Origin of the sequence: Mycobacterium sp., assembly GCF_035570115.1 — a bacterium.
Lineage (GTDB): Bacteria > Actinomycetota > Actinomycetes > Mycobacteriales > Mycobacteriaceae > Mycobacterium.
In genome coordinates, this window is the sequence record NZ_DATMLH010000040.1 from 1 (window position 1) to 40,895 (window position 40,895).

Annotated in this window: 37 protein-coding genes and 2 pseudogenes; 20 read left to right on the plus strand and 19 right to left on the minus strand. The window is 66.4% G+C overall.

All coding sequences use genetic code 11. From position 1 onward, the window contains the following. From VNW74_RS02630 to nuoN, 11 genes and pseudogenes are all read left to right on the plus strand, one after another. A pseudogene (locus VNW74_RS02630) lies at positions 1 to 695 on the plus strand (NADH dehydrogenase subunit D); the annotation flags it as partial. Then, the gene (gene nuoE / locus VNW74_RS02635; RefSeq protein WP_325675056.1) at positions 692 to 1,471 is read left to right on the plus strand and encodes an NADH-quinone oxidoreductase subunit NuoE; all 780 of its coding nucleotides are present in this window, start codon (positions 692 to 694) and stop codon (positions 1,469 to 1,471) included. The pseudogene VNW74_RS02630 and the gene nuoE, both read left to right, overlap by 4 nt. Continuing rightward, positions 1,471 to 2,793: an NADH-quinone oxidoreductase subunit NuoF gene (gene nuoF / locus VNW74_RS02640; RefSeq protein WP_325675057.1), complete on the plus strand. Its 1,323-nt coding sequence runs from the start codon at positions 1,471 to 1,473 to the stop codon at positions 2,791 to 2,793. The genes nuoE and nuoF overlap by 1 nt, the downstream gene beginning before the upstream one ends. Continuing rightward, entirely contained in the window at positions 2,790 to 5,258 is a 2,469-nt protein-coding gene (locus VNW74_RS02645; RefSeq protein WP_325675058.1) for an NADH-quinone oxidoreductase subunit G, read from the plus strand. The genes nuoF and VNW74_RS02645 overlap by 4 nt, the downstream gene beginning before the upstream one ends. A gap of 13 nt (positions 5,259 to 5,271) precedes the next feature. Beyond that, the gene (gene nuoH, locus VNW74_RS02650) at positions 5,272 to 6,519 is read left to right on the plus strand and encodes an NADH-quinone oxidoreductase subunit NuoH (protein WP_325675059.1); all 1,248 of its coding nucleotides are present in this window, start codon (positions 5,272 to 5,274) and stop codon (positions 6,517 to 6,519) included. Next, positions 6,512 to 7,057, plus strand: coding sequence for an NADH-quinone oxidoreductase subunit NuoI (gene nuoI, locus VNW74_RS02655; RefSeq protein WP_325675060.1), 546 nt, complete (start codon positions 6,512 to 6,514; stop codon positions 7,055 to 7,057). The genes nuoH and nuoI overlap by 8 nt, the downstream gene beginning before the upstream one ends. Further along, positions 7,054 to 7,839: an NADH-quinone oxidoreductase subunit J gene (locus VNW74_RS02660; RefSeq protein WP_325675061.1), complete on the plus strand. Its 786-nt coding sequence runs from the start codon at positions 7,054 to 7,056 to the stop codon at positions 7,837 to 7,839. Before nuoI ends, VNW74_RS02660 begins: the two co-directional genes overlap by 4 nt. After that, complete coding sequence (nuoK, locus tag VNW74_RS02665; protein ID WP_325675062.1) at positions 7,836 to 8,135, plus strand: NADH-quinone oxidoreductase subunit NuoK; 300 nt, start codon at positions 7,836 to 7,838, stop codon at positions 8,133 to 8,135. The genes VNW74_RS02660 and nuoK overlap by 4 nt, the downstream gene beginning before the upstream one ends. A 4-nt stretch (positions 8,136 to 8,139) precedes the next feature. Beyond that, positions 8,140 to 10,023 carry an NADH-quinone oxidoreductase subunit L gene (nuoL, locus tag VNW74_RS02670; protein ID WP_325675063.1) on the plus strand — a complete coding sequence of 628 codons (1,884 nt, stop codon included), beginning with the start codon at positions 8,140 to 8,142 and terminating at the stop codon, positions 10,021 to 10,023. A 49-nt stretch (positions 10,024 to 10,072) separates the two neighbouring features. Further along, positions 10,073 to 11,650: an NADH-quinone oxidoreductase subunit M gene (locus VNW74_RS02675; protein ID WP_325675064.1), complete on the plus strand. Its 1,578-nt coding sequence runs from the start codon at positions 10,073 to 10,075 to the stop codon at positions 11,648 to 11,650. Continuing rightward, positions 11,647 to 13,269: an NADH-quinone oxidoreductase subunit NuoN gene (nuoN, locus tag VNW74_RS02680; RefSeq protein WP_325675065.1), complete on the plus strand. Its 1,623-nt coding sequence runs from the start codon at positions 11,647 to 11,649 to the stop codon at positions 13,267 to 13,269. The genes VNW74_RS02675 and nuoN overlap by 4 nt, the downstream gene beginning before the upstream one ends. A gap of 105 nt (positions 13,270 to 13,374) precedes the next feature. Here nuoN and VNW74_RS02685 read toward each other — a convergent pair whose 3' ends face one another. The 8 genes from VNW74_RS02685 to VNW74_RS02720 all read right to left on the minus strand — a co-directional run bounded on the left by VNW74_RS02685 (position 13,375) and on the right by VNW74_RS02720 (position 19,354). Further along, entirely contained in the window at positions 13,375 to 13,632 is a 258-nt protein-coding gene (locus VNW74_RS02685) for a three-helix bundle dimerization domain-containing protein (RefSeq protein ID WP_325675066.1), read from the minus strand. A 208-nt stretch (positions 13,633 to 13,840) separates the two neighbouring features. Then, positions 13,841 to 14,311 (minus strand): hypothetical protein, encoded by a 471-nt coding sequence (locus VNW74_RS02690; protein WP_325675067.1) that lies wholly within the window; start codon positions 14,309 to 14,311, stop codon positions 13,841 to 13,843. Continuing rightward, complete coding sequence (locus VNW74_RS02695; protein ID WP_325675068.1) at positions 14,308 to 15,564, minus strand: DUF58 domain-containing protein; 1,257 nt, start codon at positions 15,562 to 15,564, stop codon at positions 14,308 to 14,310. The genes VNW74_RS02690 and VNW74_RS02695 overlap by 4 nt, the downstream gene beginning before the upstream one ends. A gap of 13 nt (positions 15,565 to 15,577) precedes the next feature. Next, positions 15,578 to 16,546, minus strand: coding sequence for a MoxR family ATPase (locus VNW74_RS02700; protein WP_325675069.1), 969 nt, complete (start codon positions 16,544 to 16,546; stop codon positions 15,578 to 15,580). Further along, the gene (locus VNW74_RS02705) at positions 16,543 to 17,025 is read right to left on the minus strand and encodes a hypothetical protein (protein ID WP_325675070.1); all 483 of its coding nucleotides are present in this window, start codon (positions 17,023 to 17,025) and stop codon (positions 16,543 to 16,545) included. The genes VNW74_RS02700 and VNW74_RS02705 overlap by 4 nt, the downstream gene beginning before the upstream one ends. Continuing rightward, positions 17,022 to 17,960 carry a DUF4129 domain-containing protein gene (locus tag VNW74_RS02710; RefSeq protein WP_325675071.1) on the minus strand — a complete coding sequence of 313 codons (939 nt, stop codon included), beginning with the start codon at positions 17,958 to 17,960 and terminating at the stop codon, positions 17,022 to 17,024. Before VNW74_RS02710 ends, VNW74_RS02705 begins: the two co-directional genes overlap by 4 nt. Before the next feature lie 95 nt (positions 17,961 to 18,055). Beyond that, positions 18,056 to 18,514: an SRPBCC family protein gene (locus VNW74_RS02715; protein WP_325675072.1), complete on the minus strand. Its 459-nt coding sequence runs from the start codon at positions 18,512 to 18,514 to the stop codon at positions 18,056 to 18,058. Positions 18,515 to 18,658: 144 nt separating this feature from the next. Beyond that, a complete protein-coding gene (locus VNW74_RS02720) occupies positions 18,659 to 19,354 on the minus strand; it encodes a pyridoxamine 5'-phosphate oxidase family protein (RefSeq protein ID WP_414686583.1) in 696 nt (231 codons plus the stop codon). A gap of 38 nt (positions 19,355 to 19,392) precedes the next feature. Between VNW74_RS02720 and VNW74_RS02725 the strand changes: the two genes are divergently transcribed. The 3 genes from VNW74_RS02725 to VNW74_RS02735 are packed head-to-tail and all read left to right on the plus strand — an operon-like array spanning position 19,393 to position 21,876. Continuing rightward, entirely contained in the window at positions 19,393 to 20,724 is a 1,332-nt protein-coding gene (locus tag VNW74_RS02725) for an aminotransferase class I/II-fold pyridoxal phosphate-dependent enzyme (RefSeq protein ID WP_325675073.1), read from the plus strand. A 35-nt stretch (positions 20,725 to 20,759) separates the two neighbouring features. Continuing rightward, a complete protein-coding gene (locus VNW74_RS02730) occupies positions 20,760 to 21,266 on the plus strand; it encodes a polyketide cyclase (protein ID WP_325675074.1) in 507 nt (168 codons plus the stop codon). A gap of 4 nt (positions 21,267 to 21,270) precedes the next feature. Beyond that, on the plus strand, positions 21,271 to 21,876 hold the full coding sequence (locus VNW74_RS02735) for a class I SAM-dependent methyltransferase (protein WP_325675075.1): 606 nt from the start codon (positions 21,271 to 21,273) through the stop codon (positions 21,874 to 21,876). Here VNW74_RS02735 and VNW74_RS02740 read toward each other — a convergent pair. Both VNW74_RS02740 and VNW74_RS02745 read right to left on the minus strand, forming a co-directional pair. Continuing rightward, complete coding sequence (locus VNW74_RS02740) at positions 21,873 to 22,760, minus strand: SDR family oxidoreductase (RefSeq protein WP_325675076.1); 888 nt, start codon at positions 22,758 to 22,760, stop codon at positions 21,873 to 21,875. The two genes, VNW74_RS02735 and VNW74_RS02740, sit on opposite strands and share 4 nt — an antisense overlap. After that, positions 22,757 to 23,377, minus strand: coding sequence for a TetR/AcrR family transcriptional regulator (locus tag VNW74_RS02745; protein ID WP_325675077.1), 621 nt, complete (start codon positions 23,375 to 23,377; stop codon positions 22,757 to 22,759). The genes VNW74_RS02740 and VNW74_RS02745 overlap by 4 nt, the downstream gene beginning before the upstream one ends. 56 nt (positions 23,378 to 23,433) lie before the next feature. On the opposite strand from VNW74_RS02745, the gene VNW74_RS02750 reads away from it, so the two are divergent. Together VNW74_RS02750 and VNW74_RS02755 are read left to right on the plus strand one after the other, a co-directional pair. Beyond that, positions 23,434 to 24,570, plus strand: a complete 1,137-nt coding sequence (locus tag VNW74_RS02750; RefSeq protein WP_325675078.1) for a phosphotransferase family protein — start codon at positions 23,434 to 23,436, stop codon at positions 24,568 to 24,570. Further along, on the plus strand, positions 24,570 to 25,685 hold the full coding sequence (locus tag VNW74_RS02755) for a hypothetical protein (protein ID WP_325675079.1): 1,116 nt from the start codon (positions 24,570 to 24,572) through the stop codon (positions 25,683 to 25,685). Before VNW74_RS02750 ends, VNW74_RS02755 begins: the two co-directional genes overlap by 1 nt. Here VNW74_RS02755 and VNW74_RS02760 read toward each other — a convergent pair. From VNW74_RS02760 to VNW74_RS02775, 4 genes and pseudogenes are all read right to left on the minus strand, one after another. Beyond that, positions 25,668 to 27,044 carry an LLM class flavin-dependent oxidoreductase gene (locus tag VNW74_RS02760; protein WP_325675080.1) on the minus strand — a complete coding sequence of 459 codons (1,377 nt, stop codon included), beginning with the start codon at positions 27,042 to 27,044 and terminating at the stop codon, positions 25,668 to 25,670. The two genes, VNW74_RS02755 and VNW74_RS02760, sit on opposite strands and share 18 nt — an antisense overlap. Before the next feature lie 4 nt (positions 27,045 to 27,048). Continuing rightward, positions 27,049 to 27,393: pseudogene (locus VNW74_RS02765) on the minus strand (MFS transporter); the annotation flags it as partial. 88 nt (positions 27,394 to 27,481) lie between these two features. Then, positions 27,482 to 28,957 (minus strand): NAD(P)/FAD-dependent oxidoreductase, encoded by a 1,476-nt coding sequence (locus VNW74_RS02770; RefSeq protein WP_325675081.1) that lies wholly within the window; start codon positions 28,955 to 28,957, stop codon positions 27,482 to 27,484. 62 nt (positions 28,958 to 29,019) lie between these two features. After that, positions 29,020 to 30,039 (minus strand): TIGR03617 family F420-dependent LLM class oxidoreductase, encoded by a 1,020-nt coding sequence (locus VNW74_RS02775; protein ID WP_325675082.1) that lies wholly within the window; start codon positions 30,037 to 30,039, stop codon positions 29,020 to 29,022. 99 nt (positions 30,040 to 30,138) lie between these two features. On the opposite strand from VNW74_RS02775, the gene VNW74_RS02780 reads away from it, so the two are divergent. Further along, complete coding sequence (locus tag VNW74_RS02780; protein ID WP_325675083.1) at positions 30,139 to 31,485, plus strand: flavin monoamine oxidase family protein; 1,347 nt, start codon at positions 30,139 to 30,141, stop codon at positions 31,483 to 31,485. On the opposite strand, the gene VNW74_RS02785 is transcribed toward VNW74_RS02780, so the two are convergent. Further along, entirely contained in the window at positions 31,480 to 32,436 is a 957-nt protein-coding gene (locus tag VNW74_RS02785; RefSeq protein ID WP_325675084.1) for an alpha/beta hydrolase, read from the minus strand. The two genes, VNW74_RS02780 and VNW74_RS02785, sit on opposite strands and share 6 nt — an antisense overlap. Before the next feature lie 240 nt (positions 32,437 to 32,676). Here VNW74_RS02785 and aceA point away from each other — a divergent pair, with 240 nt between their 5' ends. Continuing rightward, positions 32,677 to 34,971: an isocitrate lyase ICL2 gene (gene aceA / locus VNW74_RS02790; protein WP_325675085.1), complete on the plus strand. Its 2,295-nt coding sequence runs from the start codon at positions 32,677 to 32,679 to the stop codon at positions 34,969 to 34,971. On the opposite strand, the gene VNW74_RS02795 is transcribed toward aceA, so the two are convergent. Further along, complete coding sequence (locus VNW74_RS02795; protein ID WP_325675086.1) at positions 34,968 to 35,873, minus strand: NAD-dependent epimerase/dehydratase family protein; 906 nt, start codon at positions 35,871 to 35,873, stop codon at positions 34,968 to 34,970. The genes aceA and VNW74_RS02795 overlap by 4 nt on opposite strands. Before the next feature lie 134 nt (positions 35,874 to 36,007). On the opposite strand from VNW74_RS02795, the gene VNW74_RS02800 reads away from it, so the two are divergent. Beyond that, positions 36,008 to 36,778, plus strand: a complete 771-nt coding sequence (locus VNW74_RS02800) for an SDR family NAD(P)-dependent oxidoreductase (RefSeq protein ID WP_325675087.1) — start codon at positions 36,008 to 36,010, stop codon at positions 36,776 to 36,778. On the opposite strand, the gene VNW74_RS02805 is transcribed toward VNW74_RS02800, so the two are convergent. Further along, positions 36,760 to 38,511, minus strand: a complete 1,752-nt coding sequence (locus tag VNW74_RS02805) for an acyl-CoA dehydrogenase family protein (RefSeq protein ID WP_325675088.1) — start codon at positions 38,509 to 38,511, stop codon at positions 36,760 to 36,762. The genes VNW74_RS02800 and VNW74_RS02805 overlap by 19 nt on opposite strands. 141 nt (positions 38,512 to 38,652) lie before the next feature. Between VNW74_RS02805 and VNW74_RS02810 the strand changes: the two genes are divergently transcribed. Beyond that, positions 38,653 to 39,180 carry a hypothetical protein gene (locus VNW74_RS02810; RefSeq protein ID WP_325675089.1) on the plus strand — a complete coding sequence of 176 codons (528 nt, stop codon included), beginning with the start codon at positions 38,653 to 38,655 and terminating at the stop codon, positions 39,178 to 39,180. On the opposite strand, the gene VNW74_RS02815 is transcribed toward VNW74_RS02810, so the two are convergent. Next, a complete protein-coding gene (locus VNW74_RS02815) occupies positions 39,177 to 40,643 on the minus strand; it encodes an aldehyde dehydrogenase (protein ID WP_325675090.1) in 1,467 nt (488 codons plus the stop codon). The genes VNW74_RS02810 and VNW74_RS02815 overlap by 4 nt on opposite strands. A 20-nt stretch (positions 40,644 to 40,663) precedes the next feature. Continuing rightward, positions 40,664 to 40,895 (minus strand): SDR family oxidoreductase (locus VNW74_RS02820; protein WP_325675091.1); only part of this gene is annotated, 232 nt, incomplete at its 5' end.

The window sequence follows — 40,895 nt, forward strand, 5'->3', positions numbered from 1 at the left end:
CGAAGCTGAAGGTCTCGTTGCGCGACATGGGAGACCTGCTCAATGAGAGCGCTATCTGGAAAGCGCGCACCAAGGACGTCGGCTACCTGGACCTGACCGGTTGCATGGCCCTGGGAGTGACCGGGCCGTGCCTGCGATCCACCGGGTTGCCGTACGACCTGCGCCGCACCGAACCCTACTGCGGATACGAGAACTACGAGTTCGACGTGATCACGGACGACGGTTGTGATGCCTACGGCCGCTACATCATTCGCGTCAAGGAGATGTCGGAGTCCGTGAAGATCGTCGAACAGTGCCTGGACAAGTTGCGGCCCGGCCCGACCATGGTGGAAGACCGCAAGATCGCGTGGCCGGCCGATCTGAAAGTCGGCCCGGACGGGCTGGGTAACTCGCCGGAGCACATCGCCAAGATCATGAGCGGCTCGATGGAGTCGTTGATCCACCACTTCAAGCTGGTCACGGAGGGCATCCGGGTACCGGCCGGGCAGGTCTACGTCGCCGTCGAGTCGCCGCGCGGCGAGCTGGGTGTGCACATGGTCAGCGACGGCGGCACCCGACCGTACCGGGTGCACTACCGGGATCCGTCGTTCACCAACCTGCAGGCTGTCGCCGCGATGTGCGAGGGCGGAATGGTCGCCGACGTGATCACGGCGGTCGCCAGCATCGATCCCGTCATGGGTGGGGTGGACCGATGACCGAAGCGCAGACCCCCGGCGCGCCAGGCAGCGGCGAGCGGGTATTCATCCGTCTTGGCCCGCCGCCCGAAGAGCCGGGCCAATTCGTTGTCGAGGGCGCGCCGGAGTCCTATCCGCCCGAGGTACAGGCCCGGTTGGAGGTCGACGCCAAGGAGATCATCGGCCGCTACCCCAACCCGCGGTCGGCGCTGCTGCCGCTGCTGCACCTGGTGCAGTCCGAGGACGGCTACGTGACACCTGCCGGTCTGGAATTCTGCGCCGAACAGCTCGAGCTGACCGGCGCCGAGGTCGCGGCGGTGGCGAGTTTCTACACCATGTACCGACGTGGCCCGACCGGTGACTACTTCGTCGGCGTGTGCACCAACACGCTCTGTGCGGTGATGGGCGGCGACGCGATCTTCGACTCGCTCAAAGAGCACCTCGGCATTGGCAACGACGAAACGACCGAAGACGGGTCGGTCACGCTGCAACACATCGAGTGCAATGCGGCGTGCGACTTCGCGCCGGTGGTGATGGTCAATTGGGAGTTCTACGACAACCAGACCGTCGAGTCGGCGCGAACGCTGGTCGACAGTCTGCGATCCGGTAATCCTGCCGCGCCAACCCGCGGCCTCGCTCCGCTGTGCAAGTTCAAGGAGACCGAACGGATTCTGGCCGGCTTCCCCGATCCACGGGCCGACGACGGCCAAGGCGGTGCGGGCGCGGCGACCCTGGCCGGCCTCGAGGTCGCCAAGGAGCACAACATGACTGCGCCGCCTTCAGGGGAAGGTCAGTAATGGGGTCACCAACGCCGCTGGCTCCGGTGCTGAGCCGCTTCTGGGACGACCCCAAGTCGTGGACCCTCGACACCTACCGTCGCAACGACGGCTACCAGGCCCTGGAAAAAGCCTTGAAGATGCCGCCGGACGACGTGATCACCGCGATTAAGGATTCCGGGCTGCGCGGCCGTGGCGGGGCGGGTTTCTCGACGGGGACCAAGTGGTCGTTCATCCCGCAGGGCGACAGCGGTCCGGCTACCAAGCCGCACTACCTCGTCGTCAACGCCGACGAGTCGGAACCCGGTACGTGCAAAGACATTCCGCTGATGCTGGCCACTCCGCACTTCCTGGTCGAAGGTGTGATCATCGCGTCCTATGCGATCCGGGCCAGCCACGCCTTCATCTACGTCCGCGGTGAGGTGCTGCCGGTGCTGCGGCGCCTGCAGAACGCCGTCGCCGAGGCCTACGCCGCGGGCTTCCTGGGCCGCGACATCGCGGGCTCCGGCTACGACCTCGAGCTGGTGGTGCACGCCGGCGCCGGCGCCTACATCTGCGGCGAGGAGACCGCGCTGCTCGACTCGTTGGAAGGCCGCCGCGGCCAGCCGCGCCTGCGCCCGCCGTTCCCCGCGGTGGCCGGGCTTTACGGCTGTCCGACCGTGATCAACAATGTCGAGACCATCGCGAGCGTTCCGCCGATCATCCTCAACGGCGTCGACTGGTTCCGGTCGATGGGCAGCGAGAAATCGCCTGGCTTCACGCTGTATTCGCTGTCCGGGCACGTGACGCGACCGGGCCAATATGAGGCACCGCTGGGCATCACGTTGCGGGAGTTACTCGACTACGCCGGCGGTGTGCGGGCCGGGCATCAGCTGAAGTTCTGGACGCCCGGTGGGTCATCCACTCCGCTCCTCACCGATGAGCACCTCGACGTGCCACTGGATTACGAAGGCGTCGGAGCGGCCGGCTCAATGCTCGGCACCAAGGCGTTGGAGATTTTCGACGAGACGACGTGTGTGGTGCGTGCCGTCGGGCGCTGGATCGATTTCTACAAGCACGAATCGTGCGGCAAATGCACGCCGTGCCGCGAGGGCACGTTCTGGCTCAGCCAGATCTACCAGCGGCTGGAAACCGGTCACGGCACCCCTGAGGATCTGGACAAGCTGCTCGACATCTCCGACGCCATTCTGGGTAAGTCGTTCTGCGCGTTGGGCGATGGTGCGGCAAGCCCGGTCGAGTCGTCGATCAGATTCTTCCGCGACGAATACGTCGCGCATGTCGAGGGCGGCGGCTGTCCGTTCGACCCCAAGCTGTCCATGCTCGCCCCGAACGGAGCCTCATGACTCAGACGGCCGACACCGGAAAGAAGGTCACCCAGCCCGAGCTGGTGAACCTGACCATCGACGGCACCGAAATCAGCGTTCCCAAAGGCACTTTGGTTATTCGGGCCGCCGAGTTGATCGGCGTGCAGATCCCCCGGTTCTGCGACCACCCGCTGCTGGATCCCGTCGGTGCCTGCCGCCAGTGCCTGGTCGAGATCGAGGGCCAGCGCAAACCGATGGCGTCGTGCACCATTCCCGTCACCGACGACATGGTGGTGCGCACGCAGTACAGCTCCGAAGCGGCCGACAAGGCCCAGCACGGGGTGATGGAGCTGCTGCTGATCAACCACCCGCTGGACTGCCCAATGTGCGACAAGGGCGGTGAGTGCCCGCTGCAGAACCAAGCGATGTCCAACGGCCGCCCCGACTCCCGGTTCCACGACGTCAAACGCACGTTCACCAAACCGATCAACATCTCCTCGCAGGTGCTGCTGGACCGCGAGCGCTGCATCTTGTGCGCGCGGTGCACCCGGTTCTCCGACCAGATCGCCGGTGACCCGTTCATCGAGATGCTGGAGCGCGGCGCACTGCAGCAGGTCGGCATTTACGCCAATGAGCCGTTCGAGTCGTACTTCTCCGGCAATACCGTGCAGATCTGCCCGGTCGGCGCACTGACCGGGACCGCCTACCGGTTCCGGGCCCGCCCATTCGATCTGGTCTCCAGCCCGAGTGTGTGTGAGCACTGCGCATCGGGCTGCGCGCAGCGCACCGACCACCGCCGCGGCAAGGTGCTGCGCCGACTGGCCGGCGACGAGCCCGAGGTCAACGAGGAATGGAACTGCGACAAGGGCAGGTGGGCGTTCACCTACGCCACGCAGGGTGACCGGATCACCACTCCCTTGGTCCGCGACGCCGATGGCGCGCTTGTGCCCGCTTCATGGCCGCACGCGGTGGCCGCCGCGGTCGAGGGACTCAGCTCGGCGGCCGGCGGAACGGGCGTGCTGCCCGGCGGTCGGCTGACCGTCGAAGACGCTTACGCCTACTCCAAGTTCGCACGAATCGTGTTGGGCACCAACGATATCGACTTCCGCGCTCGCCCGCATTCCAGCGAAGAGACGCAGTTCCTGGCGGCGCGGGTCGCCGGCACGTCGATCACGACCAGCTACTCCGATCTGGAGTCGGCGCCAGTGGTACTGCTCGCCGGCTTCGAGCCGGAAGAAGAGTCGCCGATCGTGTACTTGCGGCTGCGCAAAGCCGCCCGCAAACGCGGACTGCCGGTGCATGCCGTTGCCCCATTCGCCAGCAACGGGTTGAAGAAGTTGCACGGCACGCTGATCCAGACCGCCCCCGGTGCGGAAGCTGCCGCGCTGAAGGGCCTGGCCGCCGGTGAACTCGGTGAATTGCTATCTCAGCCCGGCGCGATCATCCTCGTCGGCGAACGGCTGGCCAGTGTGCCCGGTGGATTGTCCGCCGCGGCCCGGCTCGCCGACGCCACCGGCGCGAAACTGGCGTGGATACCGCGCCGCGCCGGCGAACGCGGCGCGCTCGAAGCCGGCGCGCTGCCGGGCTTGCTGCCCGGCGGCCGGCCGCTGAACGACGAGGCCGCCCGCGCACAAGTATCGCAGGCCTGGCACGTGTCTGAGTTGCCCGCGTCAGAAGGACGTGACACCGACGGGATCCTGGCCGCGGCCGCTGACGGCACCCTGGGCGCGCTGCTGGTCGGCGGCATCGAGCCGGACGACTTCGCCGATCCCGACGCGGTGCTGGCCGCTCTGGACGCTGCGGGCTTCGTGGTGAGCCTGGAGCTGCGGCACAGCGCGGTGACCGAACGCGCCGACGTGGTCTTCCCGATCGCGCCGGCGGCCGAGAAGTCCGGGACCTACGTCAACTGGGAGGGCCGAGGGCGCAGCTTCTCGGGCGCGCTGCCCCCCGCCGCGACGCCGGACCTGCGCGTACTCGACACCCTGGCCGACGAGGTGGGCATCGACCTCGGTTTTCCCACGGTCGAGGCCGCGCTCGCCGAACTCACTGCGATGGGCACCTGGGACGGCGCTCCCGCTGCCGCGCCGACCGTCGCGGCCGCCACCGCACCCAAGCCGGGTGCCGGTGAAGCCGTGTTGGCCGGGTGGCGGATGCTGCTCGACGACGGGCGGCTACAAGACGGCGAACCGCACCTGGCCGGCACCGCGCGCACACCGGTGGTCCGACTGTCGGCCGGTACGGCGGACGCGATTGGCGCCGCTGACGGTGACCAGGTCGCCGTCAGCACTGACCGTGGGGCGATCACGCTGCCGCTGACCATCACCGAGATGCCCGACCACGTGGTTTGGCTACCGCTCAACTCACCGGGGTCAGCGGTGCACCGGACGTTGGGCGTCACGCCGGGTGCTGTGGTGCGGATCCGCGCCGGCGACGATGCAGTGGGGGCACCCCCAGCCGCGCAGCGGCGAGGGGGACCAAGCCATGCTGAGGAGCCGCGCTCATGATCGGAGTGGGCTCATGACCGGTTTCGGGCACGATACCTGGTGGCTGATCCTGGCCAAAGCGCTTTTCGTCTTCGTCTTCCTGGTGCTGACGGTGCTGATAGCAATCCTTGCCGAACGCAAGATCCTGGGCCGGATGCAGCTGCGCTGGGGGCCCAACCGGGTCGGCCCGCGCGGCTACCTGCAAAGCCTGGCCGACGGCATCAAGCTGGCGCTCAAGGAGCCGATCATCCCGGTTGGCGTTGAAAAGCCGATTTTCATTCTCGCACCAGCCATTTCGACGATCCCCGCGATCACAGCCTTTGCGTTTATCCCGTTCGGACCGCAGGTTTCCGTGTTCGGCCACTGGACTCCGCTGCAGGTGACCGACTTGCCGGTGGCGGTGCTCTTCATCCTGGCGCTGTCGTCAATCGGGGTCTACGGCATCGTGCTGGCGGGGTGGTCGTCGGGCTCGACCTATCCGCTGCTCGGCGGGGTGCGTTCGACCGCGCAGGTGATTTCCTACGAGGTCGCGATGGGACTCTCGTTCGCCACCGTGTTCCTCTTCGCCGGAACGATGTCCACGTCGCAGATCGTGGCGGCCCAAGACCGGGTCTGGTACATCTTCCTGCTGCTGCCGTCGTTCGCGACGTACCTGGTGTCCATGGTCGGCGAGACCAACCGGGCGCCGTTCGACCTGCCTGAGGCCGAAGGTGAACTGGTCGCCGGCTTCCACACCGAGTACTCGTCGCTGAGCTTTGCGATGTTCTACCTGGCCGAGTACATCAACATGACCACGGTGTCGGCGCTGGCCGCCACGCTGTTCATGGGCGGATGGCACGCGCCCTGGCCACTGAACATGTGGGCCGGCGCCAACACCGGATGGTGGCCGCTGCTGTGGTTCACCGCCAAGGTGTGGCTGTTCCTCTTCATCTACATCTGGCTGCGCGGCACGCTGCCGCGACTGCGATACGACCAGTTCATGGCGCTGGGGTGGAAGATCCTCATCCCGGTGTCGCTGATCTGGGCGCTGATCGCCGCGGGCATCCGCACGCTACGCGACCAGGGTTACCCGCACTGGACATCGCTGCTGGTCGGCGCCAGCATCGTTGTCACCGTCGTGCTGCTCTATTTGCTGCAAAAACCGTTTAGCAACAGGCAAATCCGCAAGAATCGGCGCCGCAACGAGCCGGCGGAGGCACCGTCCTTCGAACCGGCATTTCCCACGCCGCCGCTGCCCGGCAAGCCGCTGGCGCCCGCGACCAAGGAGGCTGCTAATGGCTAAGTTCCTCAGTTCCCTCGCCGGGTTCGGTGTGACGTTCGGGTCGATGTTCAAGCGTCCCGTCACCGAGATGTATCCGGAAAATCCCGGCCCGGTGGCTCCGCGCTATCACGGCCGGCATCAGCTGAATCGCTACGAGGACGGCCTGGAGAAGTGCATCGGCTGCGAGCTGTGCGCATGGGCGTGCCCGGCCGACGCGATCTACGTCGAGGGCGCCGACAACACCGAGGAGCAGCGTTTCTCGCCCGGCGAACGCTACGGCCGGGTCTACCAGATCAACTATCTGCGCTGCATCGGATGCGGGCTGTGCGTCGAAGCCTGCCCGACCCGCTCATTGACGATGACCAACCACTACGAGATGGCCGACGACAATCGCGCCGGCCTGATCTACGAAAAGCACCAGCTACTGGCTCCGCTGCTGGAGGGCATGACCCCGACACCGCACCCCCGGGCCGAAGGGGCCACCGACGCCGACTACTACCGCGGCAACGTGACGTCAGAAGGCCTGCGCGACAAGCAAAGTTCGGACACCACCCAATGACCACCCTGCTGGCCACCGACCTGCTCACCCGGACCTCCACCGGTGAGGCGGTGACGTTCTACTTGCTGGGCGCACTGGCGTTAATTGGGGCGGTGGGTGTGGTGATGGCCGCCAACGCGGTCTACTCCGCGATGTTTCTGGCGATGACGATGATCATCCTGGCGGTGTTCTACATGATCGAGAACGCGCTGTTCCTCGGCGTGGTCCAGATCGTGGTCTACACCGGCGCGGTGATGATGCTGTTCCTGTTCGTGCTGATGCTGATCGGCGTGGATTCTGCGGAGTCCCTGGTGGAGACGCTGCGCGGTCAACGGGTGGCGGCGGTGATTATCGGTTTCGCATTCGGGATTCTGCTCATCGCCGGCATCGGCACCGTCACCACCGGCACCTACGCGACGCTGGAACAAGCCAACGCCGGCGGCAACGTCCAGGGTTTGGCGGTGCTGATCTTCTCCCGCTACCTGTGGGCGTTCGAGCTGACCAGCGCACTGCTGATCACCGCGGCCATGGGCGCGATGATTCTGGCACACCGGGAGCGCTTCGAGCACCGCAAGACCCAGCGGGAACTGTCGGTCGAACGGTTCCGCCCGGGCGGCCACCCCACTCCGCTACCCGGTCCAGGTGTCTTCGCCCGGCACAACGCGGTCGACACCGCAGCACTGTTGCCCGACGGCTCCTACTCCCGGTTGTCGGTGCCGCAGGTACTGGAGCCGCGAACCGTCGAAGGATTAGGAGTGCCCTCCGGCGGTGGTTCCAACGGTTCTCAGAACGGTGCGTCATGAATCCGGACAACTACCTCTATCTATCGGCGCTGCTGTTCACCATCGGAGCCGCCGGTGTGCTGTTGCGCCGCAACGCCATCGTGATGTTCATGTGCGTCGAGTTGATGCTCAACGCGGTCAACCTGGCGTTCGTCACCTTCGCCCGGATGCGTGGTCATCTCGACGGGCAGATGGTGGCGTTCTTCACCATGGTCGTCGCCGCCTGCGAAGTCGTCGTGGGCCTGGCCATCATCATGACGATTTTCCGTGCCCGCAGATCGGCCTCGGTCGACGAAGCCAACCTGCTCAAGGGCTGAAGCGATGACAAATTTCACCTGGCTGGTCGTGGCTCTTCCCGCGGCTGGCGCCGCGATACTGCTGCTCGGCGGCAGGCGCACCGACCGGTGGGGACACCTGCTTGGCTGCGCGACCGCGCTGGCAGCGTTCGGCGTCGGTCTGGAGCTGCTCGCCGACATGCTCGGCCGGCACGGCGACGCGCGCACCATCAGCCAGAACCTGTTCAGCTGGGTCCCGGTCGGCGGCCTGCAAGTCGACTTCGGTCTGCAAATCGACCAGTTGTCGATCTGCTTCGTGCTGCTGATCACCGGAGTCGGCTCGCTGATTCACATCTACTCGGTCGGCTACATGGCCGAAGACCCGGACCGCCGAAGGTTTTTCGCTTATCTCAACCTGTTCCTCGCGGCCATGCTGTTGCTGGTGGTCGCCGACAACTACCTGGTCCTCTACGCGGGTTGGGAAGGTGTGGGCCTGGCGTCCTACCTGCTGATCGGTTTCTGGTATCACAAGCCGACCGCGGCCACCGCGGCCAAGAAGGCATTCGTGATGAACCGGGTCGGGGACGCCGGGCTGGCGCTGGCGATCTTCGTGATCTTCGCCAACTTCGGCACGCTGTCCTACGCGCAAGTTTTCGGCCAAGCCCCCGGTGCCAGCCGCGCTGCACTGACGGCGATCGGGTTGCTGCTGCTGTCGGGCGCCTGCGCCAAATCCGCACAGGTTCCGCTGCAGGCGTGGCTCGGTGACGCGATGGAAGGCCCCACCCCGGTGTCCGCGCTGATCCACGCCGCCACCATGGTGACCGCCGGTGTGTATCTGATCGTGCGGTCCAACCCGCTGTACAACCTGGCGCCGGACGCCCGGCTTGGCGTGATCATCGTCGGCGCGGTGACCCTGCTGTTCGGGGCGATCATCGGCTGCGCCAAGGACGACATCAAACGCGCGCTGGCCGCGTCCACGATGAGTCAGATCGGTTACATGGTGCTGGCCGCGGGCCTCGGCCCGGCCGGCTACGTGTTCGCGATCATGCACCTACTCACCCACGGATTCTTCAAAGCCGGCCTGTTCCTTGGCTCCGGCGCGATCATTCACGCGATGGACGAGGAGCAGGACATGCGCCGCTACGGCGGGCTGCGTAAAGCGCTGCCGATCACCTTCGCGACCTTCGGGCTGGGCTACCTGGCGATCATCGGCATGTTTCCGTTCGCCGGCTACTTCTCCAAGGACGCCATCATCGAAGCCGCGCTGGGAGCGGGCGGAGTCCGCGGTTACCTGTTGGGCGGGGCTGCACTGCTGGGCGCCGGCATCACCGCGTTCTACATGACGCGGGTGATGCTGATGACGTTCTTCGGCGAAAAGCGTTGGGCCGCAGACGTGCATCCGCATGAGGCGCCCGCAACTATGGCCTGGCCGATGATCCTGCTGGCCGTCGGCTCGGTGATCTCCGGTGGCCTGCTGGCCATTGGCGGCACTTTGCGGCACTGGCTGGAACCGGTGGTGACCTTCGAAGAAAGCACGCATGTGTGGCCGACGTGGGCGTTCACCTTCGTCACCCTCGGCATCGTCGTGGTCGGGATCGGCGTGGCCGTGCTGCTCTACGGCCTGCGCAAGGTGCTCGACACCGCACCCGAGGACGTGTCGGTGCTGACCGTCGCCGCCCGCAGAGATCTCTACGGCGATGCCTTCAACGAAGAGGTGTTCATGCGACCCAGTCAGCAACTGACCCACGCGCTAGTCGAATTCGACGACCAAGGCGTCGACGGCTCGGTCAACGCGTTGGCGGCGCTGGTCAGCCGGACCTCGGATCGGCTGCGCGGATTCGAGACAGGGTTCGTCCGCAACTATGCGCTGTCGATGTTCGCGGGCGCGGCGTTGGTGGCCGCGGCAATCCTGGCGGTGCAACTGTGGTGACCGCGCCGGCGACGATGCGGGGCGAAGCGATGCTGAGGAGCGGCGCCGAATGACTACGTTCCCCTGGCTTTCCGTGCTGTGGCTGGTGCCATTGGCCGGTGCCCTGGCCGTCATCGCGGTCCCGCCCGGCGGGCGGCAAATCGCCAAATGGCTCGGCCTGGCCGTCTCGGTGGCCGTGCTGGTGGTGTCGATCCTGATCGGGGTCGAGTTCAAGGCCGGCGGCCCGACTTATCAGTTCGTCGAATCCCACCGCTGGATACCGGCATTCGGCGCCGGCTACACGCTCGGGGTCGACGGCATCGCGCTGGTGCTGGTGCTGCTGACCACCATCCTGATACCGCTGCTGCTGGTGGCCGGCTGGAACGACGGCGGCGAGCGCTCGCGCGGCACCCAGGCCTACGTCGCGCTGACGCTGACCATCGAGTCGATGGTGCTGATTTCGGTGATCTCGCTGGACGTGTTGCTGTTCTACGTGTTCTTCGAGGCGATGCTGATCCCGATGTATTTCCTCATCGGCGGCTTCGGTGGCGGCGTCCAGCGGTCGCGCGCGGCGGTGAAGTTCTTGTTGTACAACCTGTTCGGCGGCCTGATCATGCTGGCCGCCGTGATCGGGTTGTACGTGGTGACCGCTCAGCATGGTTCGGGGACATTCGACTTCCGTCATATCGTCGCCGCCGTCTCGTCCGGTTCGCTCGGCGCCTCTTCGGCAGTACTCAAAGCGCTGTTCCTCGGTTTCATGTTCGCCTTCGCGATCAAGGCTCCGCTATGGCCGTTCCATCGGTGGCTGCCCGACGCCGCGGTGGAATCGACGCCCGCGACGGCGGTGTTGATCACGGCGGTGATGGACAAGGTCGGCACATTCGGCATGCTGCGCTACTGCTTGCAGTTGTTCCCTGACGCCTCAACGTATTTCCGACCGCCGATCGTGGTGTTGGCGCTCATCGGAGTCATCTACGGCGCCATCGTGGCAATCGGCCAGACCGACATCATGCGGCTGATCGCTTACACGTCGATCTCGCACTTCGGCTTCATCATCCTCGGCATCTTCGTGATGACCACCCAAGGCCAGAGCGGGTCGACGCTGTACATGCTCAACCACGGCATATCCACCGCCGCGGTGTTCCTGATCGCCGGATTCCTGATCTCGCGGCGCGGCACCCGGTCGATCGCAGCGTACGGCGGTGTGCAGAAGGTGGCCCCGGTGCTGGCCGGGACGTTCCTGGTCGCAGGCCTGGCCACGGTGTCGCTGCCCGGGCTGGCGCCATTCGTCAGCGAATTCCTGGTGCTGATCGGCGCATACACCCGTTACTGGCTGGCGGCCGCGTTCGGGGTCACCGCGCTGGTGCTCTCGTCGATCTACATTTTGTGGCTGTACCAGCGGGTGATGACCGGCCCCGTCACCGAGGGCAACGAGCGGATCCGTGACCTGGTCCCGCGCGAAATCGTGGTCGTCGCGCCGCTCATGGCGCTGCTGCTGGTGCTCGGGGTGTACCCGAAGCCGGTGCTGGACATCATTAATCCTGCGGTGGGCAACACCATGGCCACCATCGGCCAACATGACCCCGCACCAATCGTGCGACCCGGCGTCGCGCACCTACCGGGGACGGCGGAAGGACCACGCCGATGACGTCTGTTCTGGCTGTTTCGATGCCGACGCCCAGCGTCGAATATGGGCTGCTGTCACCGATACTCATCGTCTTCGGTGTTGCCGTGGTCGGGGTGCTGGTGGAAGCGTTCCTGCCCCGACGAGTCCGCTACGGCGCCCAGGTGCTCATTGCGGTCGGCGGACTGATCGCCGCGTTCGTCGCGGTTGTCATCGTCGGCAGGCAGCTCCGACCACCCGGCCGCACCGCGGTGCTGCAGGCGCTGGCCATCGACGGCCCCACCCTGGTGTTGCAGGGCGCCATCCTGCTGGTGGCCGTGCTGGCGGTGATCTTCATCGCCGAACGGCGTGACGGTGCGGACGCCACCACCGGCCCGGGCGCAGCGACCGCCACGGCCCACAGTGCCACCACAGCCGTCGGGCTGGACTCCTTTACGCCGCAAGCCTCTGCAGTGCCCGACAGCGTGGCCGAGCAACAGGCGATCCGCGCCGGGGTGAGACAGACCGAGCTCTTCCCGCTGGCGATGCTGGCCGTGGGCGGCATGCTGGTCTTCCCGGCTGCCAACGACTTACTGACGATGTTCATCGCGCTGGAAGTCTTGTCGCTGCCGCTGTACCTGCTGTGTGGGCTGGCCCGTCACCGCCGCTTGATGTCTCAGGAAGCAGCGGTCAAATACTTTCTGCTAGGCGCATTCTCGTCGGCGTTCTTCCTCTACGGCGTCGCACTGCTGTACGGCGCGACGGGCACGCTGTCGTTGCCCGGCATCGCCGGTGCGCTGCTATTCAACCCCAACGACTCGACGGCGTTGATCGGCGTCGCGCTGTTAGCGGTCGGCCTGTTGTTCAAAGTCGGCGCGGCCCCGTTCCATTCGTGGATTCCCGACGTCTACCAGGGTGCGCCGACTCCGATCACCGGGTTCATGGCCGCCGCCACCAAGGTCGCGGCGTTCGGCGCGCTACTGCGCGTTTTCTACGTGGCGCTCCCGCCGCTGCATAACGAGTGGCGGCCTGTGCTGTGGGCGATCTCCATCCTGACCATGGCGGTCGGCACCATCACCGCGGTGAACCAAACCGATGTCAAACGGATGTTGGCGTACTCGTCGATCGCACACGTCGGCTTCATCCTCACCGGTGTCATCGCCGCCAACCCGGCGGGTCTCGCGTCGACGATGTTCTACCTGGTCGCCTACAGCTTCAGTACCGTGGGCGCGTTCGCGGTGGTCGGCCTGATCCGCAACCCTGACGGCGATGAAGACGCCACCATGTCCCATTGGGCCGGGTTGGGCCAACGCTATCCCGTTGTGGCCCTGCTATTTTCGATGTTCTTGCTGGCGTTCGCCGGTATTCCGTTGACCAGCGGGTTCGTCAGCAAGTTCGCGGTGTTCCAGGCGGCGGCCAAGGGCGGAGCGGTGCCGTTGGTGATCATCGGTGTGATCGCCAGTGGGGTGGCGGCCTACTTCTACGTACGGGTGATCGTGCTGATGTTCTTCACCGAGCCGCACGCCGATCAGGTGCAGGTCGTGATGCCCAGCTTCTGGAGTAAAGCGGCGATCGCGGTGTGCGCAGTGGTCACCGTCGGCCTGGGCGTGTTCCCGCAGCCGCTGCTCGATCTCGTCAACGAGGCCGCGCAGTTCGTGACATGACGCAGGCGCAGGTTCGCAACCGCCGATTGGATGCCCACAGCGGGCCGACCACCTCGGCGGCGGCGAAGAATCGTTGGCTCAAATCGCCATTTCAGGGCTGAGCCGCTAGGTCTTGGAGCCCGCCAAGACGAGATCGCCGAATGCAACCGCCGCCAAGTCCGGCCTCAGGACGCTCAGTTCCTCGAGGTCCTCGTCAGCGCGCCGCTCCACCAGCAAAGGAATGAAACCGCGAACTCGGCTGCTTTGGAACCGTGCGTAAGCATGCTGGACTACCGCGGTGACGTGATCGTGCGGAAGAGCCGTATATTTCTTGGCGAGGCGGCGCTCAACGTCACCAATTAACACCCGCTCTTCTTGAGGCATCCCGATATTGTTGCCGCCATCCTGACAGCCGTCAAGATGCGTGGCGTAAACGGACTGTTGTGTAAATCGTTGGAGAAAAACACTTTTGCAACAACGGCACCGGGAGTATAGTCCGCCTGGGCCCGCGCACCGGACCAGGTCGGTTTAGGCCTGATCAGTGTTTGCAGGTCGGGGCCCAACAGGGCGGCGCCAGCGCGACCTCCAGATCCTAGCTCCGCAGAAACGGCCGGGTGGCCAGCAAGTACACCGCAAACACGGCGAGCGGAGCCAGCAACGGCAACCAGGGCAGCTGCAGCGGAAATGCCGTGGCGACCAGGCCGGCAAACGCGAATCCCACGGCTCCGACCAACGTTGCTCCGCTGACGCCGGCTAGCCCGGCGCCGCTGCTGGCTGCGTGCCGCAACACCAGGTAGACGGCCGCCGACAATCCGGACACCACAGCCGGCGTCGCCGCAGGATTGGACAGCACGATCACAACTACGGTGAACAGCACCGCAAGCGTGGCGACCGGGCGAAACACGGTCCCGGCCACCACTGCGACCATCGCCGACGCGGCCGCAATGAGCGCCGGACCGTGCGATCCGATCCCCACGACCGCCACCATCAAGAAGCCGAAGGCCGCCGACAGGGGGGCCAAGATGGCCAAGATACCCGCCGCCTGCTGCCCGCCGAATCTCATGATCGGCGTCCCGTCACCGGCCGGCGGCGATCGGGCATCACACGCATCGATTGGTCCAGTGTGCGATCCGCCTGCCAGGCCACCACGTCGACACCGACCGTGCCCATGTCGCGGTACATCGCGGACCGCTGCAACGCCCACATCCTGTCCACCAGCGGGTCCTGCTGGGCTGCGAACGGGGCGCCCTGCAGAACATCGACAGCCAACACAACGTGGCCGCGTCTGCGCAAATCGATCAGCGAGAGCGCGAACTCGGTATCCAGCAGCGTGGAGAACGCGACGACGATCGCGCCCGGCGGAATAGCCGCACGTGGCGCCAACGTCCCAGTGGTGGTTTCGAATTCGTCACCGACGGCAAGCACAGTATCGAGCACCCGGTAAAACTGGCGCTGCCCGATTTCGGCGCCAAGCCAGCGCGGCCGGCGGCCGCCGAGCGCGACGATGCCGGCCCGGTCGCCGTTGCGCAGCGCGGTCTGCACCACCTGGGCGGCGCCGCGCACAGTCCGCTCGGTGGATTCCGTCGCCGGGCCGGCCGGCTGCGGATAGCCGTCGACGAGTACCACCACGTCGGCGGACCGGTCGGTCAACCGCTGCGTCACATGCAGGCGGCCGCGGCGGGCGCTGACCGGCCAGTTGACGGTGCGCAGCTGGTCACCGGGCACGTAGGTGCGAATGTCGGCGTACTCGACGCCGCGGCCGATGTGTCGGGTCAGGTGGGTGCCCAGACGATCGAGCAGCTCGGTCCGTGGCAGTGACGTCGCTTGCGGTGGCGTCACCGGAAACACCGTCACATCGGCTGCGTCGACGGTCCCCGTGCCAATCAACAGCCCGCCATGCGCGACGGCCTCGACCGTGGCCCGGATGGGATATCGGCCCCAACGTTGGGCTGTGGTGGCCACCGTCTGCCGCTGACGAGATGTCTGATCGATGACGTCGAGTCGCATCCCGTCGACCGCCGACACCGTGAGTCCCACTGCAACACCGAATGTTTCAGTCGTAGCCCAGACGGTCAGCTGCGCCTGCTCAGTTTCGAAGCATCGCTGCGAACCCGGTTCTGCGTGCACGTTGATCTTTGGCATCGGTCGCTGCCAGCCGATTGAACACAACACACCAAGCAGCGGCGCCGCGAAGGCGACCAACTGCCAGCACGATCCGATCAGGGCGACGGCCAGCGCCAGTGCGGTACAGGTCGCGAGTGCACGCGTCAATGCCGATGCACGCCAGTGCAATTGGACTTCGCGGATCTCGATCACATCGTTGCGTCGCTTACTGGGGACCGGCGCCGGTTCGCGGAACCGGCACTCGCCGCAGCAGATCTTCGACGACGTCGGAGCCTTGAATCTTTCGTACCCACATCTCCGGCCGCAGGGTGATCCGATGCGCCACCGCAGGTGTGGCGAGCGCCTTGATGTCTTCGGGGATCACGTAATCGCGGCCAAGTAGCAGGGCGCGGGCGCGGGCGAGTTGGACCAGATCGAGTTCTGCGCGGGGGCTGGCGCCCACCGCCACCTGGGGATGGTTTCGGCTCGCGGCGGCCAGCGAGACCACGTAGCGCAAGACGTCCTCGTGCACACTCACCTGTTCGACCGACTCGCGCATCGCCAGCAGATCATGCGCGTCGACAACCTGATTGACTATCGGCTCGCCGGAGCCGCGATCCAGGCGACGCCGCAGCATCGAGGCCTCGTCGCGCTCGGAGAGGTAGCGAAGTTCGAGCCGTATCGCGAACCGGTCCAGCTGCGCCTCCGGTAAAGGGTAGGTGCCTTCGTATTCGATCGGGTTGTCGGTGGCTAGAACGATGAACGGTTGCGGCAGCCCGTGCGTTTCGCCGTCGATGCTCACCTGGCGCTCGGCCATCGCCTCCAGTAAAGCCGCCTGGGTCTTGGGCGGTGTCCGGTTGATTTCGTCGGCGAGCAGCAGGTTGGTGAAGATCGGCCCCGCACGAAACTCGAAACGGCCCGACTGCATGTCGTAAACCGTCGAACCGAGCAGGTCCGCCGGCAACAGGTCGGGAGTGAACTGCACGCGGGTGAAATCCAGTCCGAGCGCCGCGGCAAAGGATCGAGCGATCAGCGTCTTGCCGAGGCCGGGCAGGTCTTCGATGAGAACGTGCCCGCTGGCCAGCACGGTGGTGAGGATGAGGGTGAGCGCGGCTCGCTTCCCCACCACGACGCGCTCTATCTCATCGAGCACCGCTGCAGCGCGGGCCGTGGTCGTCGCCGCCGGCGTCGTCATACCTGCTCCAATCGTTCCAGGATTTCCGCGAGCGTGGCTCGACCCGGCCCGGGTTCGCGCGCACCGGTCGGCGCGACGTTGTTGGGATTCACCCACGCCCACAGTTGCGGGCCGAAAAGCATCCGCCCGGTGGCGTCAAACGCTGCCGGGTCTTTGGCCTGGTTTAGCCCGGTCGTGATGGCGAAGCGCCGGGCCAGCATCGGACGCAGGTGTCGGTCCCAGTCGGTTCGGGTGGATTCCGACCGGTGGATCAGCGTCTCCGTCCGCGATAGCCAACTACGCAGCGACTCCTCGAGCGGGTTCGGGGCCGCGGCGGGCGACGAGTCAACGCCGTGGCCCAGGACCTGGCGCACATTGACCAATGCAAACAGCGCCGCGGCACCGGCCGCCCACAGCACGAATCGACGATCGTGCAGCGCGAGCGCGGCCAGCTCCGCGCTCAGGATGACGGAAATGCCAAGGGCCAGAAGTCTTTTCATACCGTGCTCCGCAATTCAGCGAGAACCAGCTGCAGCACGCCTTCGGCGCTTTCGCGATGCGCCTCGCTCATCACATGCGGACTGAACCGAGCCTCTTCGAACAAGTTCACCAGCTCGACGGCGGTAGCGACATGCAACGCGTGGTTTTCGACGGCTCGGGCCAGCACTTCTGTGGGGGTGTCGAAGTCCTGCGGGACGGCTTCGGGGACATAGGCCAGTTGGCGCTCCATCGCCGCATAGCAAGCGATGATGGCCGCCCGCGGTTCGCGGGTGCGGTCTCCGATTTCGGCCAATCCGACTTCGGCTGCCCGCGCCAGCGACTCGGAGGTCGTCGTGGGCGCCAGCGGTGCGACCGGTTCGGGGGCAACGATCGGCGCCACCCCGACGCGCCGGCGGCGGGCGGCGACAACCGCGCCCGCGACGATCAGCACCAGCAGCGCCACCGCGCTCGCGATCAGGTAGCGCACCACGTCGCCCTCACCACCCACCTCGCGCGGATCGGCCGGTGGTCGTGGGGCGGTATTGGCGGGCGTGGGAGCGGTTGATGCCGGTCCGGTCGAGGCCTGACCGGGGGTACGCAGCGCGACGAACCGAGACAGCAGCCACACCGCCAGCAGCCACACGACCAGCACTCCGGCCCCGATCAGCAACACTCGCCAACTCGTTCGGCCCCGGCCGCCGGAAAGCCTGTCCGGCAGGCCACCGGCGCTGGGCGCGGTCTTACGCGGATCGCGGAGCCGGACGATGACGGCAACGGCCAAAATAACCATCGACACGCTGAGCATGGCGATCAGGTAGACCAGCGACGACCCATCGTCCGGTGGCCTTTTCCGCACCGCACGCTCGACGCCCGGAAGATATCCGCGCAACGACGCGGCGATAACCATCAGCAGCACGATCACGGCGACCACACGGCCTGTCGCCTTATCAAACATTGGCACACCACTCGACCGGTTGCCTGCCGCTGTTGCGGCATTCCGTTTGCTCATCCTGGCACGTAGCCCACCCGCGTTGCCAGCGATCACCGCAGCTAGTTGTGCTCCGCGATCTCGGCGAGCCGGTCGAGGGATGCCCGAAGCCGGTCCGGCGTCGTACGGCGGGCGCGGGGCAGCCGATTCTCATCGGTCAATCCCGACCAGTCGTAGGTGTGGGTAACCCGGGTGCGGGTTGCGGCCAGGGGTTCGAGCTCCCAGCGCCACAGATGTCCCGGCGGTCGTCGACCCGGTTCCGACGGGAGCCAGGCGATGCGACGACCCTCCTCGAACTCCACGATGTGATTCTCCCGGATACTGCCCATGGTGAGGGTCATGGTGAAGACCGCTCCGAGGGTGCGGACACGTTGTCCGGGCAGGGCTTCGGCGAGGTTGTCATTGCCGTCCCAGAGTGGCTGTTGGGATGGATCGGCGATGAGCTCGAAGATCCGATTGGGGCTGGCCGCGATCTCGCGGCTCGCGCTCACCACTCGAGGGACGTCGGTGTCGTCGGCCATGACCTATCGAAGCATTGGGACGAGAGAAAACGGAAACCGTTTTGATGGCGTGGGGGTTGTGGCAGTGATTGGGGAGGACCAGCCACCTCCCCAATCACCGCGTCGCCGGCATTGCCACAAACACGAACCAGATGCGGGCAGGGTTCAAAGCCGGCGGTACGGCGTGAGGTAAGGCGGCAACGGCACGGCAGGGTCCAGGTCGTCGGCGGGCACGGGTGTGCCCGCTGTCAGGGTCAGCGGCACGACCCCGGCCCAGTGCGGCAACGCCATGTCCTCCTCGTCGTCGACCGGTCCGCCGTCACGCACCTTGGCGGAGACCTCGACGAGATCGAGCGCAAGCACGGCTGTGGCCGCGAGTTCGCGGGTGTTGGGAGGTCTGCTATCAGCGGACCGGCCGGTCGCGATGTGATCGAGCAGGGCCGCCAGCGCGCGCAGTTTCTCGCCGCGGTCTTGCACCAGGCGCGCGCTGCCGACCACCACGACCGACCGGTATTTCAGTGAATGATGCAACGCGGCGCGGGCCAGCACCAGGCCGTCCACCAGGGTGACCGTGACGCAGACCGGCAGCCCCTCCGCGGCCGCCGCGGAGGCGAGCATCGGGCCGCTGCCGGTGGATCCGTGCAGGTACAAGATCTCGCCCAGCCGCACGTGGGTCGTCGGTAACACCACCGGTCGACCGGCATTCAGGTAGCCGACGTGACAGATCAGGGCCTCGTCGAGGATGCCATGGACCGTCCCGCGGTCGTAGTGGGCGCGCTCCCGATACCGGGTCGGCACAGTCCGTGACGTGGGCGGATAGTCCTGGCCCACGGCCTGCGGTGAGTTCGCTGGCGAGGTCACCGTTGCCTCCAGTTTTGTACTAGTGCATACTTTTCTACGTGCCAGAACAATACACGATCCAAGGTACGGGTGCGGAGGCGATCGCGAGCAATGTCGAGGAGGCCATTTCTGCGGGCGCCCTGGCGCCCGGCGCCGAGTTACCCCCGATCAGGGAGCTGGCCGGGCAACTTGGCGTCAACGCCAACACGGTTGCCGCCGCCTATCGCCTGCTGCGCGAACGCGGTGCCGTCGAGACCGCGGGTCGACGCGGCACCCGGGTGCGGGACCGGCCGGCGACCACGCCGCGCTCGCTGCGCGGGCTCGCCGTCCCGCACGGCGTGCGAGACCTTTCCACCGGCAACCCGGATCCGACGCTGCTGCCCATCGCCGCCGCACAACTTCCGCACGGCGGCTCGCGGCGAGGAGCCCCGCTGCTGTACGGGGAACCCGCCATCTCCCCCGACCTGGCCGAGCACGCCCTGGTGTCGCTGACCGACGACGGCGTTTCGGCGGAACACCTCACGGTGACCGCCGGGGCTCTCGACGGCATCGAACGCGTCCTCACTGCCCACCTGCGGCCCGGCGACCGAGTGGCGGTCGAGGATCCGGGGTGGGCAAATCTGCTGGATCTGCTTGCCGCGCTGGGTCTTTCGGTCGATCCGGTGCGGGTCGACGACGACGGGCCGCTGGCCGCCGATGTGGCACGGGCGCTGCGCCGCGGCGTGCGGGCCGTCGTGGTGACCACGCGCGCCCAGAATCCCACCGGCGCCGCCGTTTCGGCTGCACGCGCGAGCGAGCTGCGTGCGCTGCTGGCCGACCATAGCGAGGCGCTGCTCATCGAAGACGACCATTGCGCTGGGATCGCCGGCGCACCACTGCACGCCTTGGCCGGGACGACGCGGCATTGGGCGTTCGTGCGGTCGGCAGCCAAGGCATACGGCCCCGACCTGAGGCTGGCACTCCTCGCCGGCGACCACCGCACCGTTGAGCGAGTGCATGGGCGGCTGCGCCTGGGACCGGGTTGGATCAGTTACCTGCTGCAGGACCTCGCCGTCGGCTTGTGGAGTGACACGGCAGCAACACATCTGGTGCACAAGGCCGAAGCCGCCTACACCCGCAACCGCACCCTGCTGCACACGGCGCTGGCCGACCGGGGTGTGACGTCGCACGGCAGATCCGGTCTCAACGTCTGGATTCCGGTGCCCGACGAAACCGTGGCGATCACCCGGCTGCTGGGCGCGGGCTGGGCGGCGGCACCGGGAACACGGTTCAGGATCAGCACACCGCCGGGACTGCGGATCACCGTCTCCACCCTCGCTGCCACCGAAATCGACCCACTCGCCGACGCAGTCACCGAGGCGATCCACGCCGTCGGTCGGGCCAGCGTGTGAGATCATCGCCGTCTTAACCGGTAACGTGAAGCCCAATGATCGGCGATCGCTGGAACGTAACGGACGACGAAGTCGCCCGGCACTATCCATGCGATGACCTCGTGCACGCGCCGACTCTGCAGGCGTGGCGCGGAATCACCGTGCACACCACGCCGGAGGCGCTATGGCCGTGGGTTGGTCAGATCAGGCTGGCACCATATTCGTACGACTGGATCGACAACCTCGGCCGTCGGTCACCGGAGCAACTGATGGGTCTGCCCGATCCCGTTGTCGGCGAGGCATTCAGTACTGCGGCAACCCGTCGCTTCGGGCGCATTCTCGCCGTCGAGCCACCCAAGCACCTCACCGGTGAAATCATGGGCGCACAGATCTCGTATGTCCTTGTGCCGGAAGGTAAGTCGACTCGGCTGCTGATGAAGCTCGTCACGGCCATGGGCCGCTGGTTGGCGCCCGGGCTGTCCGTCGGCGACCTCATCATGGCTCGCCGGCAACTGCTCAACCTCAAGCACCTAGCCGAACGATCTCAGGTGGTGGAACACTAACCCTGTGCCGCCGTATCGAGATGTCGCCGCGTTCAACGACCGTGCCGCCGGATACGACCAGGGCTGGCGGGGGAGACTGCACCACGAGATCGCCAACCGCACTGCCAGTCTCGCCGTGGCCACCGTCGCCGCTCCCGACCGGGTGCTCGACCTGGGCTGCGGAACGGGCTATCTGCTGCGGACATTGGCAAGCTGCTATCCCGATGCCGAACAACTTGTCGGTATCGACGCTGCTCCCGAGATGGTGAGGACGGCCGGCGCCACCGCCGGAGATGACCGGTTGGCGTTCGCCGTCGGCGTCGCCGAACACATCGGCTACCCCGACGAGATGTTCGACCTGGTCGTCAGCACAACGTCGTTTGATCACTGGTCGGATCAGCAAGCGGGACTGAACGAATGCGCCCGAGTGTTGCGCCGCGGTGGTCAGTTGGTGCTCGTCGACCAGTTCTCACGGTGGCTGGCGCCGACGCTGCTCACCAGCCGCCGTGGCAAAGCCCGGACCAGGCGCCGCGCCACCCGGTTGCTCTTGCGTGCCGGATTCAGCTCGCCGCGCTGGCATCGGCTACACGCGGTGATCATCAACGCGGTGACCGCGACGAAACCGGCTTAGGACTGGAACGACCGGAAGCTGCCGTCGAGCACCTGCAGATGACCGATCGTGCGTCCCGTCACGACCTCCGGATCCACCAGCGCCAACTCGACAGCGGCCCGCGCGAATTCCTGCGCACTCGCCACCTCATCGAATTCACGGGTGTAGTACGAAAGTCCCGGCGTCAGTATCGGTTTGGATGGCGACAAGGCATTCACCGCGATGCTATGGCCCTGAAGATCGTATGCCGCACACCATGTCAAGTGTTCCAGTGCGGCTTTGGATCCGCCGTAGCCGGGCAGCACGCCGCCGCTGCGGTCGAGGTAGGGTCCGTCACCCGGTAGCCGGGACGCGGCTGAGGTGACGTTGATGATCGTGCCGCTCTTCGCGGCGATCATGTCGGGGCAGATCAGCTGGATCAGCTCATAGGCCGCGAACACCGCGATCTCGAAGTGCCGCCGGTACGCGCCCAGCGGCGCTCCGAGCAGCCCCGGCCAGCCGGGTTTGGCGGCGCCCGGCGGCGCTTGGGTCGATTTACCGTGGGCTTTGGAATCGGGGCCATCGGGGTTGCCAGGTTTCGGCGGGCGTCCGGGCGCGGTGAACGCTGCGTTGTTGACCAGAATCGTGATAGGGCCCAACGCATCTCGGGCCTGATCGACAAGCATGGCTATGTCGTCGCGGTCGAGCAGATCGGCCCGGATTGCGACCGCGCGGCCGCCGGCCGACTCGATGTCGGCGACGGTCTCACCGATGGTCCCGGGCAGTCGCTCGTCCCAGACATTTTCGGTGCGCCCGATCACCGCGACCGCCGCGCCTTCAGACGCCAGCGCCACAGCGATCGCCCGGCCCAATCCGCGGCTGGCGCCGGTGACGATCGCGGCCCGGCCGTCCAGTCGCCCGGTCACCGGCCCGACCCTACATCTCGAGTGACGCCGTGAACGAGGATGGCCGTGGTCTGCTCAACCCAGGCATCGTCGAGTTGTTCGTCCGGACGCAGCAGCAGCCGCAACAACGTCGCTCCGCCAATCAACTCGATCAGCCGGTCCGGGTCGACATCGCGATGCACCTCACCGCGCTCGACGCCTTCACTCAGCCGCGCCCGCACGGCGGTGAACAGATCCACGAAACGCGACATCACCCGGGCGTTGAGCTCGGAGTCGGCGCTCATGTCGGCGACCAGCCCGGGCAACGCGGCGCGCACCACCGGGGTGGTGAACACGTCGCGCGCGGCGGCGATCATCGCCCGCACGTCAGCAGCCATGTCGCCGGCCGGAGCCACCAGCGCCGTGGGCGCCACCGGAAAAGCGGCCTCGTGCACCAGTTCGGCCTTGCTCGACCACCGGCGGTACAGCGCGGTCTTCGTGGTTCCGGCGCGTTCGGCCACCGCGGCCAAAGTGAGATTCGAATACCCGATTTGGACAAGCAGATCCGCCGTCGCCGTCAATATGGCAGCGTCGATACGCGGATCACGGGGCCGTCCGGCACCCGGGGCCTTGTCAACCGAGGGTGGGTCTGCTTTCATAACGCTACCTACCGTATCGTAATTGCCGCGAAGAAGTCTCAATGAAGGAGGCACCCGTGGCCAATGAACCTGTGCTCGACAAAGTCGACCGACTTCAGCGCTCCAGCCGCGACGTCACCGCACTGCCCGCGGTGATGTCGCAATGGCTGTCAACCGTCCTGCCCGGCGGAGCGACACCGCAGGTCACCGTGGAGAGCGGCGTGGACTCGACCGGCATGTCCTCGGAAACCATCATCTTGACCGCCCGCTGGGACGAAGACGGCCAGCCGATAACGCAGAAGCTGGTGGCCCGGGTGGCGCCCACCGCCGACGACGTCCAAGTCTTCCCGACATATCGGCTTGACCACCAATTCGAGGTGATACGGATGGTCGGCGAGCTGACCGACGTCCCGGTCCCCCGGGTGCGCTGGCTCGAGCCGACCGGCGACGTCTTGGGGACACCGTTCTTCTTGATGGACTACGTCGAGGGCGAGGTGCCGCCCGACGTCATGCCCTACACCTTCGGCGGCAACTGGTTTGCCGACGCGCCGCCCGAGCGTCAGCGCGAACTGCAGGACGCCACCGTCGGAGTGTTGGCATCGTTGCATGCAATCCCGCACGCGGACAGTACGTTTGATTTCCTCGCCGAAGCGGAGCAGGGCGACACCGCGCTGCGCAGACACTTCAATTGGGTACGGTCGTGGTACGACTTCGCGGTGCCTGACATCGGACGATCACCGTTGCTGGAGCGGAGTTTCCGGTGGCTGGAAGACAACTGGCCGCAACAGGTGGCCGCCACCGAGCCGGTGCTGTTGTGGGGCGATGCCCGGGTGGGCAACGTCTTGTACCGCGACTTTCGACCGGTGGCCGTGCTGGACTGGGAAATGGTGACGCTGGGTCCGCGTGAGCTCGATGTCGCATGGATGATCTTCGCGCACATGGTCTTTCAGGAGCTCGCCGGCTTGGCGACGCTGCCCGGCTTAGCCGATGTGATGCGTGAGGAGGACGTCCGCTCTACCTATCAGCGGCTCACCGGCGTCGAAATCGGCGACCTGCATTGGTTTTACGTCTACTCGGGGGTTATGTGGGCCTGCGTGTTCATGCGCACTGGCGCGCGGCGGGTGCACTTCGGGGAAACCGAGAAACCCAACGACGTGGAATCGCTCTTCTATCACGCCGGATTGCTGAAGCGTCTTGTCGGAGAGGATCAGTAATGCTCGGACCGCTCGACGAGTACCCGGTACACCAGGTTCCCCAGCCGATCGCGTGGCCGGGTTCCTCGGACCGCAATTTCTACGATCGCTCCTACTTCAACGCCCACGACCGCACCGGGAACATCTTCGTGATCAGCGGCATCGGCTACTACCCCAACCTCGGGGTGAAGGACGCTTTCGTGCTCATCCGGCGCGGTGACACCCAGACCGCGGTGCACCTTTCGGACGCCATCGATCAGGACCGGCTCAATCAGAACGTGAACGGTTATCGGATCGAGGTCATCGAGCCGCTGCACAAGCTGCGGTTGATCCTCGGCGAAACCGAGGGAATCGCAGCCGATCTCACCTGGGAGGGCCTGTTCGACGTCGTCCAGGAGCAGCCGCACATTCTGCGCACGGGGAACCGGGTCACACTAAACGCGCAGCGGTTCGCCCAACTCGGCAGCTGGAGCGGCCGGATTGCCGTCGACGGCCAAGAGATCGCCGTCGACCCCGCCACCTGGATCGGCAGCCGCGACCGGTCCTGGGGCATCAGGCCGATCGGCGAACCCGAACCTGCCGGCCGGCCCGCCGACCCGCCGTTCGAGGGCATGTGGTGGCTTTACGTTCCGATGGCGTTCGACGACTTCGCGGTGGTGCTGATCATCCAGGAGGAGCCCAACGGATTCCGTTCGCTCAACGACTGCACCCGAATCTGGCGCGACGGTCGGGTCGAGCAGTTGGGCTGGCCGCGGGTCAAGATCCACTACCGGTCCGGCACCCGCATCCCGACCGGCGCGACGATCGACGCCACCGCCCCGGACGGCACCCCCGTCCACTTCGACGTGGAGTCCAAGCTGCCGGTGCCGATCCATGTCGGCGGTGGCTACGGCGGTGATTCGGACTGGCTGCACGGCATGTGGAAGGGCGAGAAGTTCGTCGAGCGGCTGACTTACAACATGACCGACCCGGCGATCGTCGGACGATCCGGCTTCGGCGTCATCGACCATGTCGGCCGCGCGCTGTGCCGCGACGGCGACGGCAGTCCGGTGGAGGGCTGGGGTCTCTACGAACACGGCGCGCTGGGCCGCCACGATCCGTCGGGGTTCGCCGACTGGCTAACGGTTGCGCCCTAACCGGTTTCGGTACGCAGCACCGGGGTGATCGGCCGGCAGCAGCGGTCCGGCGCTGCCAAGACGTTCGCGAAGCGTCGAAGGCGCGACCTGATCTGGCACCCGGCCGCGGCGACGAAGCTCGGGCACAACGAATTTCGCGAAGTCGACGAAGGTGCCCGGGGTCGTCACGTAGGCCAGATTGAAGCCGTCTACATCGGCCTCCTCGACCCAGCGCTCGAGTTGGTCGGCTACTTCGGCGGGCGAGCCCACCAGTACCGGGCCACGACCACCGATGCCGATCTCCTGGGCCAATTCCCGCACCGTCCACGTGCGCTCCGGTGCGGCGGTGGTAAACGACGCCAGCGCTGACCGGTTCGCGTTGGTCTCGACGTATCGCAGGGGATCGTCGGGGTCGAGCTGGGCCAGGTCGACCCCGGTCCAGCCGCCGAATAGCGCCAACGCACCACTGGCGCTGACGAACTTCCGATACTCGGCCAGCTTGGCGACGGCCTGTTCATGCGTTTCGGCGACGACCGGCGTCACCATCGTGAACACCTTGATCGACCGCGGATCTCGGCCCAGCTCGGCGGCGGCCGTCCGCAGCGCCCGCACCGGACCACGCACGATTTGCGGCGTCGGGCCCGAGACGAACACCGCCTCGGCGTGGGCTGCCGCGAACCTGACGCCCCGCGGCGAGGCACCGGCCTGGAACAGCACCGGAGTGCGTTGCGGCGACGGTTCGCACAGGAACGGACCGGGGACGGAGAAGTATTTGCCCTTGTGCTCGATGTCATGCACCTTGGCCGGATCGGTGAACACACCGCGCTGCGGGTCGCGCACAACCGCATCGGACTCCCACGACGCTTCCCATAGCTTGTAGCAGACCTCGAGATACTCGTCGGCGATCTCGTAGCGCTGGTCGTGCGGGATCTGTGCATCCAGGCCGAGATTGCGTGCGGCACTGTCCAGATAGGACGTGACGATGTTCCACGCCACCCGGCCACCGGTGAGGTGATCCAGCGTCGACAACCGGCGCGCCAGCGCGTAGGGCTGCTCATAGGTCAGCGACAGCGTGATTCCGAACCCCAGAGACTCGGTCACCGCGGCCATGGCCGAAACAGCCGCGGTCGGGTCGTTCACCGGGAATTGCGCGGCGTCGATCACGGCCGCATCCCGTGAGCCGCCGTACACGTCATAGACGCCGAGCACGTCGGCGAGGAACAGCGCGTCGAAACCGCCGGCTTCCAAGATGCGGGCCAGCTCGGTCCAGTAGCCGAGTTCGCGATAGCGGTAGCCATGGTCTTCGGGATGGCGCCACAGCCCCGCCGACTGGTGCCCGACGCAAGCCATGTCGAACGCGTTGAGAAAGATCCTGGTCACCGCATCACCGCAGCTGATCTGCGCGAGTTTCCCGCGCCTCGTAGGCCGCCGCGGCCGTGATCGCAGCCAACACAGCGAAATAGGCCACGATTAGCCATGGCCTGCCGCCGCCCGCGGCCAGCAGCGCCGCGGCGATCAACGGCGCGAACCCTCCCGACAGCACAGCTCCTATCTGATAACCCAGCGAGGAGCCACTATAACGCACCCGGGTGTCGAAGAGTTCGGCGAACCATGCGGCCTGAGGTCCATACATTGCGTCGTGAACGACGTTGACGCCGAACACAATCGCGGCCACCACCGCGATCGCGGAGCCGCTTGCTGCGGCCACGAAGAACAGCGCCAGAGCCATGGTCGATCAGCGTCTGCGCTGCTGCCTGCGCGTGGGTCCAGGGCGCGGGGTCGTCGAGGGAGGTGAGGGAAATGCGGGGCAATCGAACTTAAGCGAGTTGCGCCTCGTCGACGCTCGCGCTGCCGAACACCATCTGCTCGTCGATTGGCCGTAGCCGATGCTCAAGCACGTCGCGCAAGAAGTCGCGGCTGACCAGCCACGGTCGGCGGGTGCCCGACTTGGGCAGCACGTCCAGGGCGCGTAGCACATAGCCCGCCTGCAGGTTGAGCGTCGGCTGCTCGGCCATGTCGGTGTCCCCGAGGTGCGGATATGCGTGCGTGTGCCCGTGAGAGTTCATGTGTTCCAACAGCTTTGCCACCGACCGCGCCGTCATGTCGGCGCCCAATGTCCAGGACGCATTGACGTAACCCACGCACCATGCCATGTTCGGAACATCCTCGAGCAGGTGCCGCTTGTAGACGAAGCGGTCGTGCGGGTTGATCTTTTCGCCGTCGACGCTGATGCTGATGCCGCCGAGCGCCTGCAGCTGCAATCCCGTCGCGGTGACGATCACATCGGCGTCGAGGTGCCGCCCCGATTTCAGCACGATGCCGCTCGCGTCCATGTGGTCGATGTGGTCGGTGACCACGTCGACGGCACCGTCGCCGATCACCTTGTACAGGTCGGCACCGACGAGGAAGCACAGGCGCTGATCCCACGGGTTGTACGGCGGCTTGAAATGGGTGTCGATGTCGTAGCCGAGCGGCAGGTTGCGCTCCGCGATGCGCCGTAGCCGCCGCTTCGTCCACTCCGGCGCCCGGCGCGACACCTGCCAGATCAGCACACCCGCGAGAGCGTTGCGCCAGCGAATGATCCAGTGGGCAATCCTGCGCGGCAACATGTTTCGGATCGCAACCGACGTCGGCTCCACTTGTGGGGTGGAGATCATGTAGGACGGCGTGCGTTGCAGCATCGTCACATGTGCGGCCTGTTCAGCCAGCGATGGGATCAAGCTGACCGCGGTCGCGCCGCTGCCGATCACCACGAACCGCTTGCCCGTGCAGTCCAAGGACGCCGGCCAGTGCTGCGGGTGCACCACGTCACCGGTGAAGGTCTCGATTCCGGGAAATGGCGGTTTGTAGGGATTGTCGTAGTCGTAGTAGCCCGTGCCGAAGAACACGAACCGGCATCGGTAGGTCTTGGCGCTGCCGTCTTGCTCGGCGCGCACCGTCCAAGTGTCCGTGGTCGAGTCCCAGTCGGCTGACTGGACGTAGGTGTTGAACCGGATGTGCTCGTCGATGTGATGCTTCCGCGCGGTGTCGGCCAGGTACTGCCAGATGTGCGATCCATCCACGATCATCTCCGGCCGGGTCCACGGCTCCCACGGGAAACAGAGCGTGAAGATGTCGCTGTCGGATCGCACCCCCGGATAGCGGTACAGGTCCCAGGTTCCGCCGAGGCGCTCACGCCGTTCCAGGATGGCGAAGCGCAGCTGCGGGTTGCGCTCTCGGATGCGATACGCGGCGCCGATCCCGGATATCCCTGCACCGATGATCACCACGTCAAAGAACGGGTCCTCAATCATCGAAAATCTCCTCCCACCAGTGGTCGGCGAGTTACTTTTCGCCCTCCAGGGTAGGCTGGCCACTAGTCACGGCGATGGGAGCCGGGACTTAGCTCGTCGATGATTGCGGCCAGCGTGTCGAGGCCCATCGTCCCCGGCTGGTACAGGCAGACGGTGTCGGCCACGCCGTCGACGCGGTCCCGGATATGACGCGCGACGTCCGCAGGCGTGCCGCAGGCCGCGATGGTGTGCAGCATCTCGTCGTCGATCAGCCCGCCCATCTCCTCCCAACGGCCCTGCTTGGACAGCGCATTGAGCTCGGGCTGCAGATCCTCCCAACCGTGCGCGGCCAGCACCGGCCGATACGCCGGGGTGGACCCGTAGAACGCCAACAGCCGGCGGGTCCCCGCGTCGGCCTGCTCACGCTCGGCGTCGGTGCCACCTGTCGACACGATGATCTCGGGCAGGACAGTGAAGTCGCCGGTTTGGCGGTCGCCGGCACGCAGAGCCTCGCGCACCGTGGGCATGGTGTGCTCGTGTAGAAAACGCTTCGAGCCGAACGGCATCACCAGCAGACCGTCGGCGTGCTCGGCGACGGCACGGGTTAGCCGCGGCCCGAGCGCGCCGACGTAAATCGGCGGCGGACCATATGGATTCGGGCCCGGGTTGAAGGCAGGCGTCATCAACGTGTGCCGGTAGTAGTCGCCGCGAAAATTCAAGCGCTCGCCGGAGTTCCACGCCGCGAAGATCGCCCGCAACGCCGCAATCAGCTCGGTCATGCGAGCCACCGGCTTGTCGAACGGGGCGCCGAAGCGCTTCTCGATTTGGGTGCGAATCTGGGTGCCGAGTCCGAGAATGAACCGGCCCGAGCTCAACAGCTGATGGTCATTAGCCTGATGCGCCAGGTGAATCGGGTTGCGCGGGAACCCGATAGCGACATTCGTCATCAGGTCCAGTCCGCCCACGGTGGCCGCCAACGTCAGCGGCGCGAACACGTCGTGCGCTCCCTCGAAGCTGGCGACGCCGCTGGCACCGGCGTCGCGCAACTCCCGCGCCCGGTCGGCTGCGTCGGCCAGCCCATACAACGCGGTGAAGACTTTCAACGAGACCGCCTGACGACGACGCGGATGGTGTAACCACCCGCGCAGGACTCGGGCAGTGCGATTGAGCCTACGCAGCGCCCATACGGTTGACTGAGGGGCATGCCCGACGCGACCTGGACCGCCGATATCGTCGTGGTGGGGGCCGGTTTCGCCGGGCTCACCGCGGCCCGTGAATTGACGCGGCTCGGCCACGATGTGCTGGTGCTCGAGGGCCGCGACCGGGTGGGCGGACGCTCGCACACCGGCCATGTCGCCGGCATCCCGGTCGATATGGGCGGCACGTTCGTCGGCCCGACGCAGGACGCCGTGCTGGCGCTGGCCGGCGAGCTCGGCATCCCGACCGTTCCGACCTATCACGACGGCGCCAACCTGATCCGATGGCGCGGCGCCGTCCGCTCGTATACCGGCACCATCCCGCGGCTCTCGCTGGGCGGCCTCATCGACATCGGCCGGGTGCGTTGGCAATTCGAGCGCATCGCGCGGGCCATTCCGCTGACCGAGCCGTGGACTGCCCGCCGTGCCGGTCGGCTCGACGGGCAGTCGTTGGGCGACTGGTTGCGGTCGGTGCGCGCCGGTGCCACCGCACGCGATCTGCTGGCCATCATGGCGCGAGTGACCTGGGGACGTGAACCCGACGACGTGTCGATGCTGCACGCGGCCCGCTACGTGCGGGCGGCCGGTGGTCTGGACCGGCTGCTGGACGTGGAAAACGGCGCGCAACAGGACCGTTTCGCGGCGGGCACGCAACAGATCGCCGTCACGTCGGCGGCTGAACTCGGCGACCGGGTTGTCCTGGAGGCCGCGGTGAGACGCGTCGAGCACCGCGCCGACGGGGTGACGATCACCTGCGAAAAGGGCCGGGCCGACGCCCGGTTCGTCATCGTCGCGATCCCGCCGGAGCACCGCAGGCACATCGAGTTCACTCCCCCGCTGCCGGCCGAATACGACCACCTCGCCGAGCACTGGCCACAAGGCCGCCTGTCCAAGGCGTATGCCGCCTACGCCACGCCGTTCTGGCGGAAAAAAGGGGCGTCCGGTGAGGCGCTGTCCGACGAGGGCCCGGTGTTCATCACCTTCGACGTCAGCCCGCAGCCCGACGGGCCGGGCGTTCTGCTGGGGTTCGTCGACGCCCGCACCTTCGACGAACTCCCCGCCGATCAGCGTCGGCAGCGCGCGCTGGAATGCTTCGCATCGCTATTCGGCGACGAAGCGCTGAAACCAATCGACTACGTCGACCATCGTTGGGGTGCAGAGGAATTCGCGGCGGGCGGTCCGACCGCCGCGGTACCGCCCGGCTCGTGGACGCGTTACGGACCTTGGCTACGCCGCCCGGTCGGACCCATCCACTGGGCCGGCACCGAGACCGCCGACGAGTGGACCGGCTTCCTCGACGGGGCGGTGCGTTCCGGCCAGCGGGCCGCCGCCGAGGTAGCTCAGCGCCTATGAGCTGATGCGTCGGCTACCGGCCGAGGATTCGGCGAGCGCGCGCAGCTCCCGGTTGACCTCGGCGGGCCGCTCCAGCATCGAGCAGTGCCCGCCGGGCAGCACCACGAGCTCTACCAGGTTGGGCACGGCCGCGGCGATCCGCCGGGACTGAACAAGCGGCGTCAGCCGGTCGCGTTCGCTGCCGATGACCAGGGTCGGCACCGTCAGGCCGGCGAGGCTGACGTGGCGACGTCCCAGCGCGTCGACGAGCGCCTTGCCGCAGCCGCCGCGTCCCGCCGGCGATGTGGCGTTGAACAGGTCGTAGATCAACTTGCCGACCTCGGGCTCGGCGTCGGCGCCGACGGCCAGCATCGAGATCATTTCGCGGGTGGCGCGGCGCACGGCAGGCGGCACCGAGAACGAGCCGAAGATGTTGACCAGGGCGCGCGCACCCAATACCCGGACCGCGGCGAACGGCGCCGGAACCGGCAGCAGCCTCACCTCGCGCAGCAGATCACCGGTGGTGGTGTTGATCAGAGCCACGGCATCGGCGCGCGCCTCGACCTTGTGGCGGTACTGGTCCGACCAGGCGGCGATGGCCATGCCGCCCATCGAGTGTCCCGCGATGACGGCACGCTCCCCCGGCGCGAGCGTGGCCTCGAGCACCGCGTCGACATCGGAGGCGAGCTGCGCGAGGCTATAGCCTCCCCGCTTGGGAAGCCCGCTGCGGCCGTGGCCGCGAGCATCAAACGCGATCACCCGGTAATCGGTGGCCAGCTCGGCGATTTGGTAGGCCCACACCCGGATGGCACACGTGATGCCGTGCGCCAACACGAGCGGATAGCCGTCCTCGGGCCCGAAGACCTGGGTGTGCAGGCGGGTGCCATCCGGAGCGCGGACGGGGACGGTGCGGCTGGGCGGCAAAGCCGCTGGTAAGGAGCCCAGCGTGCGGGCCGATCGTCGAGAACTCATCACGGCTCCCCTCGGATGCGGCGCCGTCGCCGCGTGGCGCGAGTGTATCCGAGCGGGCTATGCCAAGCGGCCAAAATGACCCCTGCGCCAATTAACCTGGGGTTTAGCCTCGCCTGGATGGCGGCATCCTCGAGGCGGCTCATCTTGGCCAGCGAGATGCCGATTTGAAACTTTATGCCGCGCAGCAGCCCATAGACTCGCACTATCCGGGGAATTGGGCGGGAAGAGGAGCGAACGATCATGGCAATTGATGCGGGCACCGAGGCACGCACAACACTCGAGGACCACTTTGACAGCGATGTCGCCGCCACGCAGCGATACTTCGACAGCCCGCGGTTCGAGGGAATCACTCGCCTCTACTCCGCACGCCAAGTTGTCGAGCAGCGCGGCACCATCCCCAGCGATTACATCGTTGCGCGAGAGGCGGCGCAGGCCTTTTACCCTCGGCTGCGCGAGCTCTTCGCCCAGCGTAAGAGCATCACCACCTTCGGCCCATACTCGCCAGGGCAGGCAGTGACCATGAAGCGGATGGGCATCGAGGGCATCTACCTCGGCGGTTGGGCAACCTCCGCCAAGGGCTCGATCAGCGAAGACCCGGGGCCCGACCTGGCCAGCTATCCGCTGAGCCAAGTGCCCGACGAGGCCGCCGGCCTGGTCCGCGCACTGCTGACCGCCGACCGCAATCAGCAGTACCTGCGGCTTCGGATGAGCGAGGAACAACGCGAACGAACACCGGCGGTCGACTACCGGCCGTTCATCATCGCCGACGCCGACACCGGCCACGGCGGCGATCCGCACGTGCGCAACCTGGTCAAGCGGTTCGTCGAAGCGGGCGTGCCGGGATACCACATCGAGGACCAGCGGCCGGGCACCAAGAAGTGTGGGCATCAGGGCGGAAAGGTTCTGGTGCCGTCCGACGAACAGATCAAGCGTCTCAACACTGCCCGCTTCCAACTCGACATCATGCGGGTGCCGGGCATCATCGTCGCGCGCACCGACGCCGAGGCTGCCAACCTGATCGACGGTCGCGCTGACGAGCGCGACCAGCCGTTCATACTCGGCACCACCAACCTCAAGATTCCGTCCTACAAGGCCTGCTTCCTTGCCATGGTTCGGCGTTTCTACGACGCGGGATTCAGCGAGCTCAACGGCCACCTCCTCTATGCCCTTCCGGACGGTGAGTACGCCGCTGCCGATGCGTGGCTGGAGCGTCACGGCATCGCGGATTTGATCGGCAAGGCGGCCGCCAACCCGGACCACGCGCAGGTGTCGATCGACGCCGTCTTCGATGAGGTCGAGTCCAAGTTCGTCAACGCCTGGCAGGACGACGCCGGGCTGATGACGTTCGGCGAGGCCGTCGCGGATCTGCTCGAATTCGCCGAGAGCGAGGGTGAACCGCGCGATATGAGCGCCACCGAATGGCGGCAGTTCGCCGAGCGTGCATCGCTCTACGTCGCGCGGGAGAAGGCGCGGGAGTTGGGCGCCGATCCCGGATGGGACTGCGAGCGGGCCAAAACGCCGGAGGGCTACTTCCAGATCCGTGGCGGCATACCCTATGCGATCGCGAAATCGCTTGCCGCGGCGCCGTTCGCCGACCTCCTCTGGATGGAGACCAAGACCGCCGATCTCGCCGACGCCCGGCAGTTCGCCGAGGCCGTCCACGCCGTGTACCCCGACCAAATGCTCGCCTATAACCTCTCGCCGTCGTTCAACTGGGACACCACCGGCATGACCGACGACGAGATGCGGGCCTTCCCCGAAGAGCTCGGCAAGATGGGCTTCGTCTTCAACTTCATCACGTACGGCGGACACCAGATCGACGGCGTCGCCTCCGAGGAGTTCGCCACCGCGCTACGGCAGGACGGCATGCTTGCGCTGGCCCGACTGCAGCGCAAGATGCGCCTGGTCGAGTCGCCCTACCGCACACCGCAAACCCTCGTCGGCGGGCCGCGCAGCGATGCCGCGCTCGCCGCGTCCTCCGGGCGCACGGCGACCACCAAGGCGATGGGCGCGGGCTCGACCCAGCATCAGCATCTGGTGCAGACCGAGGTGCCGAAGAAGCTGCTGGAGGAATGGCTGGCGCTGTGGGGCGACCACTACCAGATCGACGAGAAGCTGTCCGTGCGACTACGTCCGCGACGCGCCGGATCCGACGTGCTCGAACTCGGCATCTACGGCGACGGGGAAGAGCCGCTTGCCAACGCGGTCGTCGACCCGATCAAGGACCGGCACGGACGCAACATCCTCACCGTGCGCGACCAGAACACGTTCGCCGAGAAGATGCGTAAGAAGCGGCTGATGGACGTTATCCACCTGTGGCTGATCCATCGGTTCAAGCCGGAGATCGTTTACTACGTCACACCGACCGAGGACAACATCTATCAGACCGAGAAGATGAAGTCGCACGGCATCTTCAGCAACGTGTACCAGGAGGTCGGCGAGATCATCGTCGCCGACGTGAACCAGTCACGCATCGACGAGCTGCTGGCGCCCGATCGCGAAGCGCTCAAGCGGCTGATCGCCAAGGAGGACTAGCCGGAGCCGACCAGCTCCGGATGGAACTTGGTTGCCAGCCGACGCATCCCGTCCTGCCAGTCGACCGCGGTGACCCCGACCAGCTCGCGCATTCGGCTCGGGTCGGTGGGATTACCGCGTAACGCCTGCTCGCTCTCCTGGAAGACCGGTTCCTTGCCGACCAGCGAACCAAGGTAGCCGCACCACTCCTGGAGGCTCACGGCCTGCTCTCCGCACCAGTTGAGCGTGGTCGCCGGAACCGACGCCACCGCAAGCAGTTTCGGGATGGTCGCGATGATGTCGTCCTCGTGAATCGGGTTGTAGCGGGCCGGCCCGCCGGCCGGGACCGGGATCGGAATGCCGGCCAGCATCATCTCCATGTGATAGAACGGCCACCCTCCGTTGTCGCCGTACGGGACGTTGAGCCGGGCGATGACGGTCGGCACGCCGAGCGCGCGGGCCATCGTCCTGGCGACGACCTCGCCCGCGATCTTGGAGATGGAATAGGTTGGGAACAGCGGTTTGTGGTTGTCGCCCAATGCCGCACGCTCAGTTCGTGGTTCCTCATCCGGCGGGTCGTAGACGGCACCTGACGAGCACTGCAGGAACGCTCTTGCGTTGCGGCAGTGGGCCATCAGCAGCCCGACGGACTCCGCGTTGGCGGCGAGGTCTTTGTCCCAGTTCCCGCTCTTGGCCACCGCCAAGTTGAGCACGTAGTCAAAATCGGACGGGATGCCGGTGAAATCCCCGGCGGCCAGGTTGACGGTCTCGCACCGCACCCCCGACTTCTCCAGCGCCTCACGCGCCGCCGCATTGGTAAACCGGGCAATACCCCAGACTTCGTTGTCGGCCGCCAGGGCCTGGGCAATAGGACTGGCAACCTGGCCGGTCGGACCGGTGATCAGAATCTTGGAGTCACGCATGCGCTGATGCTAGGCCCGGTCTCACGCAGCGATCGATGTGCACCCGAAGAAACCTCGGGTATGTTGGAACAACGAAGTACACCGATCAGTTTATATTGGCGTCCGATGAAAACTCGCCGCCAGGAGTAAACGCCATGTCATCTGTCCTCGTCACCGGAGCCAGCCGTGGGATCGGCCGCGCCATCACCGTCGAGTTCGCCCGCCGCGGACACCGCGTGGTAGCCACCGCACGTGATCCGCACTCGCTGGCCGACCTCGACGTCAGCCAACGACTGGCCCTCGACGTCACCGAGGACGCCAGCGTCACCGCCGCATTCGCCGCCGCGGGTGACGTCGACATCGTCATCGTCAACCCCGCGGACATTTTCTACGCGGCCGTGGAAGCCATACCGCTTCCCGAACTGCAGCGGCTGTTCAACCTCAACACGATCGGGGCGATCCGTGTTGCCCAAGCCGCGCTGCCGCAGATGCGGGCTCGCGGCGACGGCAAGCTGCTGTTCATGTCCAGCGTCGTCGGACGGGTCGTACTGCCACCCGGCGCGGCGTATGCCGCGACGAAATGGGCGCTGGAAGGGCTCGTCGAGGCGCTGGCCATCGAGACGGCCCCCTTCGGCGTCCAGGCAGCGCTGCTCGAGCCCGGCGCAGTGAGTTCCGGCGCACTCGACAACGTGACTACCTACACCCTGCCCGACGACCCCTACGCCGACATACTCAAAGGCGGCGGCCCGCGCGCCGGGATGATCACGCCCGAGCAGGTAGCGGCCGAGGTCGCCGACGCCGCGGAAAAGCCGCAGCTGCCGTTGCGAATTCCGATCGGCGACGCCGCCCGCACGCTGCTGGCAGCGCGCCTTGCGGCACCCGATGACGTGCCGTTTACCCCGACCGGCTACACACGCATCTCGTAGGCGCCGTCGTAGGCCTTGACCTGTTGCCAGACCCGGTCGAAGCGGTCGGCATCGACTACCGGCTTGCGCACCGCCGAGATAGCCCAGTCTTGTTGTGGCGACGTGGAACTCGGCTTGCCGTGCAAGGCGACGGCATGTTGGGAGAAATCGCGTATCTGGACACTGAAGATCTGGTCCACCAGGTCGGCATCGAGTCCGATCAGATCGGCTTGCTCGAGAATCAGCTGGCCGTAGACCACCAGAGTAAAGAGGTGGCCTACAACGAGCAGGAAGTCGAGGTCGCGCATTTGGTTCTCATCCGGCGCTGCGGTGGCCAGGAGCTTCCTGAGTTCGACGGCCTGGTCGTAGAACAGCGCGACATTCGGTATCTTCGTGTGCTTTTCGTAGACCGCGGTCCAATCGGCGAAGCGGACCCTTGATGCGCCTCGGGCCGGACCCTGGGCCCAGAAGAACCCGTCGTCGGCCGGGTCGTTGCGAGTGCCGATCTCGGGGTAAGGCGCCGGGTTGAACATGAAGTTGGGCATGAACTTGAGGATCTGCGCGACGTTGACGTGCACGGTGCCTTCTAGCCGCGGCAAGGCGCCGATCAGCCGCGCCACTTCGCAGAAGTAGGTGTTCTTCTCGAAGCCCTTGGCGGCCAACACATCCCACAGTAAGGTGACCACCGTCTCGCCCTCTGAGGTGACTTTCGACTTGGTCACCGGGTTGAACAGCAGGTATCGGCGATCGTCGAGGCTGGCGCTGCGGAAGTAGTCGATCGCGCGGTCGCTGAAGAGTTTCATCGCGACCAATCTGGCGTAGGCCTCGACGAAGCTGGCACGCACGTGGGGGAAGTCGGTGACCGGGTTGCCGTACAGGATGCGGTTGTTGGCATGCGTGATCGCCTCGTAGAAGGCGTGCTCGCACATCCCGATCGAGCCGGAGCACAAGTTGAACTTGCCGACGTTAACGGTGTTGAGTGCGGCCGAGAACGCCTCCGGGCCGGTGCACAGGATGTCCTCCTCGTGCACCGGATAGTCGTTGAGCCGGAAGTTGCTGACATACATCTGGCCATGCACGACATTGCCGATCAGTTCGTAGTTCTGGTGGTTGCTGTCGGCGACGAACCAGACGTAACCGTCGGCGCCGTCGACGTCGGTGCGGCGGGAGAACACCGACACCATGCCCGCGACGTTGCCGTTGCCGATGTAGTACTTCTCCCCCGACGCGCGAAAGACCGGTTCTTCCGGGCCCGCGGCGCCATTGTCGCCAGCGGGCGTCAGCAGCATGTCGGTGTTGTAGATGTCTGCGCCGTGCTCACGCTCGGAGAGCCCGAATGCCATCACGCCGCCCGCCTCGAGCTGGCTGGCCGCGCGCTCCTTGGCCTTGATGTTGTCGCTCTGCCAGATCGGTCCGAGGCCCAGAATGGTGACCTGTTCGGCGTACCAGTACGACAGCCCGTAAAACCCGAAGATCTCGCTCAGCGCGGCGTTGCGGGAGGTGTCCCAGCGTTTGTTCGGATCGCCCCCGCCGTACTCCGACGGCGTCAGGAACGTCGCGAAGATCCTTTCCTGCTTGATGAAGTCGAGGAAGTCCGACACCCAGGCCGCTTCGAGATCGTCGCGGAGCAACTTCGCCTTGCCACGACCTTCGAACCATTCGATCACCGCGCGGAGTTGGCGCCGCGTCTCAGGATCGAAGTGCGACGGGTCGTAGGTATTCGGATCGAACAGCAGTCGGTCGGAGTTCGCCATGGTTTGGCCCCTTTCATCGGTGCGGGTCCGGCGTCGAATCTAGCCCTAGTCGCCCGGTGGATATCGAGAAGCTAACGATTTGGTCGTTGGGCGGCGTGGCTGAGCCCGCCACCTGGTCAGCCATGTTTTGGTGAAGGCCTGATGTCGTCGTACGGGCCGTGCACCCGCCGCGCCACCGTCGCCGCGGCGGCGTGTTGGGCGCTACTTGCCGTCGGCGTGCCAGCGGCCACTGCCGAACCGGCGACCGATGCGCTGGGTTTCGTCGATTCCACAGCGCGCTGTGCGGCGCCGGACACGGCGGTGGCTTTCGGCAGTACCGCCACGTCGCGGGTGGCGATCTGCCAGACCCCGAGCGGTAAATATGAGTACCGCGGAGTGCGGATCAGCGACGGCGCCAAGTTGGTCGCGCCGGCGTCGACGTCCAGCGGCGGCGGATTCGTCGCCGACAGGGACGGAATCACCTACACGGTGACGTCGAGTTCCCTGGTTGTCAGCGAGGGCAACCAGGTGATCCGCACGGAATCGATGGAGTACTTCCACGGGCCGAAAACGCCTGCGGCATCGCCGGGTACATCAGCGCCGGCCGCGCCACCGCCGTCGACGACACCGACGCCGACGAAGCCGTTGCCGCCGCCGTTACCCGCCGAAGTCGGAGGCAGCCGACACTAGTTCGCCGGCGCCGCAGCGGAAATCGATTGGCTCACCGTGTAACTGTCAATTCCTTCGGTTCCGAGTTCGCGACCGTAGCCGCTGTTCTTGACGCCGCCGAACGGGGCCACCGGATCCATGATGTAGCCCTCGTTGACGCCGAAAGTGCCCGACCGCACCCGCGCCGCGATGCCATACCCGCGATCGACGTCGGTGGTGAACACCGAGCCGGCCAGCCCGTACTCGGAGTCGTTGGCGATCCGGATCGCTTCGTCCTCGTCGCGGAAGGGAATGACGGTCAGCACCGGGCCGAAGATCTCTTCGCGGGCAATCCGCATGTCATTGGTCGCGTCGCTGAAAAGCGTCGGCCGCACATACCAGCCGGTGTCGAGACCGTCGGGCAAGGCGGCGCCGCCGGTCACCAGGCGCGCCCCTTCGTTCTGGCCCGACGCGATGTAGCCGCGGACCCGTTCCTGCTGGCGCTTTGCCACCAATGGGCCGATCTGGGTGTTGGGATCGGCGGGGTCGCCCACCGTCATCGACGACATCGCGGCGGCCAACGCGTCGACGTACTCGTCCTTGCGTGCCTCGGGCACCAGGATCCGGCTCAGCGCGTTGCACACCTGCCCGCTGTTGGCCAGGCTGGCCATCTGAATTCCGGTGGCGACGGCGGACGGGTCGGCGTCATCGAGCACGATGGCCGCCGACTTGCCCCCCAGTTCGAGGCTGACCTGCTTCAGCCCCGCGGCGCAAGCAAGCGCCACCTGGCGGCCGGCCGCCGTGGACCCGGTGAACGAGACCTTGTCGACGCCTGAGTGGCCGACCAACAGTTCGCCGACCTCGCGACCGCCGGGCACCACGTTCAGCACGCCCGGCGGAAGGTCGGCCGCGGCGACCAAATCGGCGAGCAACTGCGCGTCGAGCACTGACTCGGGCGCGGGTTTGAGCACCACCGAACAGCCGGCCAGCAGCGCCGGTATGACCTTGGTGACGGTGAGAAACTGCGGCATGTTCCACGGCACGATCGCAGCGACGACTCCGACCGGTTGCTTCAGAATCCGAATGTCCTTGCCGTACAACCCTGGACGAGCCTGCTGCCATGCGTAGTTCTGCGCGAAAGCACAGAACGCCGAGATCATCGTGAGCGGCAGCGCCACCTGTGCCCTTTTGGCGAAACTGATGGGAGCGCCGATCTCGGCCGAAATCAGCGCCGCCATGTCGGCTCGTCGCTCCTTATAGATGCCGGCCAGTCGGGTGAGTGCCTCGATCCGCTCGGCGGGCTGCATGCGCGGCCACGGCCCGGTGTCGAAAGCCGCCCGGGCGGCTTCGACAGCACGATCCACGTCCGCGGGGCCCGCGCAGGCGGCGTGACCTATGACCGACTCGCTGTGCGGCGATATCACCGTGATGACGGCGTCAGAACCCGTCTTAGCAACCGGCGGAGCCCACTTCCCGTCGATGAACAGTTGGTCTCTCTCGTACATTGGTCCCTTCCAGATCCCTCTCAGGTGTTGCGACCGCCGTTGACACCGAGGATCTGGCCGGTGATGTAACTGGCCTCCTCGGATATGAAAAACGAACACGCGGCGGCGATATCTTCGGGCTTTCCGACCCGGCGCACCGGTGTGCGATTGATGTGGTCCTCCACCGAGCCACCGAGTAGATGCCGACTCTCCGCGCTGCGCAGCATCGGCGTGTCGACGAATCCCGGCGGGACGGCATTGACGGTGATCCCG

What these genes read in the sequence shown, in the direction of transcription:
- nuoE (WP_325675056.1), top strand. Translation starts at nt 692, where the DNA reads ATGACCGAAGCGCAGACCCCCGGCGCGCCAGGCAGCGGCGAGCGGGTA.
- nuoF (WP_325675057.1), top strand. Translation starts at nt 1,471, where the DNA reads ATGGGGTCACCAACGCCGCTGGCTCCGGTGCTGAGCCGCTTCTGGGAC.
- VNW74_RS02645 (WP_325675058.1), top strand. Translation starts at nt 2,790, where the DNA reads ATGACTCAGACGGCCGACACCGGAAAGAAGGTCACCCAGCCCGAGCTG.
- nuoH (WP_325675059.1), top strand. Translation starts at nt 5,272, where the DNA reads ATGACCGGTTTCGGGCACGATACCTGGTGGCTGATCCTGGCCAAAGCG.
- nuoI (WP_325675060.1), top strand. Translation starts at nt 6,512, where the DNA reads ATGGCTAAGTTCCTCAGTTCCCTCGCCGGGTTCGGTGTGACGTTCGGG.
- VNW74_RS02660 (WP_325675061.1), top strand. Translation starts at nt 7,054, where the DNA reads ATGACCACCCTGCTGGCCACCGACCTGCTCACCCGGACCTCCACCGGT.
- nuoK (WP_325675062.1), top strand. Translation starts at nt 7,836, where the DNA reads ATGAATCCGGACAACTACCTCTATCTATCGGCGCTGCTGTTCACCATC.
- nuoL (WP_325675063.1), top strand. Translation starts at nt 8,140, where the DNA reads ATGACAAATTTCACCTGGCTGGTCGTGGCTCTTCCCGCGGCTGGCGCC.
- VNW74_RS02675 (WP_325675064.1), top strand. Translation starts at nt 10,073, where the DNA reads ATGACTACGTTCCCCTGGCTTTCCGTGCTGTGGCTGGTGCCATTGGCC.
- nuoN (WP_325675065.1), top strand. Translation starts at nt 11,647, where the DNA reads ATGACGTCTGTTCTGGCTGTTTCGATGCCGACGCCCAGCGTCGAATAT.
- VNW74_RS02685 (WP_325675066.1), bottom strand. Translation starts at nt 13,632, where the DNA reads ATGCCTCAAGAAGAGCGGGTGTTAATTGGTGACGTTGAGCGCCGCCTC.
- VNW74_RS02690 (WP_325675067.1), bottom strand. Translation starts at nt 14,311, where the DNA reads ATGAGATTCGGCGGGCAGCAGGCGGCGGGTATCTTGGCCATCTTGGCC.
- VNW74_RS02700 (WP_325675069.1), bottom strand. Translation starts at nt 16,546, where the DNA reads ATGACGACGCCGGCGGCGACGACCACGGCCCGCGCTGCAGCGGTGCTC.
- VNW74_RS02705 (WP_325675070.1), bottom strand. Translation starts at nt 17,025, where the DNA reads ATGAAAAGACTTCTGGCCCTTGGCATTTCCGTCATCCTGAGCGCGGAG.
- VNW74_RS02710 (WP_325675071.1), bottom strand. Translation starts at nt 17,960, where the DNA reads ATGTTTGATAAGGCGACAGGCCGTGTGGTCGCCGTGATCGTGCTGCTG.
- VNW74_RS02715 (WP_325675072.1), bottom strand. Translation starts at nt 18,514, where the DNA reads ATGGCCGACGACACCGACGTCCCTCGAGTGGTGAGCGCGAGCCGCGAG.
- VNW74_RS02730 (WP_325675074.1), top strand. Translation starts at nt 20,760, where the DNA reads ATGATCGGCGATCGCTGGAACGTAACGGACGACGAAGTCGCCCGGCAC.
- VNW74_RS02745 (WP_325675077.1), bottom strand. Translation starts at nt 23,377, where the DNA reads ATGAAAGCAGACCCACCCTCGGTTGACAAGGCCCCGGGTGCCGGACGG.
- VNW74_RS02755 (WP_325675079.1), top strand. Translation starts at nt 24,570, where the DNA reads ATGCTCGGACCGCTCGACGAGTACCCGGTACACCAGGTTCCCCAGCCG.
- VNW74_RS02770 (WP_325675081.1), bottom strand. Translation starts at nt 28,957, where the DNA reads ATGATTGAGGACCCGTTCTTTGACGTGGTGATCATCGGTGCAGGGATA.
- VNW74_RS02780 (WP_325675083.1), top strand. Translation starts at nt 30,139, where the DNA reads ATGCCCGACGCGACCTGGACCGCCGATATCGTCGTGGTGGGGGCCGGT.
- VNW74_RS02785 (WP_325675084.1), bottom strand. Translation starts at nt 32,436, where the DNA reads ATGAGTTCTCGACGATCGGCCCGCACGCTGGGCTCCTTACCAGCGGCT.
- aceA (WP_325675085.1), top strand. Translation starts at nt 32,677, where the DNA reads ATGGCAATTGATGCGGGCACCGAGGCACGCACAACACTCGAGGACCAC.
- VNW74_RS02795 (WP_325675086.1), bottom strand. Translation starts at nt 35,873, where the DNA reads ATGCGTGACTCCAAGATTCTGATCACCGGTCCGACCGGCCAGGTTGCC.
- VNW74_RS02800 (WP_325675087.1), top strand. Translation starts at nt 36,008, where the DNA reads ATGTCATCTGTCCTCGTCACCGGAGCCAGCCGTGGGATCGGCCGCGCC.
- VNW74_RS02805 (WP_325675088.1), bottom strand. Translation starts at nt 38,511, where the DNA reads ATGGCGAACTCCGACCGACTGCTGTTCGATCCGAATACCTACGACCCG.
- VNW74_RS02810 (WP_325675089.1), top strand. Translation starts at nt 38,653, where the DNA reads ATGTCGTCGTACGGGCCGTGCACCCGCCGCGCCACCGTCGCCGCGGCG.
- VNW74_RS02815 (WP_325675090.1), bottom strand. Translation starts at nt 40,643, where the DNA reads ATGTACGAGAGAGACCAACTGTTCATCGACGGGAAGTGGGCTCCGCCG.